The organism is Actinoplanes sp. NPDC026619 (genome assembly GCF_040638295.1).
In the GTDB taxonomy this organism is placed as follows: domain Bacteria; phylum Actinomycetota; class Actinomycetes; order Mycobacteriales; family Micromonosporaceae; genus Actinoplanes.
Genome location: NZ_JBEZYA010000001.1, coordinates 617,566 through 674,190, shown reverse-complemented (window position 1 = coordinate 674,190; position 56,625 = coordinate 617,566). Strand labels below are relative to the sequence as shown.

Below are 56,625 nucleotides of genomic sequence, written 5' to 3'. Positions count from 1 at the left end.
CGACGTGATCGCGCGCTACGTGGCCGAGCCGGCCCGCCGGGTGGCGATCGGAACTGAGACGGAGCTGAGAAGCCTCACTTGAACATCGTTCAAGACGGCGGCAAACTTGAACGATGTTCAAGGTTCAGCGCCCGGCCCGGCGTCAGATGATCTCGCTGCGAGTGGTCCGGAATACCGAGATAAGCCCGAGCTTCCGGTGCATCACGCTCGAAGGTGACCTCAACGAACTCCAGTACACCGGTCAGGACCAGACCGTTCGGCTCTTCTTCCCGCGTACCGGGCAAAAAGGTCTGGAGATGCTGACGCTCAGCAACGATGCCTGGATCGCGCAGGCCCTGCTCATGCCGAAGAGCCGCCGGCCGTGGGTGCGCAACTACACGATCCGCGCCGCCCGGCCCGGACAGCGGCAGCTCGACATCGAGTTCGCGATGCACGGCGACGCCCCGGCCTCGGCGTGGGCGTCGCGCTGCCGGCCCGGCGACCCGGCCGGGATCTTCGACGAGGGCATCACCTACCTGCCGCCGGCCACCGCCGACCGGCACCTGCTGGTGGGGGAGGAGAGCGCGTTGCCGGCGATCCTGTCCATCCTGGAGACAGCGCCTGCGGCGCTCATCGGCGAGGCGTTTCTCGAGGTCCCGGAGACCGGCGACATCCGGTCGGCGGTTGCGCATCCGCCGGGTGTAACCCTGACCTGGCTGGCCAGAGACGGCGCCGCGAGCCGCCCCGGCAGTCTGGCGCTGGACGCCGTCCGCGCCGCCGAGCTCGCCGCGGGACGCTGGTACACCTGGGTCGCCGGGGAATCCGGGCTGCCCACCGGGGTGCGGCGGCACCTGGTGAACGACCGCGGGTTCGCCAAGAGCGACATCAGTTTCGCCGGGTACTGGCGGCACGGCCGGTCCAGTCCCGGCTGACCGGCCGTGTGGGAAGATCGGGCCCGTGCAGCTACGACGCGCCGATGTGCTGCGGGGCGCCCGGGAGCTCCTCGACGCCGAGGGCCTCGACGGGGTCACCATGCGCAAGCTGGGCGCCGCGCTGAACGTGCAGGCGGGCGGTCTCTACTGGCATTTCCGCAGCAAGCAGGCCCTGCTCGAAGCGGTCGCCGAAGACCTGCTGGCCGGGGTGGCCGCCTCGCCGCCGGCCGGGCCGTGGGACCAGCGGCTGGTCACCCTCGCGCACCGGCTGCGGCAGGCCATGCTCGGCGTGCGCGACGGCGCCCGGCTGATCGCCGAGACGTTCGTGACCGAGCCCAACACGACGCTCGCCGGCCTGACCGGCATGCAGATCCTGATCGACGCCGGCCTGCCGCCCGAGCAGGCGGCGTGGACGATGTTCGCGGTCGCGCACTACGTGCTCGGTCACACCATCGAGGAGCAGGCGGCCGGCCCCGACCGGGCAGCCAAACTGGCCGCCCTGGCCGAGACCGGCCCCGACGTGCGCGAACTGGCCGCGGCGATCGCCGCCGACCCCGGGCGCCGGTTCGAGTTCGGTCTGGCGCTCGTCGTCGACGGGATCAGGGTGCGGCTCGGCCCCCGTACTCCCGCAGATAGCTGATCCGCCCGCCCAGCGGGCGGCAGACCGTCGCGCCCTGCACCGCGATCTCCTCGCCCTGCCACCGGCAGATGCGCTGCCATTCCGCGACCAGCAGATCGCCGGCCGCGCCGCTGTCGGTGATCCGCCAGTCCGCGATGTGACCGCCGGCCGCCAGCCAGTTCCGCATCCATTCGCCGACCCGGTCGCTCCCCCGATAGACCAGACCGTTCGTCTCGACGACCTCGCAGTCGCCGGCCAGCGTCCCCCGCACGGCCTCGACGTCGTGCCGCCGCCATCCGTCGACATAGGTGTGCAGCAGATCCGGGTCGAGCGTCGGATCCCGGTTCACGAACGCCCACCTCAGTGGTGTCCTCATAGTTGGTCCCCCCTCGTTCTGAAGCGGTATTCGCATCGGAAGGGGGTTCGGATGAGTCCGGTATGCGCCAGTGCTCTGCCGGCCGGGTGCGTATCGTCGTCGGCCTATGAGTGGGCACCCCGACGACCTGTTGGAGGCGTACGCGTTCGGCGACTGCGCCGACCCGTCCGTCGCCGCTCACGTGGGCTCGTGCGGATCCTGCGTCGCGCTGGTCGCCGCGGCCGTGCGGGTGGCGGGCTGGCTCGGCGCCGCGCACTTCGAAACCCCGCCGGCTTCCTTACGCTCCCGGGTGGTCACGGCCGCCCGATCGGCGCGGGCGCCGTCGGACTCTTCCGCGCTTGATGCGTACGCCGCGGAAGTCGCCTCTCTCGGTTCGCTGCTCAACGGACTGTCGCCGGCCGACTGGCGCGCGCCGGTCCTGGGCGGCCGCACCGTCGCGGTCCTGGTGTCCCACCTGGCCGCCAACGACGCCCAGGTCTCCGCCGACCTCGGCCTGCCACCGTCGCCTCCTCTTTCCGCGCCGGCCGCGCACTGGCGGGTGGAATCGGACCGGCTGCTGCGGATCGTCGGGAGCCGCAACGATCTGCTCGGGCATCCGGTGCGGCTGGCCGGCCGGGTGCCGATGCGGCGGCCGTTGCGCGAGGCGCTGACGCAGCGGGCGTTCGAGACGTGGATCCACGACTCGGACGTGCGGGCCGCCGTCTCGCTTCCACCGGTGGCGCCGTCGCCGGTGCACCTGGCCCGGATCGTGGCTTTCGGGCTCACGCTGCTGCCCGGGGCGATGGACCTCGCCGGCCGGGGCCGGCCGGGCGCATCGGTGACGTTGCAACTGACCGGCCCGGGCGGCGGCGCCCAGGTCGTCAGCCTCTCCGGCGCCGATCCCGGCCGCGGCCGGCCGGTGGCCGGCGTGCGCATGCCGGCCGAGCGGTTCGGCCGGCTGATGGCGGGCCGGGTGCCGGTGGCGGAGTCGGCCGCCTCGATCGACGGCGACCGGGCCGTCGCCCTCGACCTGCTCACCGTCGCCGCCACGCTGGGGTGTGAGTGACATGCTCGCCCATGCCGACGACGTGCGCCTGCGCGCGCTGCTGGTCGCCGCGGACGAGACCGCGCTGACCGAGGCGTACGACCGGCACGCCCCGTCCGCCTACGCCCTGGCCACCCGCATCACCGGCGACCCGTGCGGCGCCGAGGACGCGGTGCAGGAGGCGTTCGTCGAGCTGTGGCGGCACCCCGAACGTTTCGATCCGAAGGCGGGCTCGCTGCGCACCTGGCTGTGCATGCTGGCCCGCCGCCGGGCCATCGACCTGCTGCGCCGCCAGTCGGCCCAGCGCACCCACCTGACCAGGCTGGCCGGCCAGGCGCCGATCGAGCCGACCGTCGAGGACGACGTGCTCGGCGCGGCCCAGGCCAAGGCGGTGCGCGAATGCGTACGGGATCTGCCTCAGCTCTACCGCGACGCGATCGCCCTGGCCTATTTCTACGGCCTTTCGTACCGCCAGGTGGCCGTGGAGCTGGGCGTCCCCGAGGGAACCGCGAAGTCCCGCCTCCGCAGCGGCCTGCGCCTGCTGGCCGAACGCATGGAAGCCGCGGGTTACTGACCGCCTCACTCGTCGCATACCGAAAGCGACGCGCTCGCAAATCGAAAGCAGGCGCGTCGCAGACTGAAAGGCCAGGATCGTCCGCGGTGGCCTTATCCAGGGACGATCGGTGACAAACTCGCGCCGTGCCGGTGAGCGCATGGTGGCAAGTGCCCGCCCCTTGATCGGGCGTGCTCGAATGGGAGCCGATGATTCTTCGCGGGGTTGTGGTGGTCGTCGCGGTGCTGGGCGCGGTCGGGGCGCCCGGGGTGGCGGTTGCGGCCGAGGGTGGGGCGCAGCGGGTCTGCAAGGTCGGTGACAAGCGGCTGACCGAGCTGTCCGGGCTGGCCGCCACCGGGGACGGCTATGTCGTGGTCAACGACGGGTCGGACGAGGCCTCGCACCGGAAGATCTTCTTCCTCGACCGGAAGTGCAAGGTCGCCCGGACCGTGTCCTATCCGTCCCGGCCGCGCGACACCGAGGATCTCGGCGTCGCCGCCGACGGCACGCTGTGGGTCGGCGACATCGGGGACAACGATCAGTCGCGGGACACGATCGGGCTGTGGCGGCTCGCGCTCGGCGCAAAGACGCCGCAGCTCTACCGGCTCGCCTACCCGGACGGGCCGCACAACGCGGAGACGCTGCTGCTCACCCGGGCCGGCACGCCGATCGTGGTGACCAAGTCGGTGGGTGCGGCCGGCCTCTACGAGCCGGCCGGCGCGCTGCAGGCCGGGAAGACCACGGCGCTGCGGCAGGTCGGCTCGGTCACCGTGCCGCTGACCGGCACGAGCAATCCCTTCGGGTTGCCCGGCCGCCTGGTGATCACCGGGGGAGCGGTCAGCCCGGACGGAACACATGCGGTGCTGCGGACGTACGCCGACGCCTTCGAGTACGCCGTGACCGGCGACGACCTGGTCCACGCGATCACCGAGGGCACCCCGACGCAGATCGCGATGCCGGACGAGCCCCAGGGCGAGTCGGTCGCCTACACCGCGGACGGCACCGCGCTGCTGACCGTCTCCGAGGAATCCGACGGCAAACCGGCCGTCATCCAGCGGTACGCCCTCGCCGGCCGCCCCGCGATCACGTCCCCACCTGCGGCCTCGCCCACCGCGGCCGGGCCATCGGCGTCCTCGGCCGCATCGCCGCCGGCCAAGCCGAAGGCGCAGACCGTGGCGAACGACAGCGGCGTCCCGACCGGGCTGATCGTCACCGGCGGATTCCTGATCCTCGCCGCCGCCATCCTCGGCGCGGTTCTGCTGCGCCGCCGAAGATAGCCGCCGCGAGACCCGTGCGGTACGCGGGCGGCGCAGCGGGTACCAATGGAGCATGAGTGACGACCGGCCCCTGTCTCCGGTCCTCACCGCGCTCCGCTCCATGTTCGGGACCGTCGATCTCCTTCCCGGGGTGGCGCCCGGTCTGCTCGTGCCCGACACCAGGCGGTGGGCGCCGGCCGCCCGGCTCGCCGACGATCTGCTGCCGGAGTTGCTGGAGCGGGCGGCCCGGCGCTGGCAGGCACAGCCGCACGCGGCCGCCTCGCTGGCCTGGAAGGCCTACACGTACTGGCTGGCCCTGCCGGCCGTGCTCGGGTTCGCGGTGGCCCGGCGGGTCCCGCTGCTCACCGGCGACGCCGTCCTCGTCCGATTCGACGATCCGCGGTCGCTGGTCACCTTCGGGCTGCGGCCGGACATCACGGTGGCGGCGCTGCCCGGCGACCCGCTGGCCGGCACGCCGGGCGTGCTGGTGGTCGCGGACGACGACGAGCTGCTGGCGGCGTTGCGCCGGTCGCTGCTCGACGAGCACCTGACGCCGCTGCTGGACGCCATGCACGGCGCGGTCCGGATCGGCCGGCGGGTGCTGCTCGGCTCGCTGGCGTCCGGCATCGCCTACGGGCTGCTGCGGGTGGCCGGCGATCAGACCGGGGCGACGGGCCGGGTGCTGAGCGCCCTGGACCTGGCGGATCTGATCGAGCTGACGCCGGCGGGCCGGGTGCACCGCCGGACGTGTTGCCTGGCCTTCACGCTGCCCCGGCCGAAGATCTGCGCGGACTGCTGCCTGCCGCCCCGGCCCTGATCAACGCAGCAGGTCGCGGCGGGGCCTCCGGCCGGCGCATCGTTCGTCTCTCCTGCAAACAGGTGCGAAAAAATGTCTACCCGGTAGTGGAAATGCGGTGTGATTTATCGCATGTAGCCAATTGTCGGCAGGCCCTCCACCAGCGCTTTTACCGGTTGCGGCAGTCGTCCGGCGGTGATCGATGTCGATGTTGCCTCGTCCGGGTGCCATCTATCCAACGTGATCGTTCTCTGTGGAACGATAGCGTTGCGCCGGGCCAAAACGCGGGACCGGCCGCACTCTAGGGAGACGGATCTTGAGCTGGTGGAGCAGGTGGTGGGGGCGCGACGACGAGCTCACCCCACCGCACGCGGACCCGGCGCCGCCGGTGACCGGTGTCGCCGCCGTCGCGGCGGTCGTGCCCGTCGGAGTTCCGCCGGTGGACCCGTGGCGCCCGCTGGCCGGTGAGTTCGCCCTGCGCCTGCTGACGCTGACCTGGGAGGCGGTGCACCACGTCGGCGCGGCCGAGGAGGGCGAGCTCGACCCGCAGCGGCAGGCGCTGCTGTTCCGGATCGACCACACCATCACCCGCACGCGACGGCTCGCGGAAAACCTGCGGGTGCTGACCGGCGAGACCGTCGAAGACCCGGCCGACCGGCAGACCATCTCGCTGCAGGACGTGGTGCGGGCCGCGGGCGCCTCGGCCGAGCACTACGAGCGGATCGCGTTCGGCCCGATCACCGACCTTGCGGTCGCCGCGGACGCGGCCGACGACGCCATCCGCATCCTCACCGAGCTGATCGACAACGCCGACCGTTACTCCCCGCCGGACGAGCAGGTCAGCGTGGCCGCGCACCTCACCGGCGACGGGGAGGTGCTGGTGCGGGTGGAGGACAACGGCATCGGCATCCCGCCGGAGCGGCTTCAGGAGATCAACTACCTGTTGTCGCGGGAGTCGGCGCTGCGCGACGCCGATCTGCAGCCGTCCCGGGTGGGACTGCCGGTGGTGGCCGTGCTCTCCCGCCGGCATCCGGGCCTGCAGGTCCGGGTGACGTCCCGCAGCGCCGGCGGCACCGTGGCGATGCTGCTGATCGGCGCCGAGCTGCTGTGCGAGGTGCCGATGGCCCGTGAAGAAAGCGGCCCGGCGGCGCCGCGACAACAGACCTTCGACCTCGACCGTACGGCGATCCTGCCGGTCACGGTTCCTCGTCCGGAAGCCGAGCCCGGACCGATCGCCGGGAGCAAACCGGCCGCCGGTGGCCCGCCACCGTTGCCGCGCCGCACCCCGGCCAGCATCCGGGTCGTCGAGCAGCCGCCCCCGGCCGCCCCGCCCGCCGCTTCCTACCGCACGACCTGGCACGACGACGCCGAGGCGTTCAACGCCGGCATCGACGCCGCGAATCGTGACCAGCTCACCCCCTCCCGCAAAGGACCCGCAGCATGACCCAGCACGGCTCACCCACAGGCGACCCGATGGGCCGCGTGACCTGGCTGATCGACCGGCTGATGCAAGAAGTGCCGACGATCCGGTACGCGGTGCTGATCTCGGCCGACGGCTTGCACCTGGCGACGGCCGGCGAGCTCGACCGGGACCGCGCCGATTCGGCGGCCGCTCTCACCGCGGGCTTCCTGTCCATCACCCGCCAGTTCGGCGGCGTGTTCGGGCTCGGCCCCGCCCCGGAAAACCTGACCATGCGCTACCCGGGCGGCCACCTGGCCTTTCTGCGCATCGACGACGCGGCCGGCGAGTTCGCGGCCGCGCTGATCGTGGCCGGCTCGCCACAGACCCAGATCTCCGCGCTCGGCTACGCGATGTCCTCGTTCAGCGCCGCCGTCGGGCACGCGCTCACCCCCGAGATCCGGCACGGGCTGCACCGGCAGACGCTGCCGACCCCGGCGTACTGACGAGGCGGACCGATGACCACTCACCCCGGCTACGCCCGGCACTGGAAGGTGCGCCCGTACATGCGGGGCGCTCCGTCACGGGCGAGCATCGGCCGGCGCCCCCTGCTGATGCACACCCTGGTGTCCACCGGCGGGCGGTACAACCCGATGCTGGCCGCGACCCTGGCCCCGGCGACGCGCCGGCTCTACGAGGCCGCGCAGACGATGTGCTCGGTCGCCGAGCTGTCCGCCCACTCCGGCCTGTCGCTCGGGGTGACCCGTGTGCTGGTCAGCGATCTGCTCAAGACCAACGAACTGGTTCTGCACGACGATCGCCCGGCCTTCGACATCCGACCGTCCAACGACCTGCAACTCCTGGAGAGACTTCGTGCCGGCCTCCGCAAACTCACCTGAGGTGCCGCAGCAGCGCTCGATGAGCTCGGCCAAGATCGTCATTGCGGGCGGGTTCGGCGTGGGGAAGACCACCGCGGTGGGGGCGATCTCGGAGATTCCGCCGATCAAGACGGAGTCGTGGATGACCGCGGCCGCCACCCAGATCGACAAGCTCGATCCCGGTGCCGAGAAGACGACCACGACCGTGGCGATGGACTTCGGCCGGGTCACGATCGACGACGCGCTGGTGCTCTATCTGTTCGGCACGCCGGGGCAGCCCCGGTTCTGGCCGATGTGGGACGACCTGGTGCGCGGCGCGGTCGGCGCGCTGGTGCTGGTGGACACCCGCAACCTCGAGCTGTCCTTCCCCGCGATCAACTACTTCGAACATGACGCCCAGGTGCCCTGGCTGGTCTGCGTCAACCTGTTCGACGGGGTCACCCTGCACTCCCTCGATGATGTCCGGGAGGCGCTGTCGCTGCCGCCGCACGTCCCGTTGATCGCCACTGATGTCCGGTTCCGGCGCAACGTCGCCCAGGCCCTGCTGGCCGTGGTAGACCACGCTTACGCGTCCGCCACCCCCACACCGGACAGCAGCACTCAGGAGGCTCAATTTGCGTAGGATCCTCATCGTCGGCGCCGGTCAGGCCGGGCTCCAGCTCGGGCTCAGCCTGCGCGCGGAGGGCTACGACGTGACGATCATGTCGGCCCGCACCCCGGACGAGATCCGCGAAGGCTGGCCCACCAGCACCCAGGCCATGTTCGATCTCGCCCTGTCCACCGAGCGCGCCTACCAGCTCAACCACTGGGAGTCGCAGGCGCCGCAGATCCAGGGCCTGAACATTCAGCTGTCGGCGCCGCCCGGCGAGCTCGCCCTCGACATCGTCGCCCCGCTCGACCGCCCGGCCCAGTCCACCGACCAGCGCATCAAGATGGCCCGCTGGCTCGAGGACGCGGAGGCGGTCGGCATCGACGTCCTCTACCAGACCGTCTCGACGCAGGACCTGGCCGAGTTGACCCAGCTCGGGCGCTACGACCTGACCATCGTCGCGGCCGGCAAGGGCGATCTGGTGGCCTCGTTCGACCGCGACCCGGAGCGGTCGCCGAACACCGCTCCGCAGCGCGGGCTCGCCGTCGCGTACGTCAACGGCCTCGCCCCCGACCCGAAGTGGCCGGAGCCGCACGTCGGGTTCCACGCCATCCCCGGCCTCGGCGAGCTGTTCGTGATTCCGGCCCTCACCCACACCGGGCCGTGCGACATCCTCTTCTGGGAGGCCGTCCCGGGTGGCCCGCTCGACGCGTGGGCGGGCGTCCACCACCGGATGCCGCCGGCCCAGCACCTGTCGATCACCCTCGACCTGATCCGGCAGTACCTTCCGTGGGTGGGCGACCGAACCGGCGCCGTGGAGCTGACCGACGCCAAATCCACGCTGCACGGGCGGTACACCCCGACGGTCCGCCGGCCGGTCGCGCAACTGCCCGGCGGTGGCCTCGCGCTCGGCCTGGCCGACGTCGTCATCGCCAACGACCCGATCACCGGCCAGGGCAGCAACACCGCCGCCAAGGCCGCCTACCACTACCTGCGGGCCATCCTCGAGCGCGGCGAGAAGCCGTTCGACGAGCCGTGGATGACCGGGGTGTTCGAGTCGTTCTGGACCGCGCACGGGCAGGCCGTGACGAACTGGACGAACGCGTTCCTGGGGCCGCTGCCCCCGTTCGTGCAGCAGGTTCTCGGCGCGGCGGCGGGCAACGAGGTCATCGCCCGCCGCTTCGCGAACGGCTTCAGCGACCCGAACGACTTCTTCCACTGGATGATGGACCCGGACAAGTCGGCGGCCTACCTGGCCGAGGTCGGCGCCGCATAGCGCGACGGCTCAGCGCGGGCGGGGAAGATCGCGGGTGTCGGCCCCGGCGACGATGTTCTCCGCCACGTGCCGCAGCTGGTCCGGGTCCGGGTGGAATCCGTCCGCGATGTCGTGGTGCAGGCCCGCCTTCGTGCGCTCCAGGATGGTTGCCGTCACCTGGTCGATGTCTTCCCCGGCGTACGTCTGCTTGGTTTTCTCGGTTGCTGCCTGCAGGGCCGAGGTGAGCTGTTCCTCGAGTGGGCCGCGCAGCTTCGCCTCAACCCCGTGGAGGTGGCTCGGGTCGAGCGTGACCTGCGGATCTGACATTTCTCCTCCAAGAGAAACACTCCATGAACGACTCGGCGCGACGCGGATACCCATCCGCGCCGCGCCCTGAAACGCGGTGACCAGCCTAGACCGGCACGATGCATTTCTGGTTTGTTTCGTGACCGTGCGGGGCAGGAAAGCCACTGGCTGTTCAAGTGATGGAGATCACTTCGGCCGGTTGGAGGGTCAATGACGACACGAAGGGTCCTGGCGGCCACCGCCGCACTCACCCTGGCCGCCCCGCTGGCGGCCTGCGGATCCGACGAGGGCGGCCCGCCCGTCCTGAACTTCTACAACTCCCCGGTGCAGAACATGCAGTCGGTGGTCGACCGCTGCAACACCGAGGCGGCCGGGAAGTACCAGATCTCTTACCAGGTGCTGCCGCGTACGGCGGACGATCAGCGGGTCCAGATGGTCCGCCGGCTCGCCGCCAAGGACGACAGCATGGACATCCTCGGGATGGACGTCACCTGGACCCAGGAGTTCGCCAGCGCGAACTGGATCCGGGAGCTCACCGGGGACCTCAAGAGCGAGGTGGAGAGCCGGACGCTGCAGCCGGCGGTGGCCTCCGCCCAGTACAACGGCAAGCTGTACGCGGCGCCGAACAACACCAACGTGCAGCTGCTGTGGTACCGCAAGGATCTCGTCCCGACCCCGCCGAAGACGTGGGCCGAGATGATCCAGATGTCCCAGCAGCTCAAGGCCGAGGGCAAGCCCTACCAGGTGATGACGATGGGGGCCCAGTACGAGGGCCTGGTCGTCTTCTTCAACAGCCTGGTCGCCAGCGCCGGCGGGCACGTGGTCGACGACGCCGGCAAGAAGGCGGTGATGGACCAGGGCACGGTCACCGCGCTGCAGACCATGAAGACGTTCGCGACGGCCGGGGTCACCAGCCCGTCCTTCTCGAACGCGATCGAGGACGACGTACGCCGGGCGTTCCAGGACGGCGGCGGCGCGTTCGAGCTGAATTGGCCGTACGTGTGGGCCTCGATGCAGGAGGACGCGCCGGACCTGGCCGCGAAGGTGGGCTGGGCCCGTTACCCGGCGATCGACGCGAACACCCCGAGCCAGACCACGATCGGCGGCTCCGAGCAGGCGGTCAGCGCCTACAGCAAGCACCCCGACCTCGCCTTCGAGGCGATCAAGTGCCTGCGCGGGCCGGAGAGTCAGCTCTACCTCGCGGTCAACTCAGGGCAGGCGCCGTCGATCGAATCGGTCTACGACGATCCGTCGATGGCCAAGGCGTACCCGATGAAGGAGACGCTGCTGGAGGAGCTGAAGACGTCGGCGCCGCGGCCGCGGACCCCGGCGTACCAGAACGTCTCGACCGTGGTGGCCGCCGAGCTGTCGCCGCCGTCGGCGATCGACCCGCAGCAGACCGCGGAGACGTTGAAGAGCTCGATCCAGGACGCCATCGACTCGAAGGGGGTGCTGCCATGACCGTCAGGGAGAAGGTGCGGATCCCCGCGCAACGCGGCTCCAAGCCGAAGCCGGTGCTCAGCGAGGGCAAGAAGCAGGAACGGCGGCTCGGCTGGCTCCTGTGCGCGCCGGCCGCGATCGTGATGGTCGCGGTCACGGCGTACCCGATCATCTATTCGGTCTGGTTGTCCTTGCAGCGCTACGACCTGAAGTTTCCGCAGGACCGGGAGTTCGTCGGGCTGGCGAACTACGTGACCGTGCTGTCCAACCAGTACTGGTGGACCGCGTTCGGCGTCACCGCGCTGATCACGGTCGTCTCCGTCGCGGTCGAGCTGGTGCTCGGCATGGGCCTCGCCCTGATCATGCACAAGACCCTGGTGGGTCGCGGTCTGGTCCGCACTTCCGCACTTATTCCGTACGGCATCGTCACGGTCGTCGCCGCCTTCTCGTGGCGGTACGCGTGGACGCCCGGCACCGGTTACCTCGCCAACCTCGTCAGCCCGGACGGCGCGCCGCTCACCGAACGGGCCAGCGCGCTCGCCATCGTGATCTTCGCCGAGATCTGGAAGACCACGCCGTTCATGGCGCTGCTGCTGATGGCCGGCCTGGCCCTGGTGCCGGACGACCTGCTCAAGGCGGCCTCGATGGACGGGGCCAGCTGGTGGCAGCGGTTCACCAAGGTGATGCTGCCGGTGATGAAGCCGGCCATCCTGGTCGCGCTGCTGTTCCGCACGCTCGACGCGTTCCGGGTCTTCGACAACATCTACGTGCTCACCGGCGGCGCGAACGAGACGTCGTCGGTGTCGATGATCGCCTACAACAACCTGATGAAGGGCCTGAACCTCGGCATCGGCTCGACGATGTCGGTGCTCATCTTCATCACCGTCGCGATCATCGCGTTCATCTTCGTGAAGCTGTTCGGCACGGCGGCTCCCGGCAGCGACGACGGAACGAGGCGATGATGGGCGCAAAGATTCGCTGGGGCGTGCTCGACGCCATTGTGGTCATCTTTGCTCTGGTTCCGGTCCTGTGGATCGTCTCGCTGTCCTTCAAGACGACGCCGACACTGACTGACGGCAATTTCATTCCTCGCGAGTGGACCTGGGACAACTACCAACTGATATTCAAGACCGACCAATTTGTACGGGCCCTGATCAACTCGATCGGGATCGCACTGATCTCGACACTGGTCGCGGTGATTCTGGGGACGATGGCCGCGTACGCCATCAGTCGTCTTGATTTTCCCGGCAAGAAGGCCCTGGTCGGGGTGTCCCTGCTGATCGCGATGTTCCCGCAGGTGTCGCTGGTGTCGCCGCTGTTCAACATCGAGCGAAACACCGGGTTGTTCGACACCTGGCCGGGGCTGATCCTGCCGTACATCACCTTTGCTCTGCCGTTGGCGATCTACACGCTGTCGGCGTTCTTCAAACAGATCCCGTGGGATCTGGAGAAGGCCGCCAAGATGGACGGCGCCACTCAGGGTGAGGCATTCCGCAAGGTGATCGCGCCGCTCGCGGCGCCCGGGGTCTTCACCACCGCGATCCTGGTCTTCATCTTCTGCTGGAACGACTTCCTGTTCGCCATCTCGCTGACCTCGACCGAGCAGTCCCGCACGGTCCCGGTCGCGCTGTCGTTCTTCACCGGCGCCTCGCAGTTCGAGGACCCCACCGGCGCGATCTCCGCGGCGGCCGTCGTCATCACGATCCCGATCATCCTGTTCGTGCTGTTCTTCCAGAGGCGCATCGTCGCGGGCCTCACGTCCGGCGCCGTGAAGGGTTAAAAATCATGGCTGACATCGTTCTCGACAAGGTCACCAAGAAATATCCCGACGGCACGGTCGCCGTGCACGAGATCGACCTGGAGATCGCCGACGGCGAGTTCATCATCCTGGTCGGGCCCTCCGGCTGCGGGAAGTCCACCACCCTCAACATGATCGCCGGGCTGGAGGACATCAGCACCGGCGAGCTGCGGATCGGCGGGGAGCGGGTCAACGACCGGGCGCCGAAGGACCGGGACATCGCGATGGTGTTCCAGTCGTACGCCCTGTACCCGAACATGACCGTGCGGGAGAACATGGCCTTCCCGCTCCGCCTGGCCAAGCTCGACAAGTCGGTCATCGACCAGAAGGTCGGGGAGGCCGCCCGGGTCCTCGAGCTCACCGACCACCTCGACCGCAAACCGGCCAACCTCTCCGGCGGCCAGCGGCAGCGGGTGGCGATGGGCCGCGCGATCGTCCGGAACCCCAAGGCGTTCCTGATGGACGAGCCGCTGTCCAACCTGGACGCCAAACTCCGCGTGCAGATGCGCACCCAGGTCTCCCGGCTGCAGAAGCAACTCGGCACCACGACCGTCTACGTCACCCACGACCAGACCGAGGCGATGACCCTCGGCGACCGGGTCGTGGTCATGCGCGGCGGCTGGATCCAGCAGGTGGGCGACCCGCAGACCCTCTACGACCGGCCGCTCAATCTGTTCGTGGCCGGCTTCATCGGCTCCCCGGCGATGAACTTCGTGCCGGCCGCCGTCGAGGAGAACCTGCTGCGCACCCCGCTGGGCGACCTGCCGCTGAACGACCGCATCCGGACGGCACTCGCCGGGGCGGACGGCGCACGCCAGCTCATCCTGGGCATCCGGCCCGAGCATTTCGAGGACGCGGGGCTGGTTGAAGACCACCAGCGTGCGCGTGGTTTCGAGTTCACCGCCCCGGTCGATCTGGTCGAGTCGATGGGCTCGGACAAGTACGTCTACTTCCCGATCGAGGGCGAGCATGCCACGTCCGCCGATCTCGAGGACCTGGCCGCCGACGCCGGTGGCGCCGATCTGCCGCCGCAGGACAGCCTCGTGACCCGGCTGTCGGCGGAGTCCCGCGTGCGGAACGGGGTCGACGCCAAGATCTGGATGAACCTCGACAAGATCCACCTCTTCGATCCCCGAGACGGCCGCAACATCACCCTGACCGACGACAAAACCGGCGCCCACGCCGCGTAACGCTCCGCGCTCGATCTTGGGACTTTCCTGTTAGGAGCGCGCGGGAAAGTCCCAAGATCGAGATTTGGTGGCGCTAAGCAGCTCCGAGCCGCTCGGCCGCGCCCGCGCATCGCGCCGCGCCCGCGCATCGCGCCGCGCCCGCGCATCGCGCGCGCCCGCGCATCGCGCCGCGCCCGCGCTCGATCTTGGGACTTTCCTGATAGGAGCGCGCGGGAAAGTACCAAGATCGAGAATTGGCGGCACCCGGGCGGGCGATATGCACGATATATATTGATTTTCTGGGCCGCCCACCGACTGGAATGTGAGGGCGGCGTCCAAAATGCAGGATCGACGGCGGTATGTGGGATCACGTCCGCCATGTGAGAGCGCCCGCCATCATGTGGAACGACAGCGGCGAACCAACCGGCGTTGCAGGGTCTAAACGGCTCCGAGCCGCTCGGCCACCTCGGCCGGCAGCGGGTAGGCGGTTTCCGCCGGCAGTAGTCCGGCGGCGGCCTCTGGATTGCCCGCGGTCAGGTGGGAGTGGATCGTATGAGCCAGGTCCGTCACGTCGGTGATGTTGACCAGCCACTCGTCTACGTAGCTGTCGACGGCCTTGCCGGACAGGCCCACCTGGAGCGAGCGGTACGGGAGTGGCGTCAGCTGCAGTGAGCGTTCTGGGTCCCACTGCACGCGCACCGACGTTGATTTCACCTCGCGCGCCCATGTTCGCGCTTGAACGGCGCCACGAATCGGCCGGCGGCCAGGGCCGGCTGGGCGATTTCCGGTGGGTACGCCTGATAGACGGTGATCGTGTTGTCGTCGTAGCCGGCGCGCACCTGTCGAAGAGGGATGTTCATGCACGGCATGATGACCGGCCTCGGTGCGCCACGGCACCCGGTTATCCCCGGATGGTCCCGAGCCGCCCTGCTGATTTCGGGATGTGGGCCGGTGGTCCAAGCGGAGGCTCTCGATCCCCTTGAACCACCGGCTTCAACGTTTGCTACCCGTTCGAGGCCGGGCTAACCACGCCGGACATCAATGGCGGAAGAAGCTCGGCCAGGATCGCCACGCCGTCGCGGCTCAGGACCGACTCGGGGTGGAACTGGACGCCGGCGAAACCGGCGCCCCGCAAGGCGTGCACGGTTGAGTCGTGGGGGTCGCGGGCGATCTCGACCGGGCCGTACGGGGAGACCAGCAGGTCGGTGGGGGCGACGGCGGCGAAGCTGGAGTAGAAGCCGACCCGGCGGGGGTGGCCGAACATGTCGATGTCGCGGGCCAGGCCCTGGTAGGGGGCGTCGCGGCGAGCCAGGGGCAGGCCCAGCAGCACGGCCAGGATCTCGTGGCCCAGGCAGACGCCCAGGGTGGGGATGTCGGCAGCCAGCAGACCGGCCGTCAGGTCGCGCATCGCGGCCATCTTGGGGTCGGCCGGGTCCGACGGGTCGCCGGGGCCGGGGCCGACCACGACCAGGTCGGCCGGCACGATGCCGGTTACGGCCGCGTGCCACGGCATCACCGTCACGGTCAGGCCGAGCGCCTTGAGCTGGTGCGCGAGCATCGCGGTGAAGGTGTCCTCGCCGTCGACGATCAGCGCGGTCCTGCCGTTCAGGGACGGGATGGTCAGCGCGCCGGGGGCGCGGGAATCCAGCCAGAAACGCGCGAGATCCGTGTTGCGGGCGGCGAGCGCGGCGCGTACCTCCGGGGTCTCGCCTTCCGGCCGTACGCCATGGGGAGCGGAAGGCGTCGCACCCAGCGCGGCCAGGATCCCGGCGGCCTTGGTGTGGGTCTCGGCCACCTCGCCGGCCGCGGTCGAATGCCGGACCAGGGTGGCGCCGACCGGCACCCGCAGGGCGCCGTCGGGGGAGATCTCCGCCGAGCGGATCAGGATCGGCGCGTCCAGCGTCTGCCGGCCCTGGTCGTCGTGGCCGAGCAGGGCGAGGACGCCGGCGTAGTAGCCGCGGCCGCGGCGTTCGTGGCGGGCGATCACCCGGCAGGCGTTCTCGATCGGGCTGCCGGTGACCGTCGGCGCGAACATCGTCTCGCGCAGCACCTCGCGCACGTCCAGCGAACCCCGGCCGGCCAGCAGGTACTCGGTGTGCGTCAGGTGGGCCATCTGCTTGAGGTACGGGCCGGCCACCTGACCGCCGTGCTCGGCGACCGTGGCCATCATCTTCAGCTCCTCGTCGAGGACCATGTACAGCTCCTCGATCTCCTTCGGGTCGGCGAGGAAGTCCACCAGCGAACCGCTGCCGTGCCGGAAGGTGCCGCTGATCGGGTTCATCATGGTGAGCCCGCCGTCCACGCTGACGTGCCGTTCGGGGGTGGCGCCGACGATCGTGCGGGCGCCGGTGTGCACCAGGAACGTCCAGTAGGTGCCCTGCTCACCGGCGAGCAGCCGGCCGAACGCGGCCCGGGCGGCGGCCACCGGGTCGCCCTCGACGGAGGCCTCGTAGACGCGGTGGATGACGAAGTTGGCGCCCTCGCCGTGGCCGATCTCGTCGCGCAGGACGGTTTCCACGATCTCGCCGTATTCGTCGTCGGAGAGATCGAAGCCGCCGGGCCGGATGGTCAGCGGGCCGGCCGGGAACGCCGACAGCGGCTCGGTGCGAGCGGAGGTGACCAGCAGGCATTCCAGCGGGCTGCCGTCGTCGACGCAGTCGAAGCCGCGCTCGGCGATCTGCCGGTAGGGGATCACGGCGAGGGTGGGCAGGCCGTCGCGGATCGGGATGTCGGCGAGGGTGGCGACCGTGATCACGTCGCCGGTGAGCACCTCGACGTGGTCGGCGCCGTCGCGGTGGAGCAGGGCGAAAGGCTGCATGGCTGGTCCTTTTCCTCAGGCGCCGCTCCGAGGAAGGCCACACGAAAACGGCCGCCTCGGGGAGGCGGCCGCGTGGGTTGGTTACGCGCGGGTGGGTGTGGCCGCCGGTCTGGCGGGCCACCACATGCTCAATCGCGCGTGCATGGCGACGAGCATAAGGGCACAGGTCAGAGGAAAGCCAGGCGTACGGCGCGGCGCGCCCAGAGCATCCGGTCGAGCGCGCAGTCCGGGTGCTCGCCGAACTCCTGCGCGACCAGTTCGGCGCAGCGGTCCTCGCCGAGCCGGTCGACCGTGTCGGTCACCGCCTCCCGGATGATCTCGGGGCTCGGTCGCTGCGACCGCTGCACGTACGACAGGAACAGCGCATCCGTGCGGACTGCTTCCACTTCGACCAACGCGTTCATCGGTTCCTCCTGCCGGGGCGGTCGGCGGACGTTCGTGCAACCAGAACACCCGCTCCGGGATGCAGGTGCGATGCGCTGAGGTTGCGAGTTGGTTGCGGCGCTAATGCCCGGTATAGCGGCTGACATTCGCCGAGCAACCGCTACACGCCGAAATAACGGGATATGGTGCCGAAAGGTAGCGAAAGCTGAGGCAGCCCCGAGGAGTAAGCCCGTGACGGTGGTTCTGGTCGCCGACGACGACGCCGACATCCGTGACCTGGTGGCGTTCAAGCTGGAACAGGCCGGGTTCGACGTGATCGCCGTCGAGGACGGTCAAACCGCCCTCGAACAGGCCCGCAGCCGTCAGCCCACGCTGGCGGTGCTGGACGTCTCGATGCCCGGCCTGTCCGGCATCGACGTCTGCCGCATGCTGCGCTCCGATCCGGCGACCGCCGGAATACTGATCATCATGCTCACCGCCCGGGTGCAGGAGCAGGACGTCGAGGGCGGCTTCAGCGCCGGCGCCGACGACTACGTGACCAAGCCGTTCAGCCCACGCGAGCTGGTGTCACGCATCCAGGCGCTACTGAGCCGCGCCCGGGCCTGAGAAGCGCCCGATGCGACCCCCGGTGTTCGGTGGCCGGGCCTGCGCCGCGGCGTTTCTCGCCGGGCTGGCGGGCGGGGGTGCGCTGGGCGCCGTCGCGGTGGCCCACCTGGTCAGCCGGCTGCAGAGCGAGGGCGATCATTCGCGCCGCAACGAGGAGCAGTTGCTGGCCCGGCTGGCCGCGCTGGACGCCGCCAAGAACGACTTCATGGCCACCGTCTCGCACGAGCTGCGCACCCCGCTGACCAGTATCTCCGGCTACGTCGAGCTGCTGCGCGACAGCGAGCCGGAGGAGCTGACCGACGCCCAGCGGCGGATGCTCGAGGTGATCGCCCGCAACGCCCGGCGGCTCCGCGAGCTGATCGAGGACATCCTCACCCTGTCCCGGATCGAGTCGGGCGGCTTCTCCAGCGAGCCCGGCGACGTGGACCTCGCCCAGGTGATCGAGAAGGCGGTCGTGGCCATCGCCCCGACAGCCGAGAAGGCGTCGGTCGGGCTGCACTGCGACGTGCGCGGCCCGCTGCCGCTCCGTGGCGACGGCATGCAACTGGACCGGGTGCTGGCCAACCTGCTCGCCAACGCGGTGAAGTTCACCGCGCCGGACGGCACCGTGACGATCCGCGCCGAACGGACCGGCGAGCACACCCTGCTCGTGGTGGCCGACGACGGCATGGGCATCCCGGCCGCCGAGCAGACCGCGCTGTTCGACCGGTTCTTCCGGGCGACCAACGCGATCCGTCAGGCCATCCCCGGCACCGGCCTGGGCCTGGCGATCTGCCAGAAGATCGTGGACAACCACGGCGGCTCGATCGAGCTCGCGTCGACCGAGGGCGTCGGCACCACCGTGACGGTCAAATTGCCTCTGTAGGGTGCCGCAGGCCCGGGTGATCGGCGGGCAGGGTCTTGCGGATCACCCACCAGCTCACCGCGAGGCAGGCCGCGATCAACGGCCAGGTCAGGGCGACCCGGGCGACGCCGAGCGCGACCACCTGCCCGGCCGCGTAGAGCGGGAGGAAGATGGCCACCCGGATCACGTACTGCAGGACCCAGACCCAACTGGCGAGGCTGTACGACCGGAGCAGTGACGGGTCGCGCCGCCATCGCGTCTTCTGCCCGAGCACGGCGCCGACCACCACGCCCAGCAGCGGCCAGCGCAGCACGATGCTGACCGCCCAGGCCAGCGCGCTCGCCGCGTTGCTCAGCAGCTGGAGCAGGAAGAAATCCTCGGCCTTGCCGGTGCGCAGCGCGATCAGCGCGGCCACGCACACGCCGAGCAGGCCGATCAGCACCGCCCGGGGCTTGTCGCCGTGTCGCAGCCGCCACCAGCAGACGACCAGCGCGCAGGCCACCGCCACCGCGGCGCCGGCCCAGATCGAGCGGCCGCCGGCCAGCCAGCCGACCACGAAGCCGGCCGCCGGAAGGGTCGCGTCGATCGCCGCCCGCCGCCCGTTGAGCAACTCCGCCAGCGACTCCGGCTGCGCCATGCCCGACCCCTGCCCCGAGAAAGTTAGGACAGCCTAACGGAGGGCGGGCTCGCGCTCTTTCCGGTGGGCGGCCTTCTGCGCGTACATCGCCGCGTCGGCCCAGCCGATCAGGGTGTCGCGGGCGATGCGCTCGCCGCGGGTCGCGGTGGCCGCGCCGGCCGAGACGCCCACCCGGACGCTCGCCGCCCCCATCGCGATCGGCTGTCCCACCAGGGCCGTTGCCTGCTGCGGCAGATCCTCCGGGGCCGGGCCGCGGCGCAGCAGCACGAACTCGTCGCCGCCGATCCGCCCGACCACGTCGCCCTCGCCGGCCGCGTCGGACAGCCGGGCGGCGACCGTGCGGAGCACGACGTCGCCGGCCTGGTGGCCGTAGCGGTCGTTGACCGGCTTGAACCCGTCCAGGTCGAGCAGGATCACGGTCACTTCGTCGAGCGCGCCCCGGTCGAGGTCGGTCAGCGCCCGGTCGATCTCGGCGGTGATGTGCCGGCGGTTGGCGAGGCCGGTCAGCTCGTCGTGCAGGGCGTGGTGGGCCAGCGTCTGCTCGGCCTGGTTGCGCAGCAGCGACATCTGCCGCAGCCGCAGCAGCACCAGCGGCACCGCCAGCATCGAGCACACCGGCAGCACCACGCTGGCCACCTCCTCGCCGCGCAGCCCCTGGATCATGGCGGTCAGCGGGTTGGCGCAGAGCGCGATGCCGATCCAGAGCAGCGGCGGCCGGGTGCTCGGCTTCTCGGGCGGCTGGTCCGGGTCGGTGATCTGCGGGGTGGCCGGATGCACGGCCGCGGGGGCGAGGGTGAGGTACGCGCTCATCGTGATGATCGCGGTCCAGGCGGAGCTGCCGTGCTGGGCGGTGAGCGTCCCGGCGATGTGCCCGCCCAGGGTCGCCGTGCAGCAGAGCAGGAGATAGCCGATCGGCCCGCGGGCCCCGGTGGCCCGCCGCCCGACCCGGGCCAGGCAGGCGAGCACGGCGGCGAGCATGGCCACGTCGGTCAGCGCCAGCATCTCGCCGACCAGGGTGGCCGAGCTGGTCAGGCGGGGCGCGATCAGCCAGGCCCAGGCCGGGCCGGCCACGCACACCCCGAGCAGGGCGGCGTCGAGCAGGCCGGCCAGGTCGCCGATGCCCCGGCGGCGCAGGGCGCCGGCCGCGCCGGCCAGGAAGAGCAGGTGGGCCGAGGCGATGCCGAAGTCGGCGGCCCGGCCCTCGGCCCGGCCGAAGTGGTGGCCGGGCACCCAGTCCGACCAGAACGCCATGCTCGCGGCGAGCAGCACGACGCCCGCGGTGGCGATCACCCAGGGGCGGCCCTTGAGATGGCCGGTGGCGAGGGCGGCGCCGAAGGTGGCGACCGGGACGAGCGTGGCCATCGCGAAGATCACCACGCGCAGGTGGGGACCGGCCAGCGCGTACGCGATCGCGGCGAGCACCGTCCCGGCCAGCGTCACGGCGTGCACCGTCCCGGCCAGCGTCACGGCGTGCACCGGCCAGGCCGGTCCGGCCGGCCGCGGCCACCTCGTCATCGTCTTCCCCCGTTCGCTGAACCGCCCATCGGCGGCCGGGGGCCTAGCTTGAGCGGAATCGCGCGGTGAGCAGGATTCCGGTGATCAGCGCCAGCTCGCCCAGGTTGCCGAGCCAGGGCACGGTGGTGGCGGCGCCCGCGAACATGGCCGCCGCGCCGAGGGGACCGGCGGCCCGGCCGCGGCCGCGTTGACGTAGCGCAGCCGGGCCCGATCGCGGCGCCGGCCGCGATGACCAGGTTGTCCCAGCAGAGCGCGGCGGCGACGACGGCGTTCCCGAGAGTAGAGCGGCTCAGCCGCCGCCCGTAATGGCCGATGGGTGGGAGAGATGGGCGAAACGCGAACCTTGGGAGCACTGATGGGCAACTGGTCGGTTCGCTGGAAGATCAGCAGCCTTGTCGTGGTCGGCGTCCTGCTGGCCGGGGTCCTCGGCCTGACCGCACAGGTGGGGGTCTCCAAGCTGATCGCCAGCGCCAAGACCCAGGACAACTTCCGTCAGGTCAGCCTGCTGCTGGAGAAGCTGGACACCGACGCGGCCAACATCGACAGCTTCGTCAACGCCAACCTCGCCTTCCCGTCGCAGACCAAGACCTTCATCGACGGGGTCGCGCCGTACGTGGCGGCGGGCGACCAGATCGTGGCCGCGCTGCAGAAGAAGTCGCTCGGCCAGACCGACGCGGCGACCGTCGACACGCTGGACGCGTCGTGGGCCTCGTTCACCAGCTCGGCCCAGTCGATGCAGCAGCAACTGCTCAAGACCGTCCCGGCTGCCACCTACTTCAAGATCGGCGGGGACCTGTACGCGGCGTACGCGGCCTTCTCCGCCCAGCTCACCAAGGCCTCGAACACGATCGACGCGGAGGCCACGGCGGCCGCGAAATACCGTACCGGCCTGATCAAGAAGGTCCGCTGGGTCTTCGCCGGCGTCCTGGCCGGCGGCATCCTGATCCTGATCGTGTTCGGCTACCTCGTCGGCCGCGGCATCATCCGGCCGCTGAGCGGCGCGGTCGCGGCGCTGAACCGGGTCGCCCAGCGCGACTACACGGTCGACGTGCCGGTCGGTGGCCGGGACGAGATCGGCCAGATGTCGACGGCGCTCAACAACGCGATCGCCGACATCCGCGACGCGATCCGCACCATCGCGAACGGCGCCCGCTCGCTGACCTCGGCGTCCGAGCGGCTCACCGTGATCAGCCACGACGTCGACTCGTCGTCGGAGCAGACCTCCGGCCAGGCCGGCACGGTCAGCGACTCGAGCATCCTGGTCTCCGAGCGGGTCCGGGAGGCAGCGCAGGGCGCCGAGCAGATGACCGCGGCGATCCGCGAGATCTCCGGCAACACCACCACGGTCGCGCAGATCGCGCAGAGCGCGGTGCACACCGCCCAGGAGACCACCGCGGCCATGTCGAAGCTGTCCGCCTCGACCGACGAGATCGGCAACGTGATCAAGCTGATCACCTCGATCGCCGAGCAGACCAACCTGCTGGCCCTGAACGCGACGATCGAGGCGGCCCGGGCCGGCGAGTCCGGCAAGGGCTTCGCCGTGGTGGCCAGCGAGGTCAAGGACCTGGCGCAGAACACCACCCGGGCGACCGAGGACATCGGCAAGCGCATCGCGGCGATCCAGGGCGACACCGGCACCGCGATCGACGCCATCGGCCGGATCGCCGACGTGATCGACGAGATCAACCAGTACCAGGGCAGCATTGCCGGCGCGGTCGAGGAGCAGACCGCGACCACCAACGAGCTGAGCCGGCTGTTCGACGACGCCGCCCACGGCGCGAACGCGATCAACCAGTCGATCGAGCGGGTGGCGGCCACCGCGGCCCAGACCGCCGGCGGCGCCGCCTCCACCCGTCAGGCCGCCGCCGAGCTGACCACCCTGGCCGCCGACCTGAACGGCGTGGTGTCCCGCTTCCGGGTCTAGGGCGGGCGGGGCCGCGGGGGATTGTTCTGGGAGCGCTCCCATGTAACGATGACGCTCAATTCGTCATCCCCGCGTAATCACCCACCCCCGAAGGAGCCGCAGATGCGTGCTCTCACGCGGCTGTCCGTCGCCACCGCCGTCCTCGCGGTCTCCGTCGCCGCGATCGCCGTCCCGACCCATGCGGACGCGGCCGACACCCCCGCCCCCGTCACCGTCATCTCGAAGGACTTCGAGGACAACACCGTGCAGGGCTTCACCGGCCGCAACGCCGAGGTCCTGGCCGCCAGCACCGCCCAGGCGCACGGCGGCACGCACAGTCTCAGCGTCACCGGCCGCACCGCCACCTGGAACGGGCCGGCGCTGAACGTGCTCGACACGTTCGTCAAGGGGACGTCGTACACCATCTCGGTGTGGGTGCGGATGGCCGACACCTCGGACAATGCCCGGCTCAGCATCGAGCGGCAGCTCGGCGGCGTCGCCTCCTACGAGACCGTGGTCGGCAACACCGCCGTGACCAGCGGCAGCTGGGTCAACCTCAGCGGGCGCTACACGCTGTCCACCGACGTCGACGTGCTGAAGTTCTACGTCGAGACCGCTTCCACCACCGGGTCGCTGTTCCTCGACGACGTCACGGTCACCTACACCCCGGCGGTGCCGATCCAGACCGACATCCCGAACGTCAAGAGCGTGGTCACCGAGTTCCCGGTCGGCGCCGCGATCACCGGCGCCGAGATCCTCGGCGAGCACGGGCAGTTGCTGAGCAAGCACTTCAACTCGGTCACCCCCGGCAACGCGCTCAAGTGGGACGCCACCGAGCCCACCGAGAACACCTTCACCTACACCCAGGCCGATCCCCTGATTGCGTACGCCAAGGCCAACGGTCTCGCCATCCGGGGTCACACGCTGGTGTGGCACAACCAGACCCCGGCCTGGGTGTTCCAGCGGGCCGACGGCACCGCGATGACCGGCACCGCCGACGACAAGACGCTGCTGCTCGCCCGGCTGACCAACCACATCCGCAACGTGGCCGGGCACTACGGCAGCTCGATCGGCACCTGGGACGTGGTCAACGAGGTCATCGACGAGTCCCAGTCGGACGGCATGCGCCGCAGCTCCTGGTTCACCATCGCCGGCCTGGACTACATCCGCACGGCGTTCACCGTCGCCCGCGAGGTGCTGCCCAGCGCGAAGCTGTGCATCAACGACTACAACACCAACGTCGCGGCCAAGCGGGACGCCCTCTACAACCTGGTCTCCACGCTCAAGGGCGAGGGCATCCCGATCGACTGCGTCGGGCACCAGATGCACATCAACGTGAGCTGGCCGACCACCGCCGACACCGAGGCGATGATCCAGAAGTTCGTCCCGCTCGGCGTCACCCAGCAGATCACCGAGATGGACGTCAGCATCTACACGTCCAGCTCGGAGACCTTCCCGACGCCGCCGGCCGACCGGCTGCTGTCCCAGGCGTACAAGTACCGCGACATGTTCGCCCTGTTCCGCAAGTACGCGTCGGCGATCTCCTCGGTGACGCTGTGGGGCCTGGCCGACGACAACACCTGGCTGGACACCTACCCGGTGAGCCGCAAGGACGCGCCGCTGCTGTTCGACACGACGCTGCAGGCCAAGTCGGCGTACTGGGGCGTGGTCGATCCCACCAAGATCGGCACGACCACGACGCCGACGACCGCACCGACGACGGCCACAACTTCGGCCACGACGTCACCCACGGTCGCGCCGACCAGCTCCGGCACCGGCAACCCGACCGACTACCCCAGCCCGAGTCAGTCGTCGGGGGCCAATTCCTGCTCGATCACCTACCGGGTGACCGGTAGCTGGCAGGGTGGCTTCCAGGGCGACGTGAAGATCACGAACACCGGCACCGCGGCGTACGCCACCTGGCGGTTGAACTGGCAGTTCGCTGCCGGTCAGACGATCACCCAGGTGTGGAACGGCTCGGTGACCCAGAACGAGAACTCGGTCGCCGTCTTCAACGCGTCCTGGAACGGCGTGGTGCCGCCCGGTGGCTCGGCGTCCTTCGGCTTCCTCGGCTCGTGGACCGGCAGCAACCCGGCGCCGACCTCCTTCTCGATGAACGGGAACGTCTGCAGCGTCGCCTAGTTCGACGTACATCGATATGCTGCGCGAACGGTCCTCCGCCACAGCGGGGGGCCGTTCCGCCGTCGATACAGGAGGATCCGTGCGCAAGGCAGCGATACCCGCAGCGGCACTGTTACTCATCGGCCTCGCGGCCACCCCCGCGAACGCCGTCGACAAGGTCAACAGCAAGAAGCTCCGGGACGCGGTGACCGTCAACGGCATCCTCGGCCACGAGCGTGTGCTGCAACGGATCGCCAATCAGAACGGCGGCACCCGCGCGTCGGGCACCGCCGGTTTCACGGCGTCCGCCACCTACGTCAAGGACACCCTGCGCGCGGCCGGTTACCGGATCAGCGAGCAGGAGTTCACCTTCCCGTTCTTCCGCGACCTGGCCCCGGCCACCCTGTCCGCCGGGTCGACGAGTTACCCGACCGACACCTTCACCTACTCCGGCAGCGGCACCGTGACCGGCGCGCTGGTGCCGACCACCGACGTCCAGGTGCCGCCGCCGGCCACGCCCGGCGTCACCTCCGGCTGCGAGGCGAGCGACTTCCCGCCCGCCGGCGACACCCCGGCCGTCGCGCTCATCCAGCGCGGCACCTGCACCTTCGCGGTCAAGGCGAGCAACGCGGTCGCGGCCGGCTACGACGCGGTGATCATCTTCAACGAGGGGCAGACCGGCCGCACCGCGCTGGTCACCGGCGACCTCGGCCAGGTGTTCGGCATCCCGATCGTCGGGCTCAGCTACGACGACGGCGCCGCTCTGGTGACCGCGGCCAAGGCCGGCCCGGTGACGGTCACGGTCACCACCTCGACCGAGACCGACCTGGACGCCAAGACCTCGAACATCCTGGCCGAGACGCCCGGCGGCGACCCGGACAAGGTGCTCGTCGTCGGCGCCCACCTCGACTCGGTCGTCGACGGGCCGGGCATCAACGACAACGGCAGCGGCCTGTCCACCACCTTGGAGATCGCCAAGCAGCTCTCGGCGCTGAAGGTCAAGCCGCGGCAGAAGGTCCGGTTCGCGTTCTGGGGCGCCGAAGAGGGCGGGCTGCTCGGCTCGGAGCACTACGTGGACACGCTGCCCGACGCCGACCTCGCCAAGATCTTCGCGAACCTGAACTTCGACATGGTCGGCTCGCCCAACTACGTGCGGTTCGCCTACGACGGCGACGGCTCCGCGTTCCCCGCCTCGACCGGCCCGGCCGGCTCGGGCGAGATCGAAGCCGTGTTCCACGACTACTTCACCGCGCAGGGCCTGGCCAGCGGCGAGAAGGAGTTCAACGGCCGCTCCGACTACGGCCCGTTCATCGCGGTCGGCATCCCGGCCGGCGGTCTCTCCAGCGGTTCCGACGGGGTGAAGACCGCCGCCGAGGCCGAGATCTACGGCGGCACCGCCGGGATCATCTACGACCCCTGCTACCACAAGGCGTGCGACACCATCAACAACGTGAGCACCAAGGCACTGGCCGAGCTGGGTGACGGCGCCGCACACGGCATCTACACCCTCGCCATGACCAAGTCCGGGCTGTTCCCGGACGGCTCACTGCGAGCCGCCACCCGCACGCCGATGCCGGTCGCCCCGCGCAGCGATAGCTGAACCGCCCGTCCAACCACCCCGCCACCGCCCTTGACCGGATCAGATACTGAACTGTCCTACTAGTTTCTGCAGCTCGCCGGCCAGGTTGGCCAGGTCCGCCGCGGCCTTCTGGCCGGCGAGCACGCTGCGATTGCTGTCCCCGGCGGCGCCGGACACGTGCGCCACGTCGCCGGCGATCCGGGCGGCGCCGGCCGCGGCCGTGGCCACGTTCCGGTTCATCTCGGCCGTGGTCGCGGTCTGCTCCTCGACCGCCGAGGCGATCGTCGTCTGCAGGTGGTTGATCTGCTCGATCACCTCGCTGATCCGGCCGATCGCCTCGACCGCGCCGGCGGTGTCGGCCTGGATGGCCTCCACCCGGGCCGCGATGTCGCCGGTCGCTTTCGCGGTCTCCTGAGCCAGGTCCTTGACCTCGCCGGCCACCACCGCGAAGCCCTTGCCCATGTCACCGGCCCGGGCCGCCTCGATCGTCGCGTTCAGGGCGAGCAGGTTGGTCTGCTCGGCGATCGCGGTGATCACCTGGACCACCGCGCCGATCTCCTGCGAGCTGGCGCCGAGCTTGCCCACCGTGTCGGCGGTCGCCGCGACCACCGCCACCGCCTGCGCGGTGACCTGGGCGCCCTCGGTGGTGCTGCGGGAGATCTCCTGGATGGAGAGGGCCATCTCGTCGGCGCCCAGCGAGACCGTCTGCAGGTTGCGGGACACCTCCTCGGCCGAGCCGTTCGCCGACTGGGCGCCGCCCGCGACCACCGACGCGCTCGCCGCCACCCCATCGGTCACCGTGGACAGCTCCGCCGAGCTGTTGGCCAGCGTGGTGGCGCTGCCGGCGAGCGCGGTGACGGTCTCGCGCACCGACGTGGTGGCCTTGCCGACCGAGCGGGCCATCTCGCCCAGCTCATCCTTGCCCTCGACCTGGATCTGCCCGGTCAGGTCACCGGTCGCGACCGCCTCCATCGCCTCGGCGACCACCCGCAGCCGGCGGGTGATCGACCGGGCGACCAGCAGCGCGAAGCAGATGCCGATCAGCAGTGCGACGCCGAGTGTGCCCAGCACCTCGACGCGGGCCTGCGCGAACCGGTCGTGCGCGGCCTTGACCGCCGCGTCCGAGGCGGCCGACTCCTCGTCGGCGAGATCGCCGATCGCCTTCTCCATGCCGTTGATCACGGTGTTGAAGTCGATGGTGCTGGTGCGCCCCTCCTTGCGGTCGTCCAGCCCCTGGTTGAACTGCTCCCAGAAGCCGACGAACTCGCTCAGCGTCTTCTCGGCCGCGGCGCTCTTGGCCTGGCTGCGGTAGACCTCCAGCGCGTCGCCGAGCTCGTCGATCGCGGCCGCCTGGCCCTGGGCCGCGTCCGCCTGGGCCTCGGCGTCCGAGCCGGCCCGCGCGGCGGCGACCGCCCAGTGGTTGATCAGCGACTGGGCGCCGCGCATCTCGCCGAGCAGCGTCAGGTTCGTGACGTTGGTCTCGCGGAGCTCGATGAGGCGGTCGTCCATCTCGCCCATCCGCTGAACGGCGAGAACGGTGGCCACCGCGACCACCACCGAGGCGAGAAGCACCGCCGTGAGGATCTTGCTGCGCACGCGCAGGTTGTTGAACCACCGAGACATGACGCTGACGCTCCCGAGATGCGGAGAAAGCTCTGACCAAGATGAGATCGGATGAACCGGTGGCCGGGTTGAGCGTTCATCGCACAGCAGAATGAAGGCATGGCGATCGAGGCGGATGTAGCGGTCATCGGCGCGGGGATGGCCGGGGTGTCGGTGGCCTACGAGCTGGCCGGCGACCACGACGTGGTGCTGCTGGAGCAGGAGGGGCAGCCCGCCTACCACACCACCGGGCGGTCGGCGGCGATGTTCCTGCAGAGCTACGGCGGGCCGGTGATCCGGGCGCTGACCGCGGCCAGCCGCCTGCGCTACGACGAGATCGGCGGGCTGCTGAGCCCCCGGTCGCTGCTCTGGGTGGCGCCGGCGGAGCAGATGGACCGGCTGGACGCCGTCGCGGCCGCGCAGCCGGAGCTGGTGCGGCTCGATCCGGCCGGGGCGGTCGCGCGTTGCCCGGCGTTGCGCCTCGACTGGGTCGCCGGCGCGCTGCTCGAGGAGAACGCCTCCGAGATCGACGTGCTCGGGTTGCACCAGTTCTATCTGGGCGGGGCCCGGCGGCGCGGCGCTTCGGTGCTGGTCGGCGCGGCCGTGCGAGGCGGGCGGCGGACGGGCGGCAGGTGGCTGCTCGACACGGCAGCCGGGCCGGTCACGGCGACGGCCGTGGTGAACGCGGCGGGCGCCTGGGCCGATGAGGTGGCGGGCGATCTCGGCGTACCCCCGCTGGGGTTGCAACCGCTGCGCCGGACCGCGGCGGTGGCCCGGACCGACCGGGTGGATCGCGCCTGGCCGTTGGTCGGCGACGTGGGGGAGACGTTCTACTTCCGGCCGGAGGGCGCGGGCGTCCTGGTCTCGCCGGCCGACGAGACCCCGAGCGAGCCGTGCGACGCCCGGGCCGAGGATCTCGACGTGGCCCTGGCCGTCGAGCGGATCAACGAGGCGACCGATCTCGGCCTGCGCTCGGTGGTCACGGCGTGGGCCGGGTTGCGCACGTTCGCGCCCGACCGGCTGCCGGTGATCGGGCCCGATCCGGCGGCGCCCGGCCTGTGGTGGCTCGCCGGGCAGGGCGGTTACGGCATCCAGATCGCCCCGGAGCTGGGCCGGCTCGCCGCCGCCGCGGTCACCGGCGGCGCCGTCCCGGAGGCGCTCGCGGTGGCCCGGTTCCGCTGAGAAATGCGCTGGGTGATGCCACCGTTGCGGCTGGTGCTGGTGAGTTCCGCCGTTCCGGTTGAGGTGACACCGGACCGGCGCCCGGAAGGGGACGGACGGCCAGAGATGACCGGCACCCCAGCTGAGGATCGCTCACGTAATGCGGACTAATGTCCCACCCGAGCTGAAGCTCAGATCGGCACTAAGGAGCCCTCACCCCCATGTATTCGAACCTCACCGACATCCTTTCCCAGGACGGCGCGGAGAAGGCCGTCGTGGCCGACGCCCAGGCACTGGTCGAGCAGGAGCTGAGCAACAAGTCCGGCATCTCGGCCGCGGCCGTGAAGCTTGCCTACAAGGCGGTCAGCTCCTTCGCTCCCGGCTACTACGAGAAGACCGTCGGGCTGATGGTGCCGGACATGCTCTACCAGCTGACCCCGTTCTGGCAGGACTTCCAGGCGGCCGGCGGCGGCAGCTTCGGCGACTACCTGGCCAAGCGCAGCGACGAGGTCGGCCCGGCCCTGCTGAAGGTCACCGACAGCATGGCCTCCGCCTCCGAGCGCCCGGTCGTCGTCAAGGCCTACAACACGGTGCGCGGCAGCGCCCAGAAGCACATCGAGGCGGCTCTGCCGAACCTCGGCGCCCTGGTGGAGAAGTACGCCGCCTGATCAGCGCGTCAACAGGCCATGCCCCCGGTGCGGGACCGGGGGCGTGGCCTTTTTGCTGCCCGCGGGAAGATCGCCAACGTTTTCATTGATTCGGAAAAGGATCTTCAAGAGACACGCGTCGATGCCTTGACACATATCCGAAATGGATTTCAAACTTACCGTTAACCCGATCCGGGAGGTCGGCAATGGCGGTGACGATCAAGGACGTGGCCCGGGTGGCCGGCGTCTCGGCGTCCACCGTCACCCGCGCCCTCACCATGCCGGAGCTGGTCCACCCCGAGACCCGGGAGCGCGTCCGCCGCACCGCCACCGAGCTCGGTTACCACCCCAACCGCGCCGCCCGCGGCCTGATCACCGGCCGCACCGGCAACATCGGGCTGCTCGTGCCCGACCTGGGCAACCCGTTCTTCCCCAGCGTGGTCAAGGGCGTGCAGGCCCGCGCGCACGAGGCCGACTACGCGGTCTTCCTGGCCGACACCGACGAGGACCAGGCCGCCGAGGCCGGGCTGGTGCGCAAGCTGTGCCAGCAGGTCGACGGGCTGCTGCTGTGCTCGCCGCGGATGAGCGACGACGAGCTGCGCGCCGTGGTCGGCGACACCCCGGTCGTGCTGATCAACCGCCGGCTGGCCCGGGTCCCGTCGGTCACGCCCGAGCTGCTCGACGGCATGCGCCAGGCGGTCGGCCACCTGATCGCGCTCGGCCACCGCCGCATCGCCTACATCGCCGGGCCGCGCAGCTCCTGGGCCAACCGCGAGCGCGCCCGCCACCTGCGTGGGGTGGCGGCCGCGGCCGGCGTCGAGCTGGTCGAGCTGGGCAGCGTGACGCCCCAGTTCGAGGGTGGGGTGGCGGCGGCCGACCAGGTGCTCGCGGCCGCGGTGACCGCCGTGATCGCCTACAACGACCTGGTCGCGCTCGGCCTGCTGCACCGCTTCGCGACGCGCGGCGTCGCGGTGCCCGGCGACCTGAGCGTGCTCGGCTTCGACGACATCCCGCCGGCCGCCATGGTCCACCCCGCCCTGACCACCATCGCCCTGCCCAAGGAGCAGTCCGGCCGTGCCGGAGTGGATCTGCTCCTGCAACTCCTGGCCGAGCCGGGCCGCGCCCCGGCGGCCCGGCGGGAGCTACCCACCCAGCTCATGGTCCGCGCCTCCACCGGCCCGGTCCCTTCCTCGTCCGCCCGCCCTCATCCCGCCGCCTGAATCCCGCCGCCCTCATCCCGCCGCCTGAATCCCGCCGCCCTCATCCCGCCGCCTGAATCCCGCCGCCCTCATCCCGCCGCCTGAATACCGCCGCCTGAATCCCGCCGCCTGAATCCAGCCCCGCCCCGCCCCGGCCCGACGCTTGACGCTCGCCCTCATCCCGCCACTTGAAGGGTGTGAAATGTCCAGAAAAATCGGCTCCATCGCTGCCCTCGCTGTCCTGACAATTGCTCTCACGGCCTGCAGCGCCCCCGGCAAACCGGGCGGCGGCAGCAACAAGACCGACGGTCCCGTCCCGGAGAAGCCGGCCAAAGCGGTCACCGTCAACATCCTCGACGTCGCCGGCGACCTCCAGCTCACCCAGGGCATGATCGACGAGTTCGTCGCCAAGAACTCCGACCAGATCAGCAAGGTCACCTACTCGAAGGCCACCGCGCCCGAGCTGGTCGGCAAGGTCAAGGCCCAGCAGAACGCCGGCCGGGTCGACATCGACCTCGTGCTGACCGGCGTCGACGGCCTCGCCGCCGGGATCGACCAGAGCCTGTGGACGCCGCTGCTGCCGACCTACGCGAGCCGGGTGCCCGGCATGAGCGACTACCTGCCCGGCGCGGCCGCCATGCAGAAGCTGGCCGGCGACTTCGGCGTCACGGTCACCTACTACCCGTCCGGGCCGCTGATCGAATACCTGCCGGCCAAGGTGCCGACCCCGCCGAAGACCGCGGAAGACCTGCTGGCGTTCGCGAAGGCCAACCCGGGCGCGGTGCAGTACGCCCGTCCGTCGAACTCCGGCCCCGGCCGTACCTTCCTGATGGGCCTGCCCTATCTCCTCGGCGACTCCGACCCGAAGGACCCGGTGAACGGCTGGGCCAAGACCTGGGCCTACCTGGCCGAGCTGAACAAATATGTGACGCTCTATCCGTCCACCACCAGCGAGACCATGAAGAACCTGGCCAACGGGTCGGCGAAGGTCATCGCGAGCACGACCGGCTGGGACATCAACCCGCGGGTGCTCGGCACGGTGCCCAAGGAGGCCGCGGTCGGCACGCTGCAGGGCTTCCACTGGGTCACCGACGCGCACTACGCGGTCATCCCCAAGGGCGTCGACGTCGACAAGCAGGCCGCCGTGCTCAACCTGCTGAAGGACATGCTGACCCCGGCGCAGCAGGCCAAGGCGTACGACAAGGGTTATTTCTATCCGGGGCCGGCGGTGAAGGACGTGCCGCTGTCGATGGCGCCGGCGGAGAGCCAGCAGGCGATCGGCGAGTACGGCCGCCCGGAGTACGAGCAGCTCATCGCGAGCAACCCGCTCGAGGTGCCACTGGACGCGAAGGCCCTGGTCGCCGCGTTCGACAAGTGGGACCGGGAGATCGGCGGCGCGAAGGTGAAGAAGTGAGCTGGCTCCGCCTGGACGGCGTCACGCGGCGCTTCGGCGGCAAGGCGGCGCTCTCCGAGTTGACGATGAGCATCGAGCAGGGCGAGTTCATCGCCCTGCTCGGCCCTTCCGGCTGCGGCAAGTCGACCGCGCTCAACTGCCTGGCCGGCCTGCTCCCGCTCACCGAGGGCAGCATCTGGCAGGACGAGAAGCGCCTCGACACCCTGCGGCCGGAGCGGCGCGGCTTCGGCATGGTGTTCCAGAGCTACGCCCTGTTCCCGCATCTGTCGGTGCGCAAGAACATCGCGTTCGGCCTGCAGATGCGGCGGCTGCCCCGGGCCGAGGTGCGCCGCCGCACCGACGAGGCGATCAAGCTGGTGCGCCTCGAGGAGCACGCCACCAAGCTGCCCGGCCAGCTCTCCGGCGGCCAGCAGCAGCGGGTCGCGATCGCCCGCGCCGTCGTCCTCGAGCCGTCCCTGGTGCTGATGGACGAGCCACTGTCCAACCTGGACGCGAAGCTGCGCCTGGAGATGCGCACCGAGATCCGGCGGCTGCACCAGTCGCTCGGCCTGACCACCGTCTACGTGACCCACGACCAGGAGGAGGCGCTGTCCATGGCGGACCGCCTGGTGGTGCTGCGCGACGGCCGGGTCCAGCAGATCGGCACCCCGGAGGAGCTGCACAACCGGCCGGCCAACCGGCACGTGGCCGACTTCATGGGCTACCGCAACCTGCTGCCCATGCGGGTGACGGCGACGCAACCACTGACGGTGGAGGCGTCGGGGCTGACGTTGCACGGCACGGCGGTGGGCACGGTCGCGGCCGGCGACGAGGTGGTCGCCGCCATCCGGCCCGAGGATCTCCGGACCGGGGAGGGCGGCGTGCCGGTCACTGTCGAGGTCGTCGAATATCAGGGGCGGGAACTGGCCGTCGAGGCCCGCACGTCGCAGGGCCTGATGCTGCACCTGCGAGCGGCCGAACGGCCCGCGCCCGGCGACCAGATCTCGGTGGTCGCCGACCCGTCACGGGTATTGGTGTTCCCGGCATGACGGCGGCCCGGACCGCCCTCCGCCACCGCCTGGCCGAACGCGGCATCGACCGGCAACTCCTGCTGTTGCTGCCGGCCCTGGTCGCGGTGCTGGTCCTGTTCATCTACCCCTTCGCGTACGGCATGGGGCTGTCCTTCCAGCCGTCGCAGGGTGGCGTGCTCGGGGCGTACAAAAACTTCTTCGACGATGCCTATCAGCGCGACACGATCGGGACCACCCTCCAGCTCGCGTTGCCCGCCGCGTTCCTCAACGTGGCCGCCTCCGTGCCCATCGCGTACCGGATGCGGGGTCGTTTCCGCGCGAAGCGCGCCCTGACCACCCTGCTGGTCGTGCCGATCACCCTCGGCACCGTGCTCACCGCCGAGGGGTTGCTGAACTTCCTCGGGCCGACCGGCTGGTTCAACCGGGTGTTGATGAGCCTCAAGATCACCGACGAGCCGTTGCGGCTCACCAACAACTACTGGGGCGTGTTCTTCTCCCTGGTCATCACCGGTTTCCCGTTCGCCTTCCTGCTGATCCTGTCCTACCTGTCCGGCATCGACCCGACCCTGGAGCGGGCGGCCGCGACGCTCGGGGCCGGCTGGTGGCCGCGCTTCTGGCGGATCACCCTGCCGCTGCTCGCGCCCGGGCTGGCCACCACGTTCTGCCTCACGTTCGTGCTCGCCTTCAGCGTCTTCCCGTCGGCAGTGCTGGTCGGCGACCCGGCCGGCAGCACCCGGGTCATCTCGATCGCCGCCTACCACGCCGCCTACGAGGCCTACGACTATCCGCTCGCCAGCGCGATCGCGGTGGTGATGGGCGTGGTCGAGCTCGCCGTCGTCGCGGTCGTGCTCGGGGTGCGGGCGCTGTTCTACACCGGCTCGACGGGAGGAAAGGGATGAACTTTCGCCTGACCAAATCGCCCGGGGCATGGCTGGTCTGGGGCGCGGTCGTGTGCTTCTTCGTCATGCTGGCCGGGGTCATCGGCAGCGTGCTGGTCAGCTCGTTCGGGCGGCGGTGGTTCGACACCTGGCTGCCGCAGAGCTGGACCGGCCAGTGGTACGGCCAGGCCTGGCGCGAGTTCACCCTGCTCGACGTGCTCATCGTGACGCTCGAGGTGTCCGTGCTGGTGGTGGCGATCTCGGTGCTGGTCGGCGTGCCCGCGTCGTACGTGCTGGCCCGCAAGAAGTTTCCCGGCCGCCGCCTGCTCTACCTGGTGTTCCTGCTGCCCATCCTGATGCCGCCGATCACCTACGGCATCCCGCTCGCCACCGTGCTCTACAAATACGGTTTCGCCGGGCACCTGACCGGCGTCGTGCTCGCCAACCTGGTCCCGTCGATCCCGTTCGTGATCCTCACCATGACGCCGTTCATCGAACAGGTCGACCCGTCGATCGAGCGCGCCGCCCGGATGTGCGGGGCGCGCACCGGCCAGGTCTTCACCCGGATCCTCGCGCCGCTGCTCGTGCCGGGCATCCTGGCCGCATCGATCCTGGTGCTGGTGCGCACGGTCGGCATGTTCGAACTGACCTTCCTCACCGCCGGGCCGGACTCACAGACCCTGGTCGTGGCTCTTTATTACACGATGTCGGCGGCGGGCATCCGGGCCCAGCAGTCGGTCGACGCGATGGCCGTCATCTACACCTCGATGATGCTGGTGCTGCTGGTGGTGGCGTTGCGCTTCGTCAATCCGACGCAGCTGGTCGCCCGGGTCAAGGAGGACGTGGATTGAAAATCACCGAGGCCCGCGTGATCGTCACCTGCCCCGGCCGCAACTTCGTCACCCTGAAGATCGTCTGTTCCGACGGCGGGGTTTACGGCATCGGCGACGCCACGCTCAACGGCCGGGAGCTGGCCGTCGCTGCCTACCTGACCGAGCACGTGATCCCGGCGCTGATCGGGCGGGACCCGGCGCGGATCGAGGACACCTGGCAATACCTGTACAAGGGCGCCTACTGGCGGCGCGGGCCGGTCACGATGACCGCCATCGCGGCGGTGGACACCGCCTTGTGGGACATCAAGGGCAAGGTGGCCGGGCTTCCCGTCTATCAACTGCTGGGCGGGCGGTCACGGTCCGGTGTCCGGGTGTACGGGCATGCCAGCGGCGCCTCCGTGGACGCGGTTCTCTCCTCGGTCGCTGATTTCGTGTCGCGCGGCTTTCACGCCGTACGCGTGCAGGCCGTTGTTCCTGGAATTCCGGATATTTACGGTATTTCTTCCGGCCCGGCTTACGAGCCGGCGACCTCGGGGATCGCTGACGAGGCCACCTGGTCGACGCCGCACTATCTCGCCCACATCCCGTCGGTGTTCGCCGCCGTGCGCGACGAGTTCGGGCCCACGCTGCAGCTGCTGCACGACGTGCACCACCGGCTGACCCCGCTGGAAGCGGCCCGGCTCGGCAAGTCGCTGGAGCCCTACGCGCTGACCTGGATGGAAGACCCGGCCCCGGCGGAGATGCAGGACGCGTTCCGGCTCATCCGGCAGCACACGACGACACCGGTGGCGGTGGGGGAGATCTTCAACTCGATCTGGGACTGCGCCCAGCTCATCCAGGAACGGCTGATCGACTACATCCGGGCCACCGTCGTGCACGCCGGCGGCATCACCCACCTGCGCCGCATCTTCGACCTGGCCGCGCTCTACCAGGTGCGCTCCGGCTCGCACGGCGCCACCGACCTGTCGCCGATCTGCATGTCCGCCGCCCTGCACCTTGACCTGGCCATTCCCAACTTCGGCCTGCAGGAGTACATGCCGCACACCGCCGAGACCGACGCCGTCTTCCCGCACGGCTACCGCTTCGCCGACGGCTACCTGCACCCGGCCGAGGAGCCCGGCCTCGGCGTCGACATCGACGAGGCCCTGGCCGCCGAGTACCCGTACCGCCCGGCCGCCCTGCCGGTGAATCGTCTGACCGACGGAACGCTGCACGACTGGTGACCGACCTCGTTACCCACCGGTCGGCTCCCGCTTTACTCCTCCGGAAATCAGAGACCTCCCCGTGACCTGCCGATTTTCGCTGTAACGAATCGCGGGGAGGAAGAAAAATGGGGACGTCGGTCATAGGTAAGGCACAGTCGCAGAACATTGCCGCCGCTCGCTACCGGGCGGCCGTGGCCGACGTGCCCGACGTGCTGGAGATGGTGGCCGACATCTGCCGGGCGCCGATGGCCGCGCTCAAGGTCGTCGGGGACACCCAGGCACACGTGGCCGCGGCGGTCGGCATGCCGTCCGTCGGCGACGTGCCGAAGTCGGCGTCGCTGTGCGACATGGTGTCGGAGACCGACCACGCGGTCGCCGTCGACGACGCCGCGCACGACCCGCGGATGGCCGGCCACCCGCTGGTCGCCGGCGCCGCCCACGTCAAGTTCCTGGCCGCCGCGCCGCTGCACTACGACGGGCACATCGTCGGTGCGCTGTGCGTGTTCGACCCGGGTCCCCGCGAGATCGACGCGGCCACCACCATCCGCTTCCTCGAGCGCATCGCCAAGCGGATCGACTCCGAGACGGCGCTGCGCCACCTGCTGACCGAGCAGCAGCCGCTCCCGGTGCCGATCGACCAGGACGAGGTCGTGATGGCGATCTCGCACGAGGTCCGCACCCCGCTCACCGTCATCCGCGGTCAGTTGGAACTGCTCGCCGACACCCCGGGCGCCATCGGCGCGGACTTCACCGGGCAGGCCGAGGCCGTACGCCGTAACGCGAACCGCCTCTGCCGCACCGTCGACAACCTCCTCCGGGCGGTCAACCAGTCGCGCCACGCCCCGATCGGCGAACGCACCGTGATGGATCTGCGTGACGCTATGCGTTCGGTGCTGGCCGAGGTCGGGCCGGCCGCCGACCGGGTGCTGCTCGACCTGCCCGGCCAGCCGGTGTGGGTGACCGCCGACCAGCGACTGCTCGAGATCGCGGTGTCGCAGCTGCTCAACAACGCCCTGCACCACGGCGGCCCGCGCGCGCCGGTGGTGCTGTCGGTGTCGGCCGGTCCGGAGCCCACCATCGAGGTCCGTGACCAGGGTCCCGGCCTCGACGAGACCGAGCTGAGCCGGCTCGGCACCGCGTTCTACCGCTGCGACGACGCCCGCCGCCAGGAGAAAGCCGGCCTCGGCCTGGGCATCTCGATCAGCCGCCGGATCTGCGAGGCGCAGGGCGCGTCGCTGACCCTGCACAGTGTCCGGGGATCCGGCGTCGTCGCCCGGATCAGCTTCCCGACGTCGTGACGTTGCGTAAACCCGCCACAACTATTAGCCGATTTGGTAGTCGCTTAAGTAGGAAGATCGGCATAGGGTTCGTCGCCGGGCGCGTGATTCGCGCCGACGAAATCCAGGAGTGGACATGCGTCGTACCCTCGCCGCCGTTGCCTTGCTCGCGACGCTCTTCGCGTCGTCCGCCTGCTCCTCGGGCGCCAAGGCCGACCACGCAGCGCCGGCCGGGGTCAAGGTCGACGTCGGGGTCATCGCGATCATCGACGTGGCCCCGATCTATCTGGGCAAGGCCAAGGGATTCTTCGCGAAACGCGGCATCGACCTCAGCCTCACCGCCGAACAGGGCGGTGGCCCGATCGTCAAGGGCGTGATCGCCGGGAAGTACCAGTTCGGCTTCAGCAACGTGACCTCGCTGATGGCCGCCCAGTCCGACGGCGCCCCACTCAAGGCGGTGGCCAGCGGGGTCGCCTCCACCGGCCGGGCCGGACGCGACTTCTCCGCCGTCGTGGTGCGCGACGGCAGCCCGATCCACACCGCCAAGGACCTGGTCGGCAAGAAGATCGGCGTGAACATCCTCAAGAACATCGGCGACACCACCGTGCGCCAGTCGGTGCGCAAGGCCGGCGGCGACGCCACCGACCTCAAATTCCAGGCGATCCCGTTCCCGCAGATGGCGGGCGCGCTGCGAGCCGGGAAGGTCGACGCGGCCTGGGTGGTGGAGCCGCAGCTCTCCGAGATCCTCACCTCGGGCGGCAACGTGGTGGCGTCCAACTTCGTCGACACCGCCGCCGACCTGACGGTGGCGCTCTATTTCACCAGCCAGGCGACGATCGCCAGGGACCCGAAGCTGGTCGCGGACTTCACCGACGCGATCCGGGAGTCCCTCGACTATTCCGCCGGGCACCCCGAAGAGGTCCGGGACATCGTCGGCACGTACGCCCCGATCAACGACACCGTGCGGATCAGCATGATCCTGCCGAGCTGGCCGGAGAACATCAACCGGACGTCGCTGGAGAAGGTGGCGCAGCTCGGCCACAAGGACGGCATCTTCAAGAAGACCCCGTCGCTGGACGAGCTGCTGCCCGCGTCCTCCTGATTTTCTGGTTCTAGGGAAGAATCGCGTCCACGTAGCCGCCGTCCACCCGCACCGCGCCGCCGGTGGTGGCTGACGCTTGCGGCGACGCCAGGTAGACGACCATGTTGGCGATCTCCTCCGGCTCGATGAGGCGCTGCAGCAGCGACTGCGGCCGGTGCTTGCGCATGAACTCGCGCTGCGCCTCGTCCCACGGCAGATCGTCGCCGACCAGCGAGCGCACGAAATCCTCCACGCCACCGGTGTGCGTCGGCCCGGCGATGACGCTGTTGACGGTCACACCCGACCCGGCGGCTTCCTTGGCGAAGCCCCGGGAGACCGCGAGCAGCGCCGTCTTGGTCATCCCGTAGTGGATCATCTCGGCCGGCGTGACCACCGCCGAGTCGCTGGCGATGTACTGGATCCGCCCCCAGCCGCGCTCCCGCATCCCCGGCAGATAGGTCCGGGTCAACCGCACCGCGGCCAGCACGTTGACCTCGAAGTACCGCCGCCACTCGTCGTCGGTGATCTCCAGTGCCGGCTGCGCCCCGAAGATCCCCAGGTTGTTGACGAGAATGTCCACCTCGGGCAGCGCCGCCACGGCCCCGGCCGCGCCCTGCTCGGTGGCCACATCGGCCGGCACCGCCACGAAATCACCCGCCGGCAGACCCGCGATCGCCCGCTCCACCGACTCCGCCGACCGCCCGTTGACGCCGACCCGCGCCCCCGCCGCCGCCAGCCCGGCCGCGATGGCCCGCCCGATGCCCTGCGTGGACCCGGTGACCAGCGCCGTCCTACCCGAAAGATCAAGTCGCATACCCCCGATCCTGCCCCGCTGCGACGTCTTCCACACGGGATGGCGCGATTCCCCGCCGGCGGGCAGCATGGCGGGGTGCTCGAGTCGCCCGCCTTCCCGCAAGCCCGCCAACAGGCACAGGCCGCCGCCGACGCCGGCGACCTGGACGGGGCACGCGCCCTGCTCACGGGCGTCGTCGAGGCCGGCCGTCCCCGGCTGGCCGACGGCGACCCCGAACTGCTGGAGACGATGCGCCAGCTGGCCGGCCTGCACACCCGCGCGGGCGACCCGACAGCCGCGCGCCGCCTCCTCGAGGAGGCGGTGGCGGGCGGCCACCGCTTGAGCGACACCGACCCGCTGGGCGTGATGCTGGCACACGACCTCGGCGCGGCCGCCGAGCAACTGGACAACCGGCACGAGGCCCGCGCCCAGTTCACCCGGGTGGCCGCGCGGGGGCCGGCCGCGCTGGGCGCCTCCCACTGGGCGGTGCAGCGGGCCCGCTCCTACCTGGACACCGGCGACTCAGCACCCCCAGCCGAGCCGGCAACGGCCCCAGCCTTCACCGCAGCCGCGTTCACCGAGCCCCCACCCGCCCCACTCGCGCCCACCCCACCAACCGCCCCGGTCCCCCCACTGCCCTGGGTGCAGTCGCCCTCCCCGCCAACTCCGGCTCCGACCCAGGCTCCGACCCAGGCCCCGACCCAGGCCCCGACCCAGGCCCCGGCCTCGGCTGCGGCTTCGGCCCCGGCCTTCGTTCCGGCTCCGGGTTCGGCCCCGGCCCCGTTCTCATCCTGGGCCTCGGATCAGGCCACCGTTTCGGGTCCGCCCACGGGTCCGGCCAGGAAGCGACTGCCGTGGGTGCTCGCCGGGGTAGCCGTCGTCGTGGTGCTCGCGCTCGTCGCGGTGCTGGTGCGCCCCGGCGACCGGAAGAAGCCGTCCGAGTTGACCGCGGTCCCACTGCCGACCGCGGCCACCACACTGCCGGCGTCCCGCGGCCTCGGCGCGGCGCCACCCACATCGGCAACGGCGTCGCCCACCGCGAGCACAGCGCCCACCCCGACCGCCACACGAACCAGCGCAGCCGCGCCACCCCCGGTCAAAACAACAACCACCGCAGCCGTACGCACCCGCATCGTCTCGCCGGCAGACAACAGCACCGTGCCGTGGCCGTTCGACGCGAAGTTCACCGTCTCCCCGGCGGACACAGCCGCGACAGGCACGGTCGTCTCCCTGTCGATCTGCGTGGCCGGCCTCTGCTACCTGGACGGCAAACTAGACATCATCGGGGGCCAGGCAGCCCCCTACACGGTCTACCTGGGCGCCTCCAAGCCGGAGGGAACCGGCGTGGCCTGGAAGCTACGGCTCGACCGCCTACCCAAGTCGGACTACGCCAACCTGGTCTCCACCCGCGACGCCGCCATAGCCAACGGCACGTGGGGCGCAACAGCCAGCACCCCGATCGAAGCGCTGAACAGCACCCCGATCACCACCCTGACGGTCACGAAGAAGCCATGAGATCTCCGACCGCGCGGGGACTATCCGCAGTTCGCCGGTAAGTGCTCTCTACTTATCGCGGCCCGCCCGCCTCAGGGCGAATCTCACCAATGCCGCGAAAATACCCACGCATTTCTGCCCGCTGCCATGAAAGGTTTATCGAGTTCCGCGCGAGCCTGCGGATGGTTATTGTTGTCTTCTCCGGGCGGCGGCGGGCGCGCATTTCCCCGATTGCTGTTCTGGCCGACAGCACGGCGCCCCCGGCCACTTCCACGGGGTGCCGTTCGAAGACGCTGCGGCGCCGGTGGCGGTCGGTAACCGGCGCACGCCGTGACGCCGTGCCGACGCAGGCCGGCCGTCCCCGGCGGCACCGCAATGCCGACTGCCCGTGCGCGGCCGGTTGATGCCAGTTTCAGGGAGAGCCGCAGGCGGCGGCCAGGTCCTGACCGCCCGACGGCACCCGACGGTCGACGCCGTTCGCCGGGCACCGCAGATCCACCGTGGCCACCTGCCTGAAACCGATGTGCCGACGCGACCTGATCGGCTACTTCCGCCCGATCAGCCACCCCCGCCGGACTCACCCCCAACGCCGGACTCGCTACTTCCGCTTGGTCAGCCGCCTCCGCTCGGCTGGCCGCCAGGGTCTGGTCGGCTGCCTCTGTGTGGGCGGTCGCCTGCGTTTGACGCGCTGCTTGCGGGCGGCCTGCTGCCATGACCTGGTCCGCTGCTTGCGTGTGGCCTGCTGCCGTGACCTGGTCCGCTGCTTCTGCGTGGGCTGCCTGCGTTTGACGTGCTGCTTGCGGCTGGTTCGCTACGTCGGTCTGGCGCGCGGGTTTGGGCTTCGCTGTTTGATCGGTCTCGCGGGCGATGGGTGCTTGATCGGTGACGCCGGCGCGGTCTGGCTGTTGTGCATGACTCGGCGGCACGACCCTGGCCCTGCCGCCCGGCACCTGCTGCGGCGGCCGTTCGGTGGTGGTCTCGGCGTCCCGGGCCAGGGGCGGAATCTCTTCGAAGTCGTCATGCAGGCCCACCGCGGCGCACTCGGCCGAGCAACCGTTCGACCGGCACAGCTTCCGGGCATGGCGCCGTGCAAGCCCCCACCGCCGATGACGCGCGTGCTCACGGCGAAACTCGTCAGCCTCCGGCGAATAATTGCGGGCTTTCGTTCGGTCACGCATAGCGGCCAGCTCGCAGTTGGTGAAGAACTGGAGCTGCCGAACGCCGATCACCTGACCGCCTGGGTGCCGCATGAATACATTATCTCGCGCCGAGGAGGGCGCCTATAAGCGATGATCATGCCAATTCCAGAAAGCAGGCAGGGCAGTTGTTTGACCAATCAAACGGCTATTGCATCAGGCCAGGCAAGGGCTCTCGTGTCCGTTGCCGGATCGGAAAGCTGAGTTGGAGGAGGGGCGATTTCTGCCGGCGCGGCCGACGCGGGCCGAACATGCGCACGGGCCGGCGCGGACCCCGGTGATTCGCCGAGGCCTCGATCATGGGGAGTTGGTGCGAGCAGCGCGCACGAACTCTCCTAGATCGAGGCTGGGGGCGGACGGAGGGCGGGCCGTCCGACGTGTGCTTGTCGGGGCTGTGGTGGTCACCCGGAATCGGGACTGACTTGTTGATCGTGTTTCGCCTAGCTTGGGGTGAACGGAACGGCGGCGCGGGAGGACGTCCCTCGATGATCGGTCTTGAGTCGCTTCGATGGATGTTGACGCTGGCGTTCGGTGGGGCGGCGGGCTTTCACCTGGTGCGGTGGCTGTGGCGGGCGGAACCGTGGCATGAGGACGTGCTGCACCTGGTGATGGGGCTTGCCATGATCGTGATGATCTGGCCGTGGGGTCATGCGGTGCCGGAGAGTGTCTGGATCACCGTGTTCACGCTGTCGGCGGGGTGGTTCCTGGCGCGGGCGGTGGAGGTTCGGCGGGTGGTTCCGTTGTTCTTCGCCACTGCCATGGGCGCCATGGTGTGGATGAGCGCGGCCGCCCCGAGCGGGTCGCACCACATGCACCATATGCCGCGGAACTGGGTCAGCGCCGGGCTCGGCGCCTATCTCGTGGCGGCCTCGGTGTGGTGGGTGGTGCGGGGCATGCGGCTCGGCCGGCTGTCGGCGGCCGCGGGGGCCGACCCTCGACCGCCGGATTGGTCGGCGCTGTGCCACGGCACCATGAGCGCGGGCATGGGATTGGCGCTGCTGGCAATGGCGTGAGCGCGGCCACCGGGCTGTGCCGCAATACGTCGGGCGGTGGCGGGCGGCCTGTGTCGGAGTGCGGGGTGGCGGGGCTGAGCGGGCGCTGGGTGGCGGTGCGGTCAGGCTCGCTGCCATAGGGCTGGGGTGCCGGGTAGGCACTTCAGGGCGCCGGTCGTCGCCAGGTGGTTCAGGTGTGCGAGGGTTTCGGCCAGGGCCATTCGCCGCAGCATGCCGTGCAGGGCGTCCCAGCCCCGTGACCAGGTCAGCTGTGATGCCACTGCCCAGCCCGTCGGTTCGGCCAGGGAGTCGACTGCCTGCAGGATCTCGGCGCCGCGCGCGTCGTGGTGCTCGATCAGTTCGGCGGCCCGGGACGGGATTCCCCGGAACCGGTATTCGTGGGCCGGCAACGCCTCGTCGCCGGCGTAGCGGTCCGAGCGGGACAGTGACCCCAGGTAGTCGCCCAGTGGGTCGCCCGACGAGGTCGGCAGCACCGCCACGTTCGGGCTGATCCGGGGGAGCAGGTGGTCGCCGGTCAGCAGGACGCCGGCCTCGGCGTCGTGCAGGCACAGGTGACCCGGTGTGTGCCCGGGCGTCCACACGGCGCGTAGCGACCGGCCGGCCAGTGGCAACCGGTCGCCGTCGTTGATCTCGCGGTCCGGCTCGGGCATCTCCAGCAGCGCGGCCATCCGATCGGGCCGAACCACCAAAAGATCAACTTCCGCCGACGGTACGCCGTGCCGGAGCAGCCAATCGGGGTCGATGCCGGGATTGCGCCCGCGCCAGGCCCGCGCCGGGAGCGTGGCCGCCTCGACCGGGTGCATGCCGATCCACGCGCCCGACTCGCCGCGCAGCCAGCCGCTCATCCCGTGGTGGTCGGGGTGCACGTGGGTGACCACGATGCCGGTCACCTCGGCCACGGTCGCGCCGGCCGTGGCGAGCCCGGCCATCAGGGCCTGCCGGGCCTCGTCGCCGTCCCACCCGGGGTCGACCACGATCAGGCCGTCGTCGTCGGGGAAGGCGTAGCTGAGGGTGTAGCGCATCGGGTTGTCCGGGATGGGCACGGGGATCGACCAGATGCCCGGCCGGGGCTCCTCGACCGGCGGGAGGACCCGTCGTTTCCAGGCCTCGGCCTGGGCGGTACCGGTGATCATCCCGTGCCCCCGAATCCAATGCCCCTGAATCCAATGCCCCTGAATCCAATTACTGAACGGTAACCGTCAGGGTATCTCGCGGAACGTGTTGGTCGAGCAGTGGATCTCACCCAGGGAGACGTGCGCGGAGGTCAGGTCGTCGACGAAGGTGACCCGGTAGCCGATCGTACGCATCGCCTCGGTGATGGCCGACGCAAAGATGTCGCGGCCGCCGAGCAGCGGGCCGAACGGCTTCGGCGCCACGTAGCGGCCGTCGCCCGCGAGCAGGCCGTTGATCGGGTTGGGCGTCTCCGCGGAGGCGGTCCGGCGCGCGGCCAGGCCGGCCAGCTCCCGGTCCTTGTCCGGGCCGGGCGGCATCTCGTCGATCTCGGTCTTGGCCAGGGCCCAGTCGAAGCCACGCGCGGTGAACAGCGTCGGGATGCGGACGATCCGCGAGGCGGGCAGGCCCAGCGCCGCGATCGCCGCGTCGATCTTCGCCGCGGCCTGCCGGTTGGTGTCGGTGAACTGCTCGTCGGCCCGGAACTCGCCGGCCGTGCGCTGGTCGATCCGCGGCGAGTAGTCGCCCAGCTCGGGCAGGCCGCCGTGCAGCAGCGTGCCGGCCGGGACGCTGCCGAGCAGGGCGAGGCCGGTCGTCGGATCGGCCACGATGGCCTTCCAGCCGCCGGCGACCGGCAGGAACTGGATGAACTCGTCGACGTGCCCGATCTCGAGCCAGCTCGTGTCCACGATGGACATCAGGGCGCCCTGCGCCCGGAGGAACGTGACGACCTCCGGCGACGGCGTGCCGCCCAGGACGATCCGGCCGTCCGGCTCGGTCTCCAGGTTGCCCATCGAGTCGTACGTGTTGAGGTCGTCGATGCCGTCGACCGGGACCGTCGGGATGTGCACGACCCCGACGTCCGGCCCGCGCAGCTCGGTGTAGGTGACGCGGGCGGCCACCCGGTGCGCCTGGTTGACCGAGGGGATCAGCACCCGCATCGCGTGCCCGGCCATCACCTGGTAGCCGGGCTCGAACAGGTCCTGCATCCAGTCGTCGTTGCCGGTGTCCAGCACCGACATCGGCACCCCGGCCGGGAGAACGGCGGCGGTCGCGGCCCGCCATTCTTTGCCGTTGGCGTCGTCGGCGGTCGAGGCGAGCACGCGGTCGAGGCGGGCGGTGTTCAGCTGGGTGTGCACGGGCGCTTCACGAAGGCGTACCGAAATCGTCTTGCCGGCGGAAACGCGGAGCGTGACCGATGCGCTGCCGTCCCAGACCGCGCGGTCCCGCACGACGTCGCGTCCCTCCAGGCCGAGGTCGACGCCGGTGCGCAGCTCGGCCGCGGTGAGCGTGGTGGCCACCTCCCAGCGCTGCCGCTTGACGAAGAGCCGGACGTTGCCGGTGGTGATCAGCTTCGCGGTGGCGCCGGCCGGAACCCCGGGCCAGGAAGCGCGAAGCCGGGCCAGGTCCTGTTCGTCGCGGGCGCCGTCGACGATCTCGTCGGCGGCGTCGTTGCAGGCCGCGAGCTGCCGGTCGGCGAGGTTCTGGGCATGGCGATGGGCCTCTCGTTGCGCGGGGGTCGGTTCGGCGATCTGGTTGTAGCGCTCGTCCTCGGCGTCCTCCCGGGCCACCGCCTTGGTCGCGATGGCACGCGCGGGGGCCTGGCATCGCCCGGCGTCGTCGTCGATGTTGGCGAGGAAAACCCCGCCGGGGGTGAGCACGGTGAGTTCCGGCGCGCTTTCGCTTGCGTACGCCGTGAACGGCACCGCCGCCAGCGCGATCGCGACCGGAATCAACAGAAGTCGTCTCATGCCCGCCGATGTTCACGGCCGGTTGTCAGGAACCCGTGTGCCCGCCGTCGTGAACCGGTCAGGGCACCAGCGGCACGCCCGGGTTGGCACGCAGCGTCACCTTGACCGCGCCCGCCCGTGGCCCGGCCGCCGCCGTCTCGAGGGCGGTGCGCCACTCGGGGAGCACGTAGGTGTGCGTGACGAGATCGTCGACCGGATAGGCCGGGTCGGCCAGCCACTCGACCACCTGCGACATCGTGGTGCGCCCGCCGAGCGTCTCCTCCGGGCCGGAGTTGACCGTGCCCTGCACGGTGAGCTGCCGGTTCCACACCAGCGACCAGTCCACCCGCTGCCGCCCGGCCCCGCCCACCAGCACCAGCGTGCCGGTCGGGCGCAGCAGGTGCAGCCCGAGGTCGATGGTCTGCGGCCGGGCCACGCAGTCGAACACCACGTCCACGCCCTGCTCCAGGATCGGTGTCCTGGTGATCTTCGGCCGGATCACCCGGCCGCCGTGCAGCTCGGCCAGGGCCTCGACGACGTGCGGGCCGGAGTCCAGGGCCCGGTCGGCGCCGGTCGTCGCGCGCTGGGCGCCCGGCCCGACCACGGTGATGTCCAGGCCGGGGTGCAGCCGGCGCAGCGCGGCGACGGTGAGCAGGCCGATCGTGCCCGGTCCGATCACCACGGCGCGGTCGCCGGTGCGGCGCCAGCGCAGGGCGGCGTGCAGGGCGATCGAGGCGGGCTCGGCCAGCACCGCCCGCCGCGACGGCGTCGGGCCGACCGGGTGCAGCTGGGAGCGGTGGGCGGCGACGAGCTCACCCCAGCCGCCGCCCAGGGCGGCGTCGAAACCCTGCGTCGGCGACCGGCATCCGGTCACGCCGGGCTGGTCGAAGCGTTCGCAGACGTACGGGTGGCCCTCCCGGCAGGAGCGGCACGGGTCGAACCCGCGGTGCACGCACGAGATCACCGGATCCAGCGCGAACCGCTCGCCGGTCGCCTCGTCCACCGCGACGATCTCGTGGCCCAGGATCTGCTTGCGGGCCGCGTAGAACGCGCTGAGCACCACCGACGACTTGGCCTGCGCGACCGCGACGTCGCTGCCGCAGACGCCGGCCAGCTCGGGCCGCAGCAGCAGCCAGCCCGGGGCATCCGGCAGCGCCGGCGCCGGCACGTCGTCGCGCAGCGACAGCATCCCGGCGAACCGGCGGGTGGCCGGGATCGCCGTCAGCAGGTAGCGCGGCACGGACAGGTCAGCGAGGACGGCTCGCATGGGGCTCCTCCAGGTTCACGATGAGGTCGCGCAGCCAGGTCAGGGCCGGGTCGCCGGCGCGGGCCGGGTGCCAGTGCGCCGCCTCGACCAGCTCCGGCGGCGGGAACGGCACCTCGGCGATCACCAGGCCGAGGCGCTCGCGGCACAGCTCGGCCAGCCGGCGCGGCACGAACGCGACCAGGTCGGTGCCGGCGACCACGACCGGCAGCGGCAGCAGGGCCTGCACGGTCACCTCGACGTTGCGGCGAACGCCGAGCTCGGTCAGCAGCCGGTCGGCCGGGGTGCCGTCCATGCCGCCGCTGCCCAGCGCCGCGTGGCTCATCTCGTTGAGGTCGGCCAGGGTGAGCCGCCCGTCGCGCAGCCGCGGATGCCCGGCCGCCACGATGCCGACGAAGTGATCGCGGAACACCACCGTGCGCCGGCCGGGGAGCCCGTAGCCGAGCGGGCCCACCATCAGATCGCAGCGGGCCAGATGGTTGAGCAGGTCGGAGCCGGCCGGCGGCAACGGCTCCAGGTCGACCACCACCCGCGGGGCCTCGGCCGCGAGCGCGGCCAGCAGCGGCTCGGCCAGCACCGTGACGGCGTAGTCGGACAGGGCCACGGTGAAGTGGCGGGTGCTGGTGGCCGGGTCGAAATCGGTGCGGTGGCCGAGCACCACCTCGGCGGCGGCGAGAGCCTCGCGGACGGCCGGGAGCAGTTGCGCGCCGAGCTCGGTCAGCTCGTAGCCGCGACCCGAACGGTGCAGCAACTCGTCGCCGAAGTGGCCGCGCAACCGGGCCAGCGCCGCGCTCATCGCCGGCTGGCTCATCGTCAGCCGCTCGCCGGCCCGGGTCACGTTGCGCTCCTCGAGCAGGGCGGCCAGGGCCACGCACAGGTTGAGATCGACACTCGTCCCGGTGACGCGCATGGGACACACTAAGTCGTGGCTCTCGGCGCGGTCGACCTGAACCTGCTGGTCGCCCTGCGTGCGCTCCTCGAGGAGGAAAACGTCACCCGGGCCGGCGAGCGGCTCGACCTGGGCCAGCCGGCGATGAGCGCGGCGCTGGCCCGGTTGCGCCGGCACTTCGGCGACGAGCTCCTGGTCCGGGTCGGGCGCGATTTCGAGTTGACGCCGTTCGCGCGATCGCTGCTGCCGCAGGTGCGCGAGTCGGTGCGGCTGCTCGGCGACGCCATGCGGGTCACCGGCGGGTTCGACCCGGCCACCAGCACGTCCTCGCTGACCGTCGCGCTCAGCGACTACGCCCTGGCCGTCCTGCACGAGCCGGTGCGCCGGCGGATCAAGGCGGTCGCGCCCGGGGTTCGGCTCGCGTTCACCGAGCTCGGCGACGACCTGCTCGGGTCGGAGCGGGCGCTGCTCCGGCAGGACCTGCTGGTCGGGCCGCCGGGGTACGGATTCGCCGGGCAGCATCTGGAGCTGTTCCGGGACCGTCTCGTGTGTGTGGCCGACGGCTCCAACCCGTACCTGCTGGGTGGTTTCCTGGGTCTGGAGGCCTTTCGCCGGATGCCGCATGCCGTCGCGGTCTTTCCCGGCGGGGTGCCGACGCCGGCCGATCGGGCCGTCGCCGAGCTGGGGATCGATCGGCGGGTGAGCATCCGGGTGCACGGGTTCCTGCCGCTGCTGTTCGCGGTGCGCGGCACCGACGCCGTCGCGGTGGTGCCGGAGCGGATCGCCCGCCGGTTCGCCGGGGACGCGCTGGTCGTCGTGGAGCCGCCGTTCCCGCCGACCGAGATGACCGAGGCGGCGTGGTGGCATCCGTCCCGGCAGGATTCCCCGGCGCACCGGTGGTTCCTGTCCGTGCTCCATGAGGTGGCTGTGGAGCTGCGCTGAATCATCCGCGTGGGCCATCCCTGGTATGCGAATCGCATATTTCTGCCGTGTTACGCGGCCGTGGTCAGCTGCGCTGGTGAAGACGCATCTGGCCCTCGCCCTTTCGATACCGCTCGTCCTCGTCGGCGCCGCGCCGGCTGCCGCCACCGCCACCTCCCGCAGGACCGTCGCCGCCGGGGAGACCTGGCTGGTCCCGTCGACCACCAAGCTCTCGTCGCTCACCCTCGCCGCGGGCGGGACGATCGCCGCGCCCGCCGGTGACGTGCTGACCCTGACCGTGAACGGCGTCGAGCAGGGCTCGAAGCTCACCGCCACCGGCGCCACCACCACGGCGATCGTGCCCGGCACCTACCGCGGCGACGTCGTCGTGTCGGTGACCGAGGCCAACGACGTCGCGTTCGGCGGGCTCACCTTCCCGTTCCGGCAGGCGGTCTTCGTCGGGCCGTCGGGCGTGGCCGACGCCAAGTCGGTGCGTGCCGCCGTAGCGCGCGACGGCAGCATCACGTCCACCGGCGAGGCGTTCAACGGCGTCTACGTCGACGGCGCCACCTACGCTCTGCGCAACCCTCGGATCAGCCTGACCGGCAACGGACGATCCGATTTCGTGGGGTACGGCGCGGCGATCGTCGGCAACAACGGGGCCCGTCTCACCGTCGACGGCGCGGACATCGACAACCGCGGCGCGGTGCGTACCGGTGTCGTGGCCGACGGCGGTAGCACGGTGGTCGTCAAGAACTCCCGCATCCACACCGCCGACGGGGTGCTGCCGGCCGGCTACGTGTCCACGGTCGACACCTCGCTGATGGAGGACGTGCCGTGGATGCTCGGGCTCTCCGGCAACGCGCGGGCCACCAACCTGCTCGGCAACGGCACCAAGGCCGCCTACGTCAACTCGGCGATCTCGTCGCAGGGCTGGGGCGTGCTGTCCACCGACAACGGGCAGAACACCCAGCTCGCCTCGATCAACAGCTCGGTCCGGATCACCGGGAAGGACGGCTACGGGTCGTACGCCATCGGGAACGCGACCGAGCGCTTCCTCGGGTCGTCGCTCGACGTGGCCACCTATGCGGCGATCAACCGGGGTGGGTCGCTCTATTACGGCGACAGTTCGCGGGCCGCGGTGTCGTCCGTGAACTCGTCGCTCGGCCTGGGGCTCTCGGCGAGTGAGCTGGCGAGGCTCACGCCGCGCCGGACGACCATCAACTCTGACAAATGGGGCGTCATGTGGCACGGCGCCGGGACCGTGGACGTCAGCGGCGGCACCGTGATCAACACCCGGCGGGCCACCTTCCTCGACAAGGGGCAGCAGGTCGGCATCACGGTGGACGGGTCGAAGGGGGCCCGGCTGAACCCGGCCGACGGCGTACTCCTGCAAATGATCGAGGACGATGATCCGGGGCCGCAGATGGTCGACGGCAAGCTGGTCAACACCGGGGTCTACACCGAGCCGGCCGGGACACCGGCCAAGGCCGCGTCGTTCGACGTGACCGCGGCGCACGGCGCCGACGCGGTCGCCACGTTCACCGACATCGCGCTGAAGGGTGACTTCTACAACGCGATCCGGGGCAGCGCGGCCACCGGGAAGAACCTGGTGCTCACCCTCGACGGCGGCAGCCTGGCCGGCCGGGTCACCTCGGCGGTATCCCGCCACCGGGTCGCCACCATCACCTCGGCCGACTACCAGGAGCTGGGCGTGGTCACCGACACCCCGGCCGCGGCGGTCAACAACGGCGCGCTCGTCGCGCTGACCGGCGGCGCCGACTGGACCGTGACCGGCACGTCGTACCTCACGAAATTGACCCTGGGGGCCGGCTCCGCGGTGACCGCGCCGCACGGCCGGCAGCTGGTGATGACCGTCGATGGCGTCCGGGTGAACCCGCGGGCCGGCGGCACCTGGTCCGGCGCGATCGTGCTGGCGGTCCAGTAGCACCTGTCGCCGGCCCGGCCCCGTTGTAAGCTCCGCGCCATGTTTTCCGGTGACCCGGATGCCGACCTGCGGGGCCTGGCCGGCGACGCGCGCTTCCCGCACCGCGATGCCGCCCGGCACGCGGTGCGGTTCCGCGAGACCGGAGACATCGCGGCGCTGGTCGCCGTCCTTGACGACCCGCACCCGTGCGGCACGACCGAGATGCTGTTCGCCGCGGCGTGCGCGCAGCGCCCCTGGCTGAACTGGGTGCCGATGCCCGGCGAGGCGCTCTGCAACGTGGCCGACGAGGTCGGCCGCCGCCGGGTCGAGGGCGAGGAGATGACGCTCACCGGCCTGGCCGTGTCGGCGGCCGAGCCGCCCAGCGCGACCGCCGCCTGCCAGCGGGTGGCCGGCCCGGTCGACATCGCCATCGACGAGTTCCCGTCGCCCGACATCCGGATCCCGCTGCGCTCCGGGCGGTACAAGGCGTGGCGCTACGACGGCATCCGCCCGGTCCCGGCCGTCCCCGCGCCGTCCGCCGAGGCGGTCGACAAGCTGCACGAGGTGGCCGGCGAGCCGTGGCCGTCGCCGCTGTCCGGCTACCTGCAGGCCGAGCCGCTGGGCAAGCTGCCGATCGCCGACCTGCTCGGCCTGCTCGCCCACCTGCCCCCGCCGCCGGAGACCCGCCGCTGGCAGCACCTGGCCCGGACGACCCCGACCTACTGGTACCGCCTGCTGCAGCCGTGGGTGTGCCTGGCCCTGCTCCGGCACGGCGACGAGGGCCGCGAGGCGCTGGCCGACCTGGCCTTCGGCGCCGAGGACTGGGTGTCGGACGCGGCGCTGTTCGCCCTGATCACGACCGCCTACCGGGAACCGCGCCGGCGCGCCGAGGTGCACGACCTGGTCCGGGCCCGGCTGGACGCCGCGATGGCCGCGCCGCGCGTGGTCACCATCGAGGATTCCCTGGCCCAGCTGATGCTGATCACCCCGGGTTGCACGCCCGGCGAGCGGACCCTGGCCGCGGCGGTCCTGACCCGCGCCGCCACCCCGGCGCCGCCCGAGCCGGAGCCGCCGAAACGCCGCTGGTGGCAGCGCCGGAGCTGATTCTCTTTCGCATTCACCGATTCGGGTGATCAATTGCCCGGCGTAGTTAAATGGACATCGGTCCACTGCGAGGAGTCGTGCGATTGATGTGGCGAAAAGCCCTTTGGGCGCTTTTCTTCGTGGTGGCGGTGGCGATCGCCACGACGGTGACCGCGATCCTCGCGGTGGCGACCAACGCGGCGACGAACGTGGCGGGCCGGTGGCCGCTGGGCCTGGAGCACATCCGGCTGCATCCCTTCGCCTGGATGGCCGGTTCGGCCGGGGCCGCGATTCTTGCCGCGCTTCTGCTGTATTCGGTTCAATCTCGTCTCGAGCGCGACAAACCGCATCCGGACCCGGTCAAGTTCGGCCGGCTGCCCCGCGCCAAGGACGTCGACCGGCTCGGCACATTCGGCATTCATCCGGCCATTCCCTTGCAGCGGCCGGGCCGCAATTCGCTCGATCCCGATCTACCGGTGTACGTTCCGCGCGATTTCGACCCGCAACTGCGGCAGATGCTCGAATCGATGCGCCGGTCGGGCGGGTTCGTGCTGCTGGTGGGCGACTCGGCCGCCGGCAAGTCCCGGTCCGCGTTCGAGGCGGCCAAGGCGGTGCTCGGCCGGTGGCGGGTGCTGGTCCCGGCCTCCGCCGAGCAGCTCAACACGGCGGTCGCGGACGACCGGATCCCGGCCGGGACGATCATCGTGCTGGACGAGATCCAGGAGTACCTCCACGAGCCGGGCGGGCTCACCGTCTCGACGATCCAGAGCCTCCTCTCCGGACGGCGCGAAGTGATCATCATCGGCACGATCTGGCCCGGCCGGCTGGCCCGGCTCCTCGGCACCGAGATGCCGAGCGAGCAGTGGGACGCGGTCAACCAGAGCCGCCGTATCCTGAGCGCGGCTCAGCGGGTCGCGGTGACGCCGTTCTCGGCGGCCGAGCAGGAGCGGGCCCGTGACCGGGCCGGCCTCGACCCCCGGCTGGCCGAGGTGATCGGCACCGAGGAGGCCATCACCCAGTCCCTGGCCTGCCGATCGGAGTTGCTCCAGCGATGGCAGCTCGCCGAGGACCCGGCCGGCGCGGCCGCCATCTCGGCGGCGATCGACGCCCGGCGGTGCGGGCATCCGGCAACCATCCCGGCTGAGCTGCTGGCCGCGCTGATTCCGCACTATCTGACCGCAACCCAGCTCGCCGCCCTCACCGGCGACTGGCTGGCGAGCGCCCTGGCCTGGGCGTCGCTGGCCGTCCGGCCGCGCACCGGCGTCGCGCCGCTGGTCCCGGTCGGCAGCCGGGCCGCCGAGGTGGACGGCTTCCAGGTCAACGACATGCTCGTCGAACAGGCCGCGCGGGAGACGGGCCACCCGGTGCCGGAGACGTCGTGGTGGACGCTCGCCGATCAGGCCGCCGAGGACACCTGCCTGAGCATCGCGATCGCGGCGCTGCAGCAGTCGCGCCGGCCGGTGGCGTTGCGGGCGCTCGGCCGCGCTGCCACGGCCGGCCGATCGCCGGCGATGCTCCTGCTCAGCATCGTCCGGTACGAGACCGGCCGGAAGAAGGAGGCGCTGCGGTGGGTGCGGCGGTCGATCGAGGCGGGGAACTCCGACGCGATGGTCGTGCTCGGCCAGTTCGAGGCCGCCGCCGGGCGTCGTGACGAGGCCACCCGGTGGTACGAGGCGGCCGCCGAGGCCGGCAACGGCGGCGGCATGAACCGCCTCGCCCTGCGGGCCCGGGACGCCGGTGATCTGGCCACCTTCGAGTCGTGGGCCACCCGGGCGGTGGCGGCCGGCCACGTCGACGCGCTGAACAGCCTCGGTGTCGCCAAGCTGGACAGCGGCGACGAGGACGAGGCGATGGTGTTCTTCCGCCGAGGCGCGGAGGCCGGGGTCGCGACCGCGATGGCCAACCTCGCGGGCATCGAGAAGAAACGCGGGAACGACGACGAGGCACGGGCGCTGTACCGGCAGGCGTTCGAGAACGGCATCGGCGACGTGGCGCACGACCTCGCGCATCTGGTCGACGACGATGCGGAGACGCTGCGGCTGGTCGAGTTCGGGGCCGAGCAGGGCGACGTCGGCGCGATGGCTCATCTCGGCGAGATGCTGGCGAAGCAGGGCCGGGCGGAGGAGGGCGAGAAGTGGCTCCGGCGGGCGGTCAAGCGTGGCCACACCGGCGCGATGTACGGCCTGGCCGCCGGGTTCGAGGACCGGGGTGACGACGCGCAGGCGGAACGGTGGTACCGCCGCGCGCTCGACGCCGGCTTCACCGAGGCGGGGATTCCCCTCACCACCCTCCTGCGCCGGCGCGGCGACTGGCCGGCCGTGGAGGAACTGGCGCGGCGGCTCGCCGAGGACGGCGACTCCAGCGGCATGAACTCGCTCGGCAACGTCCTCATGAAGCGCGGGGAAAAGGCCGAGGCGGAGCAGTGGTACGCGCGGGCCGCCGACGCCGAGAACGAGGCCGCGATGCTCAACCTCGGCCGGATGCGCTTCTGGCGCGGCCGATTCCGGGACGGCTGGCGGCTGATGCGGACCGGCGCCCGGATCCGGGCCGATCTGATCATGAAGAAGTCACGCAAGAGGGGATGATCCGGTTGCGCTCCGTGCACAAAGTGAGGTCACCGTGCGTGCGGAACCCTCGGTAGGGTCGCACGATGACGCTCGAGTTCAACTCGCCGGGCGGCATCGCCAACACCGGCCGTGACCAGGTGGCCGGGGCCGCCCGTGACGACGCCGCGAAATACACGACCGTTCACCTGCTCGACGTCCAGCGCGCTCTCGGCCGTACCCCCGAGGCGCCGGAGGCCGGACTCGCCTGCACCGCCGCGGTGATCGCCCGGATCGCGCCGGCGATCGACTTGATCGAGGCGGCCACCGGCCGGGCGTCTACCGACCTGTTCCCGGTGCTGTCGTGAGCCCGCTGACCCGGTTGCGGCCGGCGCGTTTCGCCTCGTAGAGCGCCTGGTCGGCGGCGTCGATGGTGGTCGCGACACCGGCGCTGAAGGTGACCGGGATCGGGCCGGGCTCCGCCGCCAGTCGCCGGCGCAGGCCGTCCACCCGCTCGTACGCCTCGGCGAGCGTGAGTCCCGGCATGACCAGCACGAACTCCTCACCGCCGTAGCGGGCGACGAGGTCGGCCGGGCCGTGACCCATCGACAGGAACGTGGCAACCTGCTGAAGCACCCGGTCGCCGGCCGGATGGCCGTGCTCGTCGTTGACCCGCTTGAAGTGGTCGACGTCGATGACGGCCATCGCCGCGCCGGGATGCTGGTCGAGGAAGCCCATCAGGTGCCGGCGGTTGTGCAGGCCGGTCAGCGGGTCGCGGCTGGCCTGCTCGGCCAGGTCGCGCCGCAGCGCGTCGATCACCTCGAGCTGGTCGCGCAGCGCCTGCTGCTGGCGGCGGGACTCGGTCACGTCCCGGGCGACCAGGGTCCAGCCGGCCAGGCCGCCGCGGCCGTGCAGCGGGCTGACCCGGACCTCGAAGTCCGCATCGATTGCTTCCGCCCGCACGTCGAAGACCATGTCGCCGGCCGGGTCGAAAGCCGGCAGGCCGGGCAGCAGATCGGCCACGGGTGTGCCGGCGACCCACTCGCCGACCCGATTCAGGCGCTGGATGATCCGGCGGGCCGCCGGGTTCGCGGTGACCACCGCCTGTGAGCTGTCCAGCACCACCACGGCGTCCGGGATGACGTTCACCACCTGCGACCGGGCGACCGGGAACAGGGCGAGCGCGCCCCAGGTGAGGCGGCCCAGGAACAGCACCGTGCCCACCGTCACCGCGAGCGACAACGTGACGCCGGTGTTGCCCAGGGCGGTGGCGATCGCGGAGCCGCCCCCGCAGATCACCGGCGCCAGCAGCGCCATCCAGGCGAGGGTGATCCGTCGCCCGGACACCTGGCCCGAGCGAGTGCGGCGGACCACGAAGGCGGCGGCGCCGGCGGTGTAGGCGAGGGCGTAGGCCAGATGGACGGCGATCGGCAGGCCCAGCCGCATGTCCGGGGCCGGATCGGCCAGCGCCGCCACCGTGATGAACAGTGGTTCGACCAGCGCGAGCAGGTGGCGCCGG

The 56,625-nt window shown here is 70.9% G+C and carries 51 protein-coding genes and 1 pseudogene (2 of these 52 cut by a window edge); 38 read left to right on the top strand and 14 right to left on the bottom strand.

All coding sequences use genetic code 11. From position 1 onward, the window contains the following. The 3 genes in view from AB0E90_RS03270 to AB0E90_RS03260 are tightly spaced (at most 31 nt apart) and all read left to right on the top strand, a layout consistent with a single transcriptional unit that may run on beyond the window. Window positions 1–82, top strand: partial view of a hypothetical protein gene (locus tag AB0E90_RS03270; protein WP_360398463.1) — the final stretch only. The gene continues 650 nt to the left of window position 1, outside the view; the window shows 82 of its 732 coding nt (coding positions 651–732); its start codon lies beyond the left edge, outside the window; its stop codon occupies window positions 80–82. 31 nt (window positions 83–113) lie between these two features. Beyond that, complete coding sequence (locus AB0E90_RS03265) at window positions 114–911, top strand: siderophore-interacting protein (protein ID WP_360398461.1); 798 nt, start codon at window positions 114–116, stop codon at window positions 909–911. A 25-nt stretch (window positions 912–936) separates the two neighbouring features. Next, on the top strand, window positions 937–1,551 hold the full coding sequence (locus AB0E90_RS03260) for a TetR/AcrR family transcriptional regulator C-terminal domain-containing protein (protein WP_360398459.1): 615 nt from the start codon (window positions 937–939) through the stop codon (window positions 1,549–1,551). Here the strand turns inward: AB0E90_RS03260 and AB0E90_RS03255 are convergent. Continuing rightward, window positions 1,511–1,879, bottom strand: coding sequence for a nuclear transport factor 2 family protein (locus AB0E90_RS03255; RefSeq protein ID WP_360398457.1), 369 nt, complete (start codon window positions 1,877–1,879; stop codon window positions 1,511–1,513). The genes AB0E90_RS03260 and AB0E90_RS03255 overlap by 41 nt on opposite strands. Window positions 1,880–2,012: 133 nt before the next feature. Between AB0E90_RS03255 and AB0E90_RS03250 the strand changes: the two genes are divergently transcribed. From AB0E90_RS03250 to AB0E90_RS03210, 9 genes are all read left to right on the top strand, one after another. Beyond that, the gene (locus tag AB0E90_RS03250) at window positions 2,013–2,951 is read left to right on the top strand and encodes a maleylpyruvate isomerase family mycothiol-dependent enzyme (protein ID WP_360398455.1); all 939 of its coding nucleotides are present in this window, start codon (window positions 2,013–2,015) and stop codon (window positions 2,949–2,951) included. Between the two features lies 1 nt (window position 2,952). Beyond that, complete coding sequence (locus tag AB0E90_RS03245) at window positions 2,953–3,504, top strand: sigma-70 family RNA polymerase sigma factor (RefSeq protein WP_360398453.1); 552 nt, start codon at window positions 2,953–2,955, stop codon at window positions 3,502–3,504. 188 nt (window positions 3,505–3,692) lie between these two features. Next, the gene (locus tag AB0E90_RS03240) at window positions 3,693–4,760 is read left to right on the top strand and encodes a hypothetical protein (protein ID WP_360398451.1); all 1,068 of its coding nucleotides are present in this window, start codon (window positions 3,693–3,695) and stop codon (window positions 4,758–4,760) included. A gap of 52 nt (window positions 4,761–4,812) precedes the next feature. After that, complete coding sequence (locus AB0E90_RS03235) at window positions 4,813–5,556, top strand: IucA/IucC family C-terminal-domain containing protein (RefSeq protein ID WP_360398449.1); 744 nt, start codon at window positions 4,813–4,815, stop codon at window positions 5,554–5,556. Window positions 5,557–5,851: 295 nt separating this feature from the next. After that, on the top strand, window positions 5,852–6,979 hold the full coding sequence (locus tag AB0E90_RS03230) for an ATP-binding protein (protein WP_360398447.1): 1,128 nt from the start codon (window positions 5,852–5,854) through the stop codon (window positions 6,977–6,979). Further along, window positions 6,976–7,440, top strand: a complete 465-nt coding sequence (locus tag AB0E90_RS03225; protein WP_360398445.1) for a roadblock/LC7 domain-containing protein — start codon at window positions 6,976–6,978, stop codon at window positions 7,438–7,440. Before AB0E90_RS03230 ends, AB0E90_RS03225 begins: the two co-directional genes overlap by 4 nt. 12 nt (window positions 7,441–7,452) lie before the next feature. Next, the gene (locus AB0E90_RS03220) at window positions 7,453–7,833 is read left to right on the top strand and encodes a DUF742 domain-containing protein (RefSeq protein WP_360398443.1); all 381 of its coding nucleotides are present in this window, start codon (window positions 7,453–7,455) and stop codon (window positions 7,831–7,833) included. 19 nt (window positions 7,834–7,852) lie between these two features. Beyond that, a complete protein-coding gene (locus AB0E90_RS03215) occupies window positions 7,853–8,434 on the top strand; it encodes an ATP/GTP-binding protein (RefSeq protein WP_360398441.1) in 582 nt (193 codons plus the stop codon). Next, entirely contained in the window at window positions 8,427–9,677 is a 1,251-nt protein-coding gene (locus AB0E90_RS03210; protein ID WP_360398439.1) for a styrene monooxygenase/indole monooxygenase family protein, read from the top strand. The genes AB0E90_RS03215 and AB0E90_RS03210 overlap by 8 nt, the downstream gene beginning before the upstream one ends. 9 nt (window positions 9,678–9,686) lie before the next feature. Here the strand turns inward: AB0E90_RS03210 and AB0E90_RS03205 are convergent, their stop codons facing one another. Then, window positions 9,687–9,983 (bottom strand): hypothetical protein, encoded by a 297-nt coding sequence (locus AB0E90_RS03205; protein WP_360398437.1) that lies wholly within the window; start codon window positions 9,981–9,983, stop codon window positions 9,687–9,689. 189 nt (window positions 9,984–10,172) lie between these two features. Between AB0E90_RS03205 and AB0E90_RS03200 the strand changes: the two genes are divergently transcribed. From AB0E90_RS03200 to ugpC, 4 genes are read left to right on the top strand one after another with little or no spacing between them, the layout of a single operon-like run. Continuing rightward, a complete protein-coding gene (locus tag AB0E90_RS03200; protein WP_360398435.1) occupies window positions 10,173–11,423 on the top strand; it encodes an ABC transporter substrate-binding protein in 1,251 nt (416 codons plus the stop codon). Continuing rightward, window positions 11,420–12,364, top strand: coding sequence for a sugar ABC transporter permease (locus AB0E90_RS03195; RefSeq protein ID WP_360398433.1), 945 nt, complete (start codon window positions 11,420–11,422; stop codon window positions 12,362–12,364). The genes AB0E90_RS03200 and AB0E90_RS03195 overlap by 4 nt, the downstream gene beginning before the upstream one ends. Further along, on the top strand, window positions 12,364–13,182 hold the full coding sequence (locus tag AB0E90_RS03190; protein ID WP_360398431.1) for a carbohydrate ABC transporter permease: 819 nt from the start codon (window positions 12,364–12,366) through the stop codon (window positions 13,180–13,182). Before AB0E90_RS03195 ends, AB0E90_RS03190 begins: the two co-directional genes overlap by 1 nt. Before the next feature lie 5 nt (window positions 13,183–13,187). Continuing rightward, window positions 13,188–14,390 (top strand): sn-glycerol-3-phosphate ABC transporter ATP-binding protein UgpC, encoded by a 1,203-nt coding sequence (gene ugpC, locus AB0E90_RS03185; protein ID WP_360398429.1) that lies wholly within the window; start codon window positions 13,188–13,190, stop codon window positions 14,388–14,390. A gap of 417 nt (window positions 14,391–14,807) precedes the next feature. Here the strand turns inward: ugpC and AB0E90_RS03180 are convergent. The 3 genes and pseudogenes from AB0E90_RS03180 to AB0E90_RS03170 form a co-directional block, all read right to left on the bottom strand. Next, a pseudogene (locus tag AB0E90_RS03180) lies at window positions 14,808–15,229 on the bottom strand (DUF4291 family protein). Between the two features lie 143 nt (window positions 15,230–15,372). Beyond that, entirely contained in the window at window positions 15,373–17,187 is a 1,815-nt protein-coding gene (locus AB0E90_RS03175; protein ID WP_360398427.1) for an anthranilate synthase family protein, read from the bottom strand. A gap of 167 nt (window positions 17,188–17,354) precedes the next feature. Then, window positions 17,355–17,591 carry a hypothetical protein gene (locus AB0E90_RS03170; protein WP_360398425.1) on the bottom strand — a complete coding sequence of 79 codons (237 nt, stop codon included), beginning with the start codon at window positions 17,589–17,591 and terminating at the stop codon, window positions 17,355–17,357. Window positions 17,592–17,802: 211 nt separating this feature from the next. On the opposite strand from AB0E90_RS03170, the gene AB0E90_RS03165 reads away from it, so the two are divergent. Together AB0E90_RS03165 and AB0E90_RS03160 are read left to right on the top strand one after the other, a co-directional pair. After that, complete coding sequence (locus tag AB0E90_RS03165) at window positions 17,803–18,177, top strand: response regulator (protein WP_360398423.1); 375 nt, start codon at window positions 17,803–17,805, stop codon at window positions 18,175–18,177. A gap of 10 nt (window positions 18,178–18,187) precedes the next feature. After that, the gene (locus AB0E90_RS03160) at window positions 18,188–19,042 is read left to right on the top strand and encodes a HAMP domain-containing sensor histidine kinase (RefSeq protein WP_360398421.1); all 855 of its coding nucleotides are present in this window, start codon (window positions 18,188–18,190) and stop codon (window positions 19,040–19,042) included. On the opposite strand, the gene AB0E90_RS03155 is transcribed toward AB0E90_RS03160, so the two are convergent. Together AB0E90_RS03155 and AB0E90_RS03150 are read right to left on the bottom strand one after the other, a co-directional pair. Continuing rightward, window positions 19,026–19,658, bottom strand: coding sequence for a DUF3159 domain-containing protein (locus AB0E90_RS03155; protein ID WP_360398419.1), 633 nt, complete (start codon window positions 19,656–19,658; stop codon window positions 19,026–19,028). The two genes, AB0E90_RS03160 and AB0E90_RS03155, sit on opposite strands and share 17 nt — an antisense overlap. A 33-nt stretch (window positions 19,659–19,691) precedes the next feature. Beyond that, window positions 19,692–21,173: a GGDEF domain-containing protein gene (locus tag AB0E90_RS03150; protein WP_360398417.1), complete on the bottom strand. Its 1,482-nt coding sequence runs from the start codon at window positions 21,171–21,173 to the stop codon at window positions 19,692–19,694. 355 nt (window positions 21,174–21,528) lie between these two features. Here AB0E90_RS03150 and AB0E90_RS03145 point away from each other — a divergent pair, with 355 nt between their 5' ends. From AB0E90_RS03145 to AB0E90_RS03135, 3 genes are all read left to right on the top strand, one after another. Beyond that, the gene (locus tag AB0E90_RS03145) at window positions 21,529–23,097 is read left to right on the top strand and encodes a methyl-accepting chemotaxis protein (RefSeq protein WP_360398415.1); all 1,569 of its coding nucleotides are present in this window, start codon (window positions 21,529–21,531) and stop codon (window positions 23,095–23,097) included. Between the two features lie 102 nt (window positions 23,098–23,199). Then, window positions 23,200–25,218, top strand: coding sequence for an endo-1,4-beta-xylanase (locus AB0E90_RS03140; protein ID WP_360398413.1), 2,019 nt, complete (start codon window positions 23,200–23,202; stop codon window positions 25,216–25,218). A 79-nt stretch (window positions 25,219–25,297) separates the two neighbouring features. After that, window positions 25,298–26,797 carry a M20/M25/M40 family metallo-hydrolase gene (locus AB0E90_RS03135; protein ID WP_360398411.1) on the top strand — a complete coding sequence of 500 codons (1,500 nt, stop codon included), beginning with the start codon at window positions 25,298–25,300 and terminating at the stop codon, window positions 26,795–26,797. Window positions 26,798–26,836: 39 nt separating this feature from the next. Here AB0E90_RS03135 and AB0E90_RS03130 read toward each other — a convergent pair whose 3' ends face one another. Then, window positions 26,837–28,399, bottom strand: coding sequence for a methyl-accepting chemotaxis protein (locus tag AB0E90_RS03130; RefSeq protein ID WP_360398409.1), 1,563 nt, complete (start codon window positions 28,397–28,399; stop codon window positions 26,837–26,839). 99 nt (window positions 28,400–28,498) lie between these two features. On the opposite strand from AB0E90_RS03130, the gene AB0E90_RS03125 reads away from it, so the two are divergent. From AB0E90_RS03125 to AB0E90_RS03080, 10 genes are all read left to right on the top strand, one after another. Next, entirely contained in the window at window positions 28,499–29,560 is a 1,062-nt protein-coding gene (locus AB0E90_RS03125) for an FAD-binding oxidoreductase (RefSeq protein ID WP_360398407.1), read from the top strand. A 200-nt stretch (window positions 29,561–29,760) separates the two neighbouring features. Further along, window positions 29,761–30,207: a hypothetical protein gene (locus AB0E90_RS03120; RefSeq protein WP_360398405.1), complete on the top strand. Its 447-nt coding sequence runs from the start codon at window positions 29,761–29,763 to the stop codon at window positions 30,205–30,207. Window positions 30,208–30,392: 185 nt separating this feature from the next. Then, the gene (locus AB0E90_RS03115) at window positions 30,393–31,406 is read left to right on the top strand and encodes a LacI family DNA-binding transcriptional regulator (protein WP_360398403.1); all 1,014 of its coding nucleotides are present in this window, start codon (window positions 30,393–30,395) and stop codon (window positions 31,404–31,406) included. A 181-nt stretch (window positions 31,407–31,587) separates the two neighbouring features. After that, entirely contained in the window at window positions 31,588–32,799 is a 1,212-nt protein-coding gene (locus tag AB0E90_RS03110; protein ID WP_360398401.1) for an extracellular solute-binding protein, read from the top strand. Next, entirely contained in the window at window positions 32,796–33,827 is a 1,032-nt protein-coding gene (locus AB0E90_RS03105; RefSeq protein WP_360398399.1) for an ABC transporter ATP-binding protein, read from the top strand. The genes AB0E90_RS03110 and AB0E90_RS03105 overlap by 4 nt, the downstream gene beginning before the upstream one ends. Next, window positions 33,824–34,708, top strand: coding sequence for an ABC transporter permease subunit (locus AB0E90_RS03100; RefSeq protein ID WP_360398397.1), 885 nt, complete (start codon window positions 33,824–33,826; stop codon window positions 34,706–34,708). Before AB0E90_RS03105 ends, AB0E90_RS03100 begins: the two co-directional genes overlap by 4 nt. Further along, entirely contained in the window at window positions 34,705–35,538 is an 834-nt protein-coding gene (locus tag AB0E90_RS03095) for an ABC transporter permease (RefSeq protein WP_360398395.1), read from the top strand. The genes AB0E90_RS03100 and AB0E90_RS03095 overlap by 4 nt, the downstream gene beginning before the upstream one ends. Then, a complete protein-coding gene (gene manD / locus AB0E90_RS03090; RefSeq protein ID WP_360398393.1) occupies window positions 35,535–36,743 on the top strand; it encodes a D-mannonate dehydratase ManD in 1,209 nt (402 codons plus the stop codon). The genes AB0E90_RS03095 and manD overlap by 4 nt, the downstream gene beginning before the upstream one ends. Window positions 36,744–36,850: 107 nt before the next feature. Further along, window positions 36,851–38,023 carry a GAF domain-containing sensor histidine kinase gene (locus tag AB0E90_RS03085; RefSeq protein WP_360398391.1) on the top strand — a complete coding sequence of 391 codons (1,173 nt, stop codon included), beginning with the start codon at window positions 36,851–36,853 and terminating at the stop codon, window positions 38,021–38,023. Between the two features lie 115 nt (window positions 38,024–38,138). Then, window positions 38,139–39,104: an ABC transporter substrate-binding protein gene (locus AB0E90_RS03080; RefSeq protein ID WP_360398389.1), complete on the top strand. Its 966-nt coding sequence runs from the start codon at window positions 38,139–38,141 to the stop codon at window positions 39,102–39,104. Between the two features lie 10 nt (window positions 39,105–39,114). Here the strand turns inward: AB0E90_RS03080 and AB0E90_RS03075 are convergent, their stop codons facing one another. Beyond that, the gene (locus tag AB0E90_RS03075) at window positions 39,115–39,897 is read right to left on the bottom strand and encodes an SDR family oxidoreductase (protein ID WP_360398387.1); all 783 of its coding nucleotides are present in this window, start codon (window positions 39,895–39,897) and stop codon (window positions 39,115–39,117) included. 75 nt (window positions 39,898–39,972) lie between these two features. Here AB0E90_RS03075 and AB0E90_RS03070 point away from each other — a divergent pair, with 75 nt between their 5' ends. Further along, entirely contained in the window at window positions 39,973–41,391 is a 1,419-nt protein-coding gene (locus tag AB0E90_RS03070; protein WP_360398385.1) for a tetratricopeptide repeat protein, read from the top strand. Window positions 41,392–43,078: 1,687 nt separating this feature from the next. Continuing rightward, window positions 43,079–43,579, top strand: a complete 501-nt coding sequence (locus tag AB0E90_RS03065) for a DUF5134 domain-containing protein (RefSeq protein ID WP_360398383.1) — start codon at window positions 43,079–43,081, stop codon at window positions 43,577–43,579. A gap of 101 nt (window positions 43,580–43,680) precedes the next feature. Here AB0E90_RS03065 and AB0E90_RS03060 read toward each other — a convergent pair whose 3' ends face one another. From AB0E90_RS03060 to AB0E90_RS03045, 4 genes are all read right to left on the bottom strand, one after another. Further along, window positions 43,681–44,712, bottom strand: a complete 1,032-nt coding sequence (locus tag AB0E90_RS03060) for an MBL fold metallo-hydrolase (protein WP_360398381.1) — start codon at window positions 44,710–44,712, stop codon at window positions 43,681–43,683. A 66-nt stretch (window positions 44,713–44,778) separates the two neighbouring features. Further along, window positions 44,779–46,500 carry a protein-arginine deiminase family protein gene (locus tag AB0E90_RS03055; protein ID WP_360398379.1) on the bottom strand — a complete coding sequence of 574 codons (1,722 nt, stop codon included), beginning with the start codon at window positions 46,498–46,500 and terminating at the stop codon, window positions 44,779–44,781. Window positions 46,501–46,558: 58 nt separating this feature from the next. Next, window positions 46,559–47,746 (bottom strand): zinc-binding dehydrogenase, encoded by a 1,188-nt coding sequence (locus tag AB0E90_RS03050; RefSeq protein WP_360398377.1) that lies wholly within the window; start codon window positions 47,744–47,746, stop codon window positions 46,559–46,561. Beyond that, entirely contained in the window at window positions 47,727–48,653 is a 927-nt protein-coding gene (locus AB0E90_RS03045; RefSeq protein ID WP_360398375.1) for a LysR family transcriptional regulator, read from the bottom strand. The genes AB0E90_RS03050 and AB0E90_RS03045 overlap by 20 nt, the downstream gene beginning before the upstream one ends. A 15-nt stretch (window positions 48,654–48,668) precedes the next feature. On the opposite strand from AB0E90_RS03045, the gene AB0E90_RS03040 reads away from it, so the two are divergent. From AB0E90_RS03040 to AB0E90_RS03020, 5 genes are all read left to right on the top strand, one after another. Then, entirely contained in the window at window positions 48,669–49,574 is a 906-nt protein-coding gene (locus AB0E90_RS03040; RefSeq protein ID WP_360398373.1) for a LysR family transcriptional regulator, read from the top strand. A gap of 76 nt (window positions 49,575–49,650) precedes the next feature. Further along, window positions 49,651–51,501: a hypothetical protein gene (locus AB0E90_RS03035; RefSeq protein ID WP_360398371.1), complete on the top strand. Its 1,851-nt coding sequence runs from the start codon at window positions 49,651–49,653 to the stop codon at window positions 51,499–51,501. Window positions 51,502–51,540: 39 nt separating this feature from the next. Then, on the top strand, window positions 51,541–52,584 hold the full coding sequence (locus AB0E90_RS03030; protein ID WP_360398369.1) for a hypothetical protein: 1,044 nt from the start codon (window positions 51,541–51,543) through the stop codon (window positions 52,582–52,584). An 86-nt stretch (window positions 52,585–52,670) separates the two neighbouring features. Further along, a complete protein-coding gene (locus AB0E90_RS03025) occupies window positions 52,671–55,148 on the top strand; it encodes a tetratricopeptide repeat protein (protein WP_360398367.1) in 2,478 nt (825 codons plus the stop codon). A 65-nt stretch (window positions 55,149–55,213) separates the two neighbouring features. Next, a complete protein-coding gene (locus AB0E90_RS03020; protein ID WP_360398365.1) occupies window positions 55,214–55,474 on the top strand; it encodes a hypothetical protein in 261 nt (86 codons plus the stop codon). On the opposite strand, the gene AB0E90_RS03015 is transcribed toward AB0E90_RS03020, so the two are convergent. Continuing rightward, a protein-coding gene (locus tag AB0E90_RS03015; RefSeq protein WP_360398363.1) for a diguanylate cyclase crosses the window boundary here: on the bottom strand, window positions 55,446–56,625 show its 3' portion. The gene runs 281 nt beyond the window's last position; only the last 1,180 of its 1,461 coding nucleotides appear in the window; its start codon lies off the right edge, out of view; its stop codon occupies window positions 55,446–55,448. The genes AB0E90_RS03020 and AB0E90_RS03015 overlap by 29 nt on opposite strands.

What these genes read in the sequence shown, in the direction of transcription:
- AB0E90_RS03265 (WP_360398461.1), top strand. Translation starts at nt 114, where the DNA reads ATGTTCAAGGTTCAGCGCCCGGCCCGGCGTCAGATGATCTCGCTGCGA.
- AB0E90_RS03250 (WP_360398455.1), top strand. Translation starts at nt 2,013, where the DNA reads ATGAGTGGGCACCCCGACGACCTGTTGGAGGCGTACGCGTTCGGCGAC.
- AB0E90_RS03245 (WP_360398453.1), top strand. Translation starts at nt 2,953, where the DNA reads ATGCTCGCCCATGCCGACGACGTGCGCCTGCGCGCGCTGCTGGTCGCC.
- AB0E90_RS03240 (WP_360398451.1), top strand. Translation starts at nt 3,693, where the DNA reads ATGATTCTTCGCGGGGTTGTGGTGGTCGTCGCGGTGCTGGGCGCGGTC.
- AB0E90_RS03235 (WP_360398449.1), top strand. Translation starts at nt 4,813, where the DNA reads ATGAGTGACGACCGGCCCCTGTCTCCGGTCCTCACCGCGCTCCGCTCC.
- AB0E90_RS03225 (WP_360398445.1), top strand. Translation starts at nt 6,976, where the DNA reads ATGACCCAGCACGGCTCACCCACAGGCGACCCGATGGGCCGCGTGACC.
- AB0E90_RS03220 (WP_360398443.1), top strand. Translation starts at nt 7,453, where the DNA reads ATGACCACTCACCCCGGCTACGCCCGGCACTGGAAGGTGCGCCCGTAC.
- AB0E90_RS03215 (WP_360398441.1), top strand. Translation starts at nt 7,853, where the DNA reads ATGAGCTCGGCCAAGATCGTCATTGCGGGCGGGTTCGGCGTGGGGAAG.
- AB0E90_RS03205 (WP_360398437.1), bottom strand. Translation starts at nt 9,983, where the DNA reads ATGTCAGATCCGCAGGTCACGCTCGACCCGAGCCACCTCCACGGGGTT.
- AB0E90_RS03200 (WP_360398435.1), top strand. Translation starts at nt 10,173, where the DNA reads ATGACGACACGAAGGGTCCTGGCGGCCACCGCCGCACTCACCCTGGCC.
- AB0E90_RS03195 (WP_360398433.1), top strand. Translation starts at nt 11,420, where the DNA reads ATGACCGTCAGGGAGAAGGTGCGGATCCCCGCGCAACGCGGCTCCAAG.
- AB0E90_RS03190 (WP_360398431.1), top strand. Translation starts at nt 12,364, where the DNA reads ATGGGCGCAAAGATTCGCTGGGGCGTGCTCGACGCCATTGTGGTCATC.
- ugpC (WP_360398429.1), top strand. Translation starts at nt 13,188, where the DNA reads ATGGCTGACATCGTTCTCGACAAGGTCACCAAGAAATATCCCGACGGC.
- AB0E90_RS03175 (WP_360398427.1), bottom strand. Translation starts at nt 17,187, where the DNA reads ATGCAGCCTTTCGCCCTGCTCCACCGCGACGGCGCCGACCACGTCGAG.
- AB0E90_RS03170 (WP_360398425.1), bottom strand. Translation starts at nt 17,591, where the DNA reads ATGAACGCGTTGGTCGAAGTGGAAGCAGTCCGCACGGATGCGCTGTTC.
- AB0E90_RS03160 (WP_360398421.1), top strand. Translation starts at nt 18,188, where the DNA reads ATGCGACCCCCGGTGTTCGGTGGCCGGGCCTGCGCCGCGGCGTTTCTC.
- AB0E90_RS03155 (WP_360398419.1), bottom strand. Translation starts at nt 19,658, where the DNA reads ATGGCGCAGCCGGAGTCGCTGGCGGAGTTGCTCAACGGGCGGCGGGCG.
- AB0E90_RS03150 (WP_360398417.1), bottom strand. Translation starts at nt 21,173, where the DNA reads ATGACGAGGTGGCCGCGGCCGGCCGGACCGGCCTGGCCGGTGCACGCC.
- AB0E90_RS03145 (WP_360398415.1), top strand. Translation starts at nt 21,529, where the DNA reads ATGGGCAACTGGTCGGTTCGCTGGAAGATCAGCAGCCTTGTCGTGGTC.
- AB0E90_RS03140 (WP_360398413.1), top strand. Translation starts at nt 23,200, where the DNA reads ATGCGTGCTCTCACGCGGCTGTCCGTCGCCACCGCCGTCCTCGCGGTC.
- AB0E90_RS03130 (WP_360398409.1), bottom strand. Translation starts at nt 28,399, where the DNA reads ATGTCTCGGTGGTTCAACAACCTGCGCGTGCGCAGCAAGATCCTCACG.
- AB0E90_RS03125 (WP_360398407.1), top strand. Translation starts at nt 28,499, where the DNA reads ATGGCGATCGAGGCGGATGTAGCGGTCATCGGCGCGGGGATGGCCGGG.
- AB0E90_RS03120 (WP_360398405.1), top strand. Translation starts at nt 29,761, where the DNA reads ATGTATTCGAACCTCACCGACATCCTTTCCCAGGACGGCGCGGAGAAG.
- AB0E90_RS03115 (WP_360398403.1), top strand. Translation starts at nt 30,393, where the DNA reads ATGGCGGTGACGATCAAGGACGTGGCCCGGGTGGCCGGCGTCTCGGCG.
- AB0E90_RS03110 (WP_360398401.1), top strand. Translation starts at nt 31,588, where the DNA reads ATGTCCAGAAAAATCGGCTCCATCGCTGCCCTCGCTGTCCTGACAATT.
- AB0E90_RS03100 (WP_360398397.1), top strand. Translation starts at nt 33,824, where the DNA reads ATGACGGCGGCCCGGACCGCCCTCCGCCACCGCCTGGCCGAACGCGGC.
- AB0E90_RS03095 (WP_360398395.1), top strand. Translation starts at nt 34,705, where the DNA reads ATGAACTTTCGCCTGACCAAATCGCCCGGGGCATGGCTGGTCTGGGGC.
- AB0E90_RS03085 (WP_360398391.1), top strand. Translation starts at nt 36,851, where the DNA reads ATGGGGACGTCGGTCATAGGTAAGGCACAGTCGCAGAACATTGCCGCC.
- AB0E90_RS03080 (WP_360398389.1), top strand. Translation starts at nt 38,139, where the DNA reads ATGCGTCGTACCCTCGCCGCCGTTGCCTTGCTCGCGACGCTCTTCGCG.
- AB0E90_RS03075 (WP_360398387.1), bottom strand. Translation starts at nt 39,897, where the DNA reads ATGCGACTTGATCTTTCGGGTAGGACGGCGCTGGTCACCGGGTCCACG.
- AB0E90_RS03065 (WP_360398383.1), top strand. Translation starts at nt 43,079, where the DNA reads ATGTTGACGCTGGCGTTCGGTGGGGCGGCGGGCTTTCACCTGGTGCGG.
- AB0E90_RS03060 (WP_360398381.1), bottom strand. Translation starts at nt 44,712, where the DNA reads ATGATCACCGGTACCGCCCAGGCCGAGGCCTGGAAACGACGGGTCCTC.
- AB0E90_RS03055 (WP_360398379.1), bottom strand. Translation starts at nt 46,500, where the DNA reads ATGAGACGACTTCTGTTGATTCCGGTCGCGATCGCGCTGGCGGCGGTG.
- AB0E90_RS03050 (WP_360398377.1), bottom strand. Translation starts at nt 47,746, where the DNA reads ATGCGAGCCGTCCTCGCTGACCTGTCCGTGCCGCGCTACCTGCTGACG.
- AB0E90_RS03045 (WP_360398375.1), bottom strand. Translation starts at nt 48,653, where the DNA reads ATGCGCGTCACCGGGACGAGTGTCGATCTCAACCTGTGCGTGGCCCTG.
- AB0E90_RS03030 (WP_360398369.1), top strand. Translation starts at nt 51,541, where the DNA reads ATGTTTTCCGGTGACCCGGATGCCGACCTGCGGGGCCTGGCCGGCGAC.
- AB0E90_RS03025 (WP_360398367.1), top strand. Translation starts at nt 52,671, where the DNA reads ATGTGGCGAAAAGCCCTTTGGGCGCTTTTCTTCGTGGTGGCGGTGGCG.
- AB0E90_RS03020 (WP_360398365.1), top strand. Translation starts at nt 55,214, where the DNA reads ATGACGCTCGAGTTCAACTCGCCGGGCGGCATCGCCAACACCGGCCGT.